Origin of the sequence: Sporosarcina ureae DSM 2281, assembly GCF_000425545.1 — a bacterium.
GTDB classification, from domain to species: Bacteria; Bacillota; Bacilli; order Bacillales_A; family Planococcaceae; genus Sporosarcina; species Sporosarcina ureae.
On the sequence record NZ_AUDQ01000006.1, the window covers coordinates 115,343 to 169,442 of the forward strand.

Below are 54,100 nucleotides of genomic sequence, written 5' to 3' on the forward strand. Positions count from 1 at the left end.
GGTGAAAGAAGGTATCCGCAGATTACGTCGCACGCAGCGTCCTGGCATCAAAGCGTTGATGCAAGTGAGTGGTCATGAGCAGAGCGCTTTATCGGAAGAAACGATTGGCTTTACGATCGGTCCTCGTCTGAATGCACCGGGCCGACTTGGCGATGCGGATCCAGCGGTCGATTTATTAAAGGCGGAAGATGAGCAGCTAGCACTAGGAATTGCGGAAGAATTGAATGATTTAAATAAAGAACGGCAACAATTAGTGAAAGAAATCGCGAAAGAAGCGCAAGAGCAAGTGGAAATCCGTTATGGCGATCATGTGCCTCACGTGTTAGTCATAGAAGGTGAAGGCTGGAATCCGGGTGTTGTCGGTATCGTATCGTCGAGACTGACGGAGAAATATTACCGTCCATCCATCATTTTGTCGCTCGATCGTGAAACAGGAATTGCGAAAGGTTCTGCGCGCAGTATTGAAGGCTTTGATTTGTATAAGGAACTGTCGAAGAATGCGTCGATTCTGCCACATTTCGGAGGACATGCGATGGCTGCCGGGATGTCATTGAAAATAGAGGACGTCGAATTATTGCGTTCAAATTTGAATGAACAGGCGAAGGAAGTATTGACGGAAGAAGATTTACAGCCCATTTTATCTATCGATGTACCACTGGGATTGGATGAAATTGATATCGCCTCCATCGAAGCGCTAGAGAAAATCCGGCCGTTTGGTATGGGATTCCCGAAGCCAGTTTTCTTATTAGAGCAGCTCGACACGATCTCTGTCCGTAAAATAGGGTCAGCGAAAGATCATTTGAAGCTTGAAATGGGCGATCGTAGTGAACGTCTAGATGCGATATTTTTCGGAGCGGGAGCATTGGCGGACGAAATGGCACCGCAAAGTAAGCTTAGTTTGACGGGTGATTTGCAGATCAATGAATGGAATGGTAACAAGAAAGCACAGTTACTTGTAGAAGATGTGAAATGTGACGAGTGGCAGTTGTTCGATTACCGTGGAATTCGGGAGCCTGCTAGATGGTTGCCACTGATTCCAGATCAAGCACAGTTTATTGCGTTTAGTGAAGAAGCCGTCCAACATTTCGCGCCATTTTTCAAAGAAATACCGATTTCTTTGATAGGACGCGATGAACTTCATCCGTCTTCTGCTATCGTATTACTCGATATGCCACAGGCCGAAGAACAGTTGAAGCAAGTGATGGAAAAGACGCTTGCCAACCGAGTGTATCTTCACCTGCATGTGCATGATTCGATGTACTTTGAAAAGATGCCAGATCGTCAACAATTTGGTTGGTATTACAGCTTTTTGAAAAAACGTGAGACATTTGATCTGTACAATCAAATTGATATGCTTTCCAAACATAAAGGTTGGAAAAAAGATATGATAAAGTTCATGACAAAAGTGTTTTATGAACTAGAATTTGTTACACTAGAGAATGGTAAGGTGACGATGCTCACTTCTGCAGACAAACGTGATTTGGCAGAAGCGCCATCGTATAAAAAACGCCAACAGCAAATCAAGCTGGAAGAGTTGTTGCTTTATGCTCCGTATCAGGACTTAAAGAAGGTATTCAACTCTTTACGCGAGACGGAAGCTGTTGAGGAGGAAAAACTGTGGACTTAAAAAAGTATGTAACGACTGTAGACGATTATCCGAAACCGGGTGTCAGCTTTAAAGACATCACGACGATTATGGATAACGGAGAAGCATATAAATATGCGACAGACCAAATTGTCGAATATGCGAAGGGATTGGACGTAGATATTATCGTAGGGCCAGAAGCGCGCGGTTTTATCATCGGATGTCCTGTTGCCTATGCGCTTGAAATCGGTTTTGCACCGGTTCGTAAGCCTGGCAAATTACCACGCGAAACGATCTCGGTCTTTTATGACTTAGAGTATGGACAAGATGAATTAACGATTCACAAAGATGCTATCAAGCCCGGCCAACGTGTACTCGTTGTCGATGATTTACTTGCAACTGGCGGTACAGTCGGCGCAACAGTCGAATTGATCGAGAAACTAGGCGGTGTAGTAGCTGGCTGTGCATTCTTAATCGAACTATCGTACTTGAACGGTCGCGAAAAGTTGACGAATGAAAACATTAAGGCATTAATTACGTACTGATTGGGGAATCCTTCGCTTAATGCGGAGGATTCTTGCTATATTAATATAGGCACTGGGTTTGATTCGCTTTACATATAGGTGATATTATACATATACTACTAAAAATTATTATCTAAATATTTACGAAATAGGTTGAAAGGGGTAAGTAAATGGCGAAAAATCAAGACCTGACAGAACAAGACATATACGACTTGGTCGCGAAATATATGAACGAAGAACACGTCGAATTCATTAAGCGGGCATATGTGATGGCTGAAAAGTCGCACGAAGGGCAGTTTAGGACTTCAGGTGAACCGTATATTAACCATCCAATTCAAGTCGCAGGCATTTTGGCGGGTCTTCAAATGGATCCAGAAACCGTCGCGGCCGGCTTCTTGCATGATGTGGTGGAGGATACGGATATTAGCCGCGAAGATATTATTCGTGAATTCGGTGATGAAGTTGCAATGCTCGTTGATGGTGTAACCAAGCTTGATAAATTGAAATTTAGATCCAATGAAGAAAAGCAAGCGGAAAACCACCGCAAAATGTTTATCGCGATGGCACAGGATATCCGTGTCATTTTAATCAAACTTGCAGACCGTCTGCATAATATGCGTACACTGAAACATGTTCCGGCAGCGAAGCAACGTCGTGTATCGGAAGAAACATTAGAAATCTTCTCTCCACTCGCTCACCGTCTCGGAATTTCCACGATCAAATGGGAACTCGAAGATATTGCATTGCGTTATTCTAATCCCCAACAATATTACCGTATCGTGAATCTCATGAAGCAAAAGCGGACAGAACGTGAACAATATTTGAAAGACGTCATGAACCAAATGCGCGTCGAACTGGATGAAATGGGAATCGCTGCAGAAATTCACGGCAGACCCAAGCATTTGTATTCTATTTATCAAAAGATGGTCATCCAGAAAAAAGAGTTTAATGAAATTTATGATCTACTGGCGGTTCGTATTGTCGTAAAAAGCATTAAAGATTGTTATGCGGCACTTGGAATCATCCATACATTATGGAAGCCGATGCCCGGACGATTTAAGGACTATATTGCGATGCCGAAACAAAATTTGTATCAATCCATTCATACGACAGTTGTTGGACCCGCAGGAGATCCGCTTGAAGTACAAATTCGAACGGAAGAAATGCACCGAATTTCGGAATTTGGCGTGGCAGCGCACTGGGCATATAAAGAAGGTAAACAAGTCGCAAAGCTTTCCAGTGATATTGATTCGAAACTGACTTGGTTCCGTGAAATATTGGAAATTCAAAATGAATCGTCCAATGCACAGGAATTTATGGAATCATTGAAGTTCGACTTATTTTCGGACATGGTCTATGTATTTACACCGGACGGGGATGTCGTCGAATTGCCGCAAGGTTCCGTACCGATCGACTTTGCCTATCGCGTCCACTCCGAAATTGGGAACCGGACGACCGGAGCTAAAGTGAATGGGAAAATCGTACCGCTTGATTCGTCGTTATCGACAGGCGATATCGTCGAGATTCTGACATCGAAACAGTCATTTGGTCCAAGCCGTGATTGGTTGAAATTGGCACATACATCCCAGGCGAAAAATAAGATTCGCCAATATTTTAAAAAGCAATTGCGTGACGAGAACATCGACAAAGGTAGCGAGATGATTCAGAAAGAATTAAAAGAAGAAGAGTATGATATCAAAGAAGCGTTAAGTAATGAAAATATGCAGCGTGCTATTGATAAATTCAGTTTCACTTCTGAAGAAGACCTCTACGCGGCGGTTGGTTCTGGCGGCATAACCGCACAACAAGTAGTCAATCGACTAGCTGAGAGAATGCGCAAAGAACGCGTGAAGAAAGAAACGATTGATAAAATCGTCTCAGAAATTCAAACACCAAAGCCAGAGAAATCGACGGAGTCCGGTGTAATCGTCAAAGACATCGACAATATGCTGATTCGTATTTCAAAGTGCTGTAACCCGGTACCAGGCGATGAAATCGTTGGATTCATTACACGTGGCCGAGGCGTTTCCGTTCACCGTACTGATTGTCCGAACGTTTTGTCTGAACAAGGACAGCAAGAGCGTATCATTGAAGTCCAATGGGCATTGCAAGACGATCAAGTTCGCAAAGAATTCCAGGTTGATATTGAAATTTCCGCATTCGATCGACAAGGGTTGCTCAATGAAGTCATGATGGTCGTGGCGGATATGAATACGCCGATAATCGCAGTAAGTGGCAAAGCGGATAAAGATGATATCGCGCATATCCATATGTCGATCAAGATCCAAAACATCACGCATCTGCAACGCACTGTCGATAAAATCAAACAGATCAAAGATGTGTATTCCGTAGAACGAGTTATGAACTAAATAGGGAGGTGTGAACATGCGAGTATTATTACAGCGTGCGAAAGATGCTTCCGTAACAGTTGGCGGAGAAATTACAGGCTCTATTTCAACTGGCTATGTGTTGCTTGTCGGCATCACGCATGAAGATACCGAACAAGATGCCAACTATATCGCCAATAAGGTCGCCGGCTTGCGTATTTATGAAGATGACGACGGGAAATTGAATCGTTCAATTAAAGAAGTTGATGGCGCGATTCTGTCAGTTTCCCAGTTTACTTTGTATGGCAACGTACAAAAAGGACGTCGTCCAAGCTTTATCGAGGCGGCGAAAACCGATGTAGCAGAACCTTTGTGGGAATACTTCAATGAACAGCTACGCGGTCATGGACTTCACGTGGAAACAGGACAGTTTGGTGCGATGATGGACGTGCAATTGACGAATGATGGTCCTGTGACGTTGATGGTTGAGTCTAGATAAGAGGTCGATTGGGGTTAATGAGCGGTTGCGGGGTGTGATAGAGCGCTCGCCGCGAGTCTATGAGCGGATAGCTGGTGCAATAGAGCGGTTGCGACGTGTCATAGAGCGCTTATGTATGGTAATAGAGTGGATGTACGTTTTCTATGAGCATCTGCTAGTTCTGATCTTCATACTTAATTCATCAAACAAGTTGACAGTATTAGCGGTTACGACTAACATAGATAGTAATCGAATTAATTCATACACCGATGATGTGGAAAATACCTTTACTTCAGGCTGGAAAGAGAACGGGGAACTTGGCTGAAATTCCCTGACAGTACCGTAAGGCGAAGAACACCACGGAGGATTCATGCTGAAATTAGTAGGCGTGGACGGAACCGGCCGTTATCCGGATTCGAGTGGGCACTTTTGTGTCAATTTGGGTGGAACCGCGGAAGCTACAAGCTCTCGTCCCTGTTTTATTAGGGATGGGAGCTTTTTTGTGTTCTCAGAAAGTTCACCCGTTATTAGATGATCGAAAGGAGTTTTACTAATGAATTTTAAAGTTCCCCGCGGTACGCAGGATATTCTTCCTGACGTTTCCTGGAAATGGCAGCGCGTTGAAAAGATCGCTCGTTCGATTTGTGATGTCTACAATTACAAGGAAATCCGCACACCGATTTTCGAGCAAACGGAATTATTCCAACGCACAGTCGGTGATACGACAGATATCGTGCAAAAAGAGATGTACACATTCACGGATCGAGGAGATCGCTCGATGACGTTGCGTCCGGAAGGTACAGCACCTGTCGTGCGTTCATTCGTCGAGCACAAGATGTTTGGCTATGCAGATCAGCCTGTGAAGCTATACTACACAGGTCCGATGTTCCGCTATGAGCGTCAACAAGCTGGCCGTTACCGTCAATTCGTCCAGTTCGGCGTAGAGGCAATCGGCAGTGATGATCCAGCCATCGATGCAGAGGTAATCGAGTTGGCGATGAATATTTATAAGAAAGCCGGCTTGTCGGATATCAAACTCGTACTGAATTCACTTGGAGACAAAGAATCACGCGAAGCACACCGCGAAGCGCTGATTGCACACTTCAGCCCGAACATTGGGGAATTTTGTTCAGACTGCCAAAACCGTCTGGAGAAAAATCCGTTGCGCATTTTGGACTGTAAAGTGGATAGAGAACACCCATTGATGAAAACAGCACCTTCATTAGCTAATTATCTCAATGAAGAATCAAGCGCGTACTTCGAGAAAGTGAAAAACTACTTAGACATTGCAGGCATTGAGTACGAATACGATCCGAATCTTGTACGTGGTCTTGATTACTACAATCACACCGCATTCGAGATTATGAGCACGTCTAAAGGCTTTGGTGCAATCACGACTCTATGTGGCGGCGGACGTTACAACGGACTCGCTGAAGAAATCGGCGGCCCAGCAGCACCAGGAATTGGCTTCGCCCTCAGCATCGAGCGCCTATTACTAGCACTTGAAGCGGAAGAAAAGTCCTTTACAGACGAACCTTCACTCGACGTCTATATCGTCACACTCGGCGATGCGGCACGAGGAAAAGGCTTTGAAATTCTTGGCAAGCTACGCGAGAATGGTTTACGCAGCGAGATGGACTATATGGACCGCAAGATGAAGGCTCAAATGAAGTCAGCAGACCGCTTGAAAGCGCATCACGTCATCGTTATCGGTGAAGATGAAGTGAACGAAAACGTCGTCCAACTGAAGAGCATGGCGGACGGCGAACAGAAAAAAGTAACGGTTGACGAATTGATTGGGGAATTGAAGAAGTAAGAGTATAGATAGCGCATGGGATTTGCGCTTCAGAGGGGACGCTTTCCCGAGGGCTCGCGGTTAGCCAACCAGGTCGCAAGCTCCCTTTGGTTGTCTCACCTGTCGAGCTGATCCTCCGGGAGTCGCCCCTCTTACGCTCCAATCCTACTAAGCGACTTTAGTTACTTCAAGACATTATGAAAGTCAGTAAAAGGATTCTTTTCTATACTTGTACTCTGTTTCAAGTGCAAATATGAGATCCAATTCAAGTACAGCCACAACTTATTTCAAAGTTCTAAGTAGGGATTGAAGTGCAGAGCGGCGACTCCCGCGGGAATAGCAATCACTTCTGCGATTAAAAGCGAAGCGTTATGAGCATGTGCCTTGAGACCCCGCAGGTAGCGAAGCGGACGAGGAGGCTCAAGCCATGCCCACAGGAAAGCGTCCGCTCGGAACGGAAATCCCCAACCACAACACTAATTTTACTTTCTACTTAGTCTTCATTTTTAAAAAACAAAATACAAACTCAAACATCAGAAGGGTAGTGTAGCTACTATGCAACGCACACATTATTGTGGGAACTTATCAGAACTACAAATCGGAGAAGAAGTCACGCTCAAAGGCTGGGTGCAGAAGCGCCGTGACCTTGGCGGACTAATCTTCATCGACGTCCGCGACCGCGCAGGCATCGTCCAGACGGTCTTCAATCCGGACATCTCAAAAGAAGCACTCGAAATTGCTGAAACATTGCGTAACGAATACGTCATCGAAGTTACCGGTCTCGTCATCGAACGTGAAGAACGCACAAAGAACAAAAACATCGCAACAGGTGCAATCGAAGTTCAAGTTGTTGAAGTAAAAGTTATCAACGAAGCGAAAAACCCGCCATTTACAATCGAGGACGAAACGGATGTAGGCGAAGAAACGCGTCTGAAGTATCGTTACTTAGACTTGCGTCGCCCTGAGCTTGCAAAAGTTTTCAAAATGCGTTCAGATATTACGAAAACAGTACGTAACTTCTTGGATGACGAAGGATTCTTGGAAGTAGAAACACCGATCCTAACGAAATCGACTCCTGAAGGCGCACGTGACTATTTAGTGCCAAGCCGTGTTCACGAAGGTGAATTCTACGCATTGCCACAGTCACCACAGCTGTTTAAGCAGTTATTGATGGTATCCGGTTTCGATCGTTACTACCAAATCGCTCGTTGTTTCCGCGATGAAGATTTACGTGCAGACCGTCAACCAGAATTCACGCAAATCGATATGGAAATGAGTTTCATGTCGATCGAAGAAATTTTGGAACTTAATGAACGTTTGATCAAGAAAGTAATGAAAGATGTCAAACAAATAGATGTTGAAACGCCGTTTAAACGCATTCCTTATGATGAAGCAATGGGGCGTTTTGGTTCAGACAAGCCGGACACTCGTTTCGGAATGGAATTGACGGACGTATCTCAGATTGTCAAAGACTCTTCATTCAAAGTATTCGCTGGCGCAGTGGAAGCGGGTGGACAGGTGAAGCTAATCAACGTTAAAGGTGCGGCAGATCAGTATTCTCGTAAAGATATCGATGCACTTGGCGAGTTTGCCAAAGTGTATGGCGCTAAAGGTATGGCGTGGTTGAAAGTGACGGAAGACGGCTTCAATGGCCCGATTGCGAAATTCTTTGACGGAGAAATTGGCGAGGCGTTGAAAGCAGCAGGCGGCGGAGAACCTGGGGATTTATTCTTATTCGGAGCAGATAAGAAGTCTGTAGTAGCCGATTCATTAGGCGCTTTACGTCTGAAGCTTGGAAAAGAACTGGACTTGATTGATCAGTCTCAGTATAACTTCCTGTGGGTAACGGACTGGCCGTTATTTGAGTACGATGAGGAAGATGGCCGTTATTACGCAGCGCATCACCCATTCACTATGCCGGCTGATGTAGAAGAATTGAAAACTAGCCCAGAAACTGTGAAAGCACAAGCGTATGACTTAGTGTTGAACGGTTATGAACTAGGTGGCGGATCATTACGTATTTATCAACGTGATGTACAAGAAGCAATGTTCAAAGCACTTGGCTTTACAGAGGAGCAAGCACGTGAGCAATTTGGATTCTTGTTGGATGCGTTTGAATACGGAACACCTCCGCACGGCGGAATCGCGTTCGGTCTAGACCGTATCGTGATGTTGCTTGCAGGTTCTACAAACTTGCGTGACACGATCGCGTTCCCTAAAACAGCTAGTGCAAGTGATCTATTAACAGAAGCACCAAGTTCTGTTGACGATGCACAGTTGAAAGAACTCGGGATTAAAGTAGTCGCTGAACCCGTAAAAAAGTGAGAAAACAACTATTTTTAAAGACTTCGTTAAAATAGATTGAATTATAAAAACACTTATGATAAGATGAAGTTAGTAGAAATCCTGAAGTGTTCGTCATTTGTAAATTAGTTTTGACCCAACATCTTATCGTCGGGAGTTCAACGTTATAGCTTGGATGACATGCCTTTAATCGGGACGCCAAAAGAGTTATACAGGACACCCACCTGCTATTAGCGGGTTCAAAGCGATATTCAAAGACGGCACAGTCGGGATTTCACTTTCTCACAACAATTCACCTTCTTGCTAAAGCGAGAAGGTTTTTTATTGTCTAAAATTCAGTTAGTTGCGCGAGTGCAGGTGACTGTTTTAGGATAGAGTGAATACAATTAATCATAAAGGATGCGGTATAGATGTTACATCAATTTTCGAGAAACGAATTATCGATTGGTAAAGAAGGCGTAGAGAGAATGAAAGGTAAGACAGTGGCGATTTTAGGTGTCGGTGGAGTCGGTTCATTCGCAGCTGAGGCGTGCGCGCGGACTGGGGTTGGACGCATTATTTTGGTAGATAAAGACACGATTGATGTCACCAACATCAACCGCCAACTAGTCGCCTATTTGTCGACGGTAGGACGTTCGAAATCCGCCGTCATGAAAGAACGGATTGCGGATATTAACGCAGAGTGTGAAGTGATCGATCTACATATGTTCTACACGGAGGAAACGTTTGAAGAATTCTTCTCATATAAGCCGGATTATGTGATCGATGCATCGGATACGATCAGCTATAAGATTCATCTGATCCAGCAATGTGTCGAGCGTGGTATTAAAGTGATCTCGAGTATGGGGGCTGCCAATAAAACAGATCCGACTCGTTTCCGGATTGCAGATATTTCGAAAACGCATACGGATCCACTAGCAAAAGTGATGCGTCTTCGTTTGCGCAAGCTGGGTATTCCTAAAGGTGTGCCTGTCGTGTTCTCTGATGAAAGCCCAATTGTCGTACGGGAAGACGTCCTGGAAACGGTTGGGAACGCCGATGCATCGATACGGAAAGCACAAATGCCTCCAGCTTCTAACGCATTTTGTCCATCGGTCGCAGGTTTAATTCTCGCCAGTTGGGTATTAAATGATATAGTGGCAGATATTCCCGTCGAACGTGTCAATGATGCTAAATAAAGGAGTGGTTGAATATGAAATCAACTGAAATGATCATTAACGGAAAACGATTTGGTGCGGATTTACCGCAAATCGAAGTAGTGAATCCTTCAACGGGTGAGACGATCGGTGCTGTACCTAAAGGCGGCAAAGCGGAAGCAAAACAAGCGGTCGACGCGGCTTCTGCGGCTTTTTCAGACTGGGCCGCATTGTCGGCGTATGAACGCAGTGCGTATTTAATGAAATGGCATGCGTTGATTGAGAAAAATGAAGAGAGCGTAGCCGAAACGATGACGACTGAGCAAGGGAAGCCGTTAGCGGAAGCGCTTGGTGAAATGCGTTATTCAAATGGCTACATCAGTTGGTTTGCAGAAGAAGGCAAGCGGATTTACGGTGAAACTATTCCAGCTACGCAATCCAATAAGCGAATGTTTGTACACAAGCAACCAGTCGGCGTCATCGCGTCGATTACGCCATGGAACTTCCCAGCGGCTATGATTGCGCGTAAAGTTGGTCCCGCGCTTGCTGCAGGCTGTACGGTCGTCATGAAGCCGGCTTCTCAGACTCCGTTAACTGCGATTCGTTTAATAGAGCTTGCACAAGAAGCGGGTATTCCGGACGGTGTGCTTAACATCGTAACGGGCAGTGCGAGTGAAATTGCAGAGGCGTGGCAAGAAGACGGTCGTGTGCGCAAGCTGACGTTTACAGGATCTACTGAAATTGGTAAGACGTTGATGAAAGGTGCAGCCGATACGATGAAGAAGATTTCATTGGAACTCGGCGGACAGGCACCCGCGATTATTATGGCGGACGCGGATCTTGATAAAGCAGTAGATGGCGTAATCGCAGCGAAATTCCGTAATGCCGGACAAACGTGTGTCTGTGCGAACCGTATTTATGTTCATTCATCGATCGCGGAGGAATTCACAACGCGCATTGCAGAGAAAACGAAGAAATTGAAAGTCGGCGACGGCAAAGAAAGAGGCGTCGAGATTGGTCCGTTAATTGACCAGGATGCAATCGATAAAGTGGATGAGCATGTGCAAGATGCGAAATCCAAAGGAGCGACAGTCGTCACTGGTGGCGAACATATCGAGGGGTTATTCTATCAACCAACCGTCTTAAAAGGTGTAACGGACGATATGCTTTGTATGGAGGAAGAGACATTCGGTCCGGTATTGCCAATTGCGACGTTTGAGACACAAGAAGAAGTTATCGAGCGTGCGAATGATACAGTGTTTGGACTAGCGGCATACGTCTTCACGGAGAACATCACACGAGGTATTCAGATTTGTGAAGCATTAGAGTGTGGTATCGTAGGTTTGAATGATGGCTTGCCGTCAGCACCACAAGCTCCGTTTGGCGGCTTTAAACAAAGTGGCCTTGGACGTGAAGGCGGTCATCAAGGTATGGATGAATATTTAGAAGTAAAATATATCTCACTAGGTTTATAATGCAAAAGGAAGCAAAAAGGGAGAGCCGTACTCTTCCTTTTTGCTTTTTTTAATTGGTTTGGAATTCGCGCAAAATACTATTGCCGTCAAGTACTTTAAAATGCGCTGTCATCGTTCGATCTTGCACACTGTCTGCTGCAACGCGGTGGCCAAACTCGGGAACATAGACTCGATCCAGTCCGAAATTCACGATGTAATGATCGTTTTGACGGTACTCTCGATCGGTCGTCTGCGCCAGCCAGCCCATTAAATAGACACCTTCAGCGGGTTTTTTGTCGCTCAACGAGACCAATTCAGCGACACCGTCTTTTTGTTCCAATACGCCAAATACGCGTGTCTGACCGAGGTCATCGGGTTTTTTTAATGCTGTCACTAAACTAGGAGTCATACGCTCTTTTGGTACTTTTTCAACGTCGTAGCGAAGCATGACATAATTTTCGGTTGCATCTTGCTCGGTAATCGTTTCCGATTGAAGATAGACATCCGCGCCGTTTTGAATCGTTGTGAAGTGAGGAATCGTGAGACTAGCTAAGATGAGCAGGGGAATTATGAAGAGTATGGATATACTGAATTTACTATGTTTGGGGCCCATATCAGAGTCACCGCCTTTTCTGCAGTTTTCATAAAAAGTGTTCTTCTTATGTACAGATAGCATGTGCCATTTATATGTGTTTTAGTAATTAATTACCCAGTTTTATTATGTCGGAAACCTTTCATAGTTGGTGTGAATAGATTCGTGTCGGGTGGAGATGAGTGCAGGGGAGGTTTTGAACGTTTAATCCGTAGGTGCGTAAGAAGCGACGTTGGGTTGTGTTTCTTGCACGTGCATTTTCTGTTTCTTGTTTGATCAGGAGGTTATTGTTTAGCTGGCAATGTAAGTGGCAAGTCCATTGTCCCCACTACAGCGCTGGTGGATGGCTTTCGCGAGGAGCCAGAGACAGGAAAGTGCGCCTGTCTTTGTCTCCTCGCTACGCCTACCACAGCAGGCGCCTTCGTTGCATCGAGTGTAAGGCAGTTCGTATACTTCTATTTCGAAAAGTGCAAAATCAGTATTCCCAAGTCGCGGATCTTCTTCCCCTTAGAACCACTACCTAAATAACTACCACTTAGCAGCGCAGGCACAACTGCGGGGTAGGCCGTGGCCATGAGACAACTGGCGGAACTTTGCCAGCTGGCTCCTGGCTGTAGGCAATCCCCCACGTGCCTGTGCGGGTCCAAAAAGCAGACACTTACTAACTTCAGTACCCACCAACCAATCGAGCAACGTCCCAACAAAGAGTCGCAAAGACCCGCAGCCGCCTAGTCTCTCCCGCCAAACGCGTTTGTTAGTCGGGTACTGTACGCTATCACTTGTTTTGCTTTACCACTTTAAACCACAACCAAAATAAAATACCACTCACAGCAGCGCAAATCAGCGGTGTCTAATTACTACACTATAATGTGTGTAACCACAAAAAAAACTGCCGCAATAAGTCGCGATGACTTTTACGGCAGTACTCATATTAAATCAACAACCCGAACAACGTACTGTCCTTGTTCACTTCTTTATAAGGGAAACCGTTCTTTTCCATACGTGCAATCAGGCCATTATAGTCTTCCTTGTGCTTAATCTCAATTCCGACAAGACCTGGACCACTCTCTTTATTATTCTTCTTCGTATACTCGAACATCGTAATATCATCATCCGGTCCAAGTACACCATCAAGGAACTGGCGTAGTGCACCTGCACGTTGTGGAAAGTCCACGAGGAAATAATACAGCAAGCCTTCATAAATCATCGACTTCTCTTTGATTTCCTGCATTCTACCGATATCGTTGTTTCCACCACTGATCACACAGACGACACATTTTCCTTTGATTTCATTTTTATAGAAATCGAGTGCGGCAATTGGAAGGGCACCTGCTGGCTCTGCGATGATCGCGTGTTCATTGTATAGATCGAGAATGGCCGTACATACTTTACCTTCAGGGACGCTGACGGTGTTTTCGAGATAGTTATTGCAAATGTCGTAATTCAGATTGCCTACGCATTTGACAGCCGCGCCATCGACGAATTTATCGATCGTTGCCAGAGGTACGACCTTTTGCGCGTCGATAGAAGCCTTCATGCTCGCTGCACCTGCTGGCTCTGCACCAATCATTTTCGTATGCGGAGACAAGTTTTTAATGTACGTGCTGATTCCCGACATCAATCCACCACCACCGATACTTGCAAATACGTAATCAATCGGCTCTTCGATATCGTTCATGATCTCAACAGCTACCGTCCCTTGTCCGGCGATAATATCCTTGTCATTGAATGGATGGATAAAAATACGCTTTTCTTTTTCCATCAATTCGACCGCGCTTTCGAAACAATCATCGAACGTATCTCCGACTAATATAATTTCAATACGATCGCGACCGAACATTTTCACCATATTTACTTTTTGTCTAGGAGTTGTTTGAGGCATGAAGATCTTGCCGTCAATGTCCAGTTTTGCACATGCGTACGCTACGCCTTGTGCATGGTTTCCTGCACTCGCACAGACAATTCCTTTTTTACGTGCTTCTGTTTCGATGCGTTTCATCTTATAATAAGCACCGCGCAATTTAAAGGAACGGACATGCTGCAAATCTTCCCGCTTAATATACACATGGCAGTCATACTTTTCCGATAGACGAACATTTTTCTGTAAAGGCGTATGAGCTACGATGTCTTTCAGTAGCTGATTAGCAATTAAGATATCTTCTACTTGAACGCTTGGAGTTTCCATTTTTTTCACCTTCATAACTTATCATCTAACCTCCGTTATTGAGTCAACGTTTACTCATAATAACATGAAAAAAACTGAATGAACATACGAAAGTTCTAAATTGTGTGTTTATTTTAATAGTAGTGACTTTATTGGGAACTTTCTGTTAATGTAAGCGTTTACTGGATTGGCAAAGGCTTTCAACAAATAGAGTGGATCAAACATTTAGGTAATAAGGAAGCTTTTTGCTATCTTGGAATAGCGTTGAAACATATATTAATTTAAATAAAACATGTAGATTTCTTTTTAGATTATACACAAATAAGTGGTGTTTAATTCGTAAACAGAAGGGAAAACTAATGAATGAGACACTAACACTAGAAAGGAAGCGTTTATTCATGCAGAAATGGGATAGTAGACCAGAAAAGCCGGATAATATGCAATGGACGGTGTTTGTCATAACTCTTGTCATCATCGCAGCTGTAATGGTTTACGGATTGCTGATGTAAAGGGGAAAGAAATGGTATGTCTCGATATTGACATGCCATTTTTATTTTCATCTTTTATAATACCTTCATTCGTCGTGCTCTTTTGGATTCCATCGCAAAATAACAGATTTCGTCCGAAAAGAGTGACAAATCTGACGACTCTGTTATATATTAGTCTTAAGAAAAGACGCTGTATCAGTACAGCGCATCACAATAAAACGAATGGGGGAATGGACGATGAAAAAGAACACAGAGCAGAAAAGACAAATGGTGGAAAAGGTTTGTACGGAATGTGGGAACCAGTTCAAGGAAAAGCAAGAGTCTGTAATGTACGAATGCGAGCGTTGTGTCGGACGACATGAAGAATAACAAAAAATCCTATGCTCCCTCATACGGAGCATAGGATTTTTTGCGTTGAAGATGAAAGATCATACACTACAGGTAATGAATTCTGTGAATGTGTATCCACTATCTACATATTAGGGGTTGAAATTGTTCTATATAAATTGAACATGAGAAGTAGTAATCTCGTGATCACCATTGGTTTCCGTTCGCTCTCACTACACACAAAAATTAAATTCATTCATTCATATCACAGAACTTCGGATGATTAATGTTTTAGAAAAACTGAGAGTGGTATAGAATGATAAGGTGTATGTAGTTTGTTAGAGAGGAGGATGTGTGTATGGCGTATATTGGTTTATTATTAATCGCAATCTCGGTATTGATTGTCGCCATCTACCTTTCATTGTTACTAACGAAGTCTTCGAACTTATTGCTGACAGTTATGGGAACAGTAAAAGGGGTAGAGGCAGAGCTCGACAAGAGCATTGAGCAATTATATGGAACTTTAAATGAGACTGAACAACTGGCGACAGATGTTCAAGTGAAACTCGCTGCAACGACACCTCTATTTTCTTCTATTGAAAATATCGGACGTTCAAGCCAGTACTTGAGTGAAGAAATAAACAAGCGGACAAGACAATTTGAAGAGGATGGTTCTCTTCCAGGAACGGAAAAATTCGTTCAAGCCATCCAATATGGAGAGTTTGGTGTCCAAGTTTACGATTCATGGCAACGCGGCAAGAAGAGTTTAAAAAATACGTAAATGGAAATGAGGGTTGAAAATGGATCTCGTTGGAATTGGCGTCATACTCATCGGTATCGCCTTCGTTATTTTGGCTATCTATTTCGCTAAGGTATTACAACAAGTCGGAAATATCCTGCACGACGTCGATGAGACAGTAGGAGCGCTTCCGAAACAACTTGACGGTATATTGGACGAAACTGGAAATCTGATTAAAAACAGTAATGATTCATTAGCAGATATCAATACTAAGATTGAAAACCTGACTCCATTGTTCAAAGTAATCGGTGACCTTGGAGAATCTACACACCAACTTACCTCTTCGTTAGTGGACGTGTCGTCTTCTGTTCAACAAAAAGGAGACCACACAGACACATCAGAGCAAAACAAGAAACTAGGTAACATCTACGGCTCAGCCATGTTAGGCTATTACATCTTTAAGAAGCGCAAGCAATCTGTGAGCGCTGCTAAGGATCGTGCAGAACAAGGTCGCCCACAAAAAAAGTTACCAGCACCAGAAAATGCGTCATTTTAAGTGATGAAAAAGACTGAAGATCAATCCCAATCGGGCTTGACCTTCAGTCTTTTTTTAAGTGTAGGGGAGTAAGATGCGGAGTGGCTAGTGTTTTTCTTGTGCCGCTTTAGTGCATAGTTTGCGCATGGAATGCATTACAACGCTGGTAATAGCTCTCATGTTCAGGTGTATAGTAGATTGATAAACAATGGAAGTCTTCAGATGAAGTGAGTAAAAGAATATGAGGGCAGTGAGGACACCATTTTTTAAGTATGATACTCCATGCCATCTTTAGCGTTGTTGTATATTTTAACAATTGTTTTTGTATTTGGGGGCAGAATAGGCTCGCATAGGGTAATTGGATCATAAATGGATGGATCACACGAAGCGAAGGTATAGTGATTGTTCTAGTTCTTGCTTTTACAATAGGATTCTAGAACATGTACATTTCACCAAACGAGCGAGGTATAGATATTCGGTCCACTCTGGATATGAAGTAGGGGACGTATTAAATCCAGGTTGGTTTAGGAGAAGGTAAAACATAGGACAGATGATATGGAAGGAGGGGAATAATTGAAAAATGTGATGATACAAATAGCATTATTATTTATTACTGCAACAACGGTAATGATTCCCATAGCGGATAATGGATTAGTAAAGGCACAAGAAATAAATGATTTAACCAAGACGGAAGAAAAGCAAATAAAAAAAGTCGTAACGAAAAATATGAGTAAGGGGAAGATCCCAGGATTATCTATAACGATCGTCAAAGATGATAAAACTGTTTATCAAAAAGGGTTTGGATATTCCGATTTAGATGAGGTAAAACCAGTCACTTCTCAGTCTTTATTTGAATTAGCTTCTAATAGTAAAGCTTTTACTGCGTTAGCTATTTTAAATTTAGTAGAAAGTGGACAAATAGAGCTTAACGATCATGTGACTACATATATACCTTGGCTAAAAGTAAAGTATCAAGGAAAAGAAATACCCATAACGATTGGACAAACGCTACATCAAACAACTGGAATCCCTGCCTCCACTATAAATTTGATTCCAGTTTCAAATGAAGATCATGCTTTGGAAGAAACAGTCAGAACCTTAATTGGAATAGAACTAGATAGTGAACCAGGTAAGGTGTTTCAGTATGCGACAATAAATTACGATGTTCTAGGATTGATCATTGAACAAGTAACAGGCGAGACATACGAAAGTTATATGAAAGAAACTATTTTAAAACCAATGGAATTAAATAATACGCACTTGTTCCGAGATGAAGAAATAAACAATCAAATGACTGATGGATATAAAATCGGATTTTTAAAACCACAACGATATGAAGCACCGATATATAGGGGAAACAAACCAGCTGGATATATTATATCGAATGGGGAGGATATGGCAAAATGGCTTAAAATTCAACTGGGTACGATGAATGAAGTTGATTTTGATGAGAAAATCATTAAAAAGACTCATAAAGCTGATCGTGCTGTTGATGTAGTGGGTAATGAAGTATTCTATGCTGGCGGCTGGTTCCTTGAACCAAATGAACAGATCACTCATGACGGAATGAATCCAAACTATTCAACTTATGTAACCTTCAATAACGAAGAAAAAACTGGAGTTGCGGTACTAGGTAATTTAAGTTCAAATCAAGTTCAAAATATAGGAATAGAAATTAATGAAATAGTAAAGGGTAATGTTGTGAGTAGTGATATAGAAGATTCAAACCAATATATAGATAAGGTGGCATTTGGTATTATACTTGTTTTAAGCACATTAACGCTAGGTGTTTTAATTCTGATCGTAAGGATTTTAATAAAAATCTATAGAAAGCAATTATACGTTAAACCTACTGGTATAAAAAGCACATTAAAACTGACTTTGTCTTTATTAATTATGTTGGGGTTAAGTTATTTTATCTATTTAATACCAAGCCTTTTTCTAGAAGGTTATTCATGGGAAATTATATTTGTATGGAGCCCTATTAGTGTTCAAGTGGCCTTTTATTCAATGTATATTATTGTTTGGCTTATCTATATGTTCTCTATACTGAAAGTTCATTTTAAAAAGGAAAAGGCATGGTGAAAAATGACTTTGCATAAGACTAGCAATTTCGGTTGGATCAACGAGAGTCTTAAAGAAGAACGTTTTCTACAGTCTTGCAAGAAGGAGCCTTCTTTGCAGTGGAGGGTATGTTTCACCGCCGTCTACGTCAGCTACCAGTAGATCGTTGAGTTCTAACTACTATCCCAATATCAACGGTCAGTTCACTTCAATAAAACACGTAGTTGATGTACAGACATATAAAAGACCACTAATTCCTATGCGAATTAGTGGTCTGTTTTAAGTTTTATATGAGTAGACTAAACCGCACTTCTACTTACGGCCGCATCTTCTTCAGCTCTTTACGCTGCTGCATCAAATAAAACGCCAACGTAGCGACTCCATATAACCCTTTATATTCTTTCTCGCGGACAAACTCGCCTGCATTCCCTACGCGATCTTTAAAACGAATTGTCGTATCGAGTGCCGCAGTCGTTACTTCACGTGAAGCCTCACCGACATCCCCGACAATCTGGAAGACTGGTGTTACTTCATAAATCTGTTTGTTTACATTACTGATCGTATCATTCGTCGTATGAAGAATTTGCTGAGTCTGACCCGTAACTTCCGCTACCGTCGACGGTAGGGTATCGGTCGTCTTCTTGACGCTTTCCAATACTTCGGTCAACTTTCCAAGTGGTTTAATTAACACGATTGCGACAATAATTAGCGCGATGCCGATGAGCAATACGCCTATTCCTAGTACCCAATCCATCAAGTTCACCTCTCTCCGTTATTCTGCTTCATCTTGTAGTACATTTTTGATGCTACTTCAGACAATGCAGTCGTTTGCTCCATCAACTTGGCATACTTGCCAGGAGGCGCTGATACTTGATCCGCCATTTTAGCGATAGAGTTCTGCACATACTGGGTGGATTCGCGAAGTTCTTTCGCTGAAGCTGCCAATCCGTCAACCGATTGCAGCTTTGCATTCGCATCATCCGCAATTTGGTTCGTCTGAGTCATGAGTTGATCGGCTTTATCCGTGATGCCGCCCACTTTCAGTTCCACACGCTTCATCGTTTCTTTTACATCTGTCATTGCTTCTTTGACCGCTTTGGCTGTTTTAATAATAGCAATTGCGATAACCACTAAAGCCGCAACGGCGACTATGGCACTAATATACAAGAGCACCTTCAATCTAGTCACCTCCACATAATAAGTGCGTTTCTAACTTGAACGTCTAACTTCCGTCAAAACGTGTAAACGTTCTATATCCTTGTCATTCCACAAATGAAAGTAATCTAAACACTGGCCTGCTATTTAACTAGAAAAACTATATTTCCACACCCCTATGTGAGAAAAGTACCTGAAATATGATATGATTTTCACATCAAATACTGAAGGGGTGAAATACATGCCTTGCAAAGGTTGCATTGTCCGTGAGATTGATTATGAAGTCTCATTTGAAAATTGTGAGCAAACAGCACTGTTCGAATCAATAGAAGATCATTTGAAACGAGCTCATATGCTGGTGAACCAGGAAGATCAAACATTTCATGTGAAAGAACAAGGGATAAAAGAATTATACGACTTTTGCGTCGATCATGCAGTAGAAATGGATACTATTCAATTTCGTCTCGACCAAACCGACTGGCGGCCTCTCTCGGAAGTCCTGCACGTAGTCGAAATGCAGTGGATTGATCAAGTCATTCAAGATGAACAATTGACGAGCCATTATCAGCCTATTGTTACACCCGAACTCGAGATTTATGCTTACGAATTGCTCGCGCGTTTCTATCATAAAGACGGTAGAGTGATTTATCCGAATGAAATTTTCTCCGCGGCAAAAGAGCGCGGTAGATTATATGCTCTTGACAGAGTGTGTCGTCTAACAGCAGTTCGCCATGCAAAACATATTACGCAAAAGGCATTCATTAATTTCATTCCAACCTCTATCTATTCGCCGGAGTTTTGCTTGCGATCAACGATTAATTTAGCGAACGAATTAGAAATTGACCCATACCGTTTAATCTTTGAAGTAGTGGAGTCGGAAAAAGTGGGAGACATGGACCATTTAAAAACCATTTTGGAATACTATCATTCAAAAGGATTCGAGTATGCCCTCGATGATGTTGGGGAAGGTTATAACACGGCTGAAGTACTTTCTTTCCTTCGACCGAACTATATGAAGCTCGATATTAAGTATGTGCAAGGTGTGGCGACTGATCCTGCTAAGCAGCTTATAGCAGGGGAGTTTCTTGATAAAGCACTGGCGGTGGATGCGATTCCTTTAGCAGAGGGAATAGAAGCAGTAGAAGATTTTGAATGGTTGAGAGCGAAAGGTTATCAACTATTCCAAGGCTATTTATTCGGCAAACCGTCGGCAGTTCCACAGACTGAAATTTTCATATAGGCTTGCGCGTTGTCGAGGTTAATTAGTGTACACTGAAATTGATTTAATGTTAAACTATAATCAATAAGGAGATGGTACATATGAAATTAGACAAAAAAGTTGCAATCATTACAGGTGGAGCTGGCGGCATCGGGTTAGGCATTGCTACAGCATTCGCTAAAGAAGGCGCGACTATCGCGATCGTTGACTTAAACAAAGAAGCAGGCGATGCAGCGATTGAAAAATTGCAGAAAATCTCTCCGCAATCGATTTTTCTTCAAGCGGACTTAACTGTTCGAACAGAATTACCTTCCATTGTCGAGCAAGTTGTAACGAAGCTCGGAAAATTGGACATCTTAGTCAACAACGCACATGCTTCACGTATGAAATCTATTGAAGAGATGACGCAAGAAGACATAGATCTGTCGTTCAATACAGGATTCTATCCAACGCTCTACTTGATGCAAGCGGCTCTTCCGCACTTGAAAGAGTCAAAAGGAACCGTGATCAACTTCTCATCCGGCGCAGGATTAAATGGCGATGTGAACCAAGGTTCATACGCTGCGGCAAAAGAAGCCATCCGCGGGATCACAAGAGTGGCGGCGAATGAATGGGGTCAATATGGCATCACGTGTAACCTGATTTCCCCAATTGCCAAAACACCAGGCATTGAGCATTGGGGACAAGAGAATCCGGAATCGTATCAAGCTATTCTTGCGAGAAACCCACTTGGACGCCTAGGCGATCCAGAAAAAGATATCGGTCGCACAGCAGTATTCCTAGCGAGCGAAGACGCTTCTTACATCACGGGCCAAACGATGATGGTAGACGGTGGGTCTATCAAATTACGTTAATACAACATTCGAGGCTGTCCTGATTTATGGGGCAGTCTTTTTTGTATGTAGGAGTATGGGCGGGTGGGGATGTTGATAGAGCGGATGGCGCGTGCGATAGAGCGTTTGCGGCGAAAGTATGAGCGGATGCGGTGTTTGATAGAGCGGCTGGCGCGTGGGATAGAGCGTTTGTGGTGGAAGTATGAGCGCAAGCGGTTGTTGATAGAGCGGCTGGCGCGTGCTATAGAGCTTTTGCGGTGGAAGTATGAGCGCACGCGGTGGTTGATAGAGCGGCTGGCGCGTGTTATAGAGCGTTTGCCGGTGGGAGTATGAGCGGATGGGGTGTTTGATAGAGCGGCTGGCGCGTGTTATAGAGCGTTTGCCGTGGAAGTATGAGCGCACACGGTGTTTGATAGAGCGGCTAGCGCGTGCTATAGAGCGTTCGTGGTAAAAGTATGAGCGCACGCGCGTATCTATCGAGCAACGAGCTCTACCAATAAAAAAAGCTGCTCCACAACGGAACAGCTTCTCTCAAACAAACGTGTTATTTAATTTAGTGTAAATTTGGACTAAACTATTTCGTTCAGCCTCCGATAAGTGACTAAAGAACTCCGAACGCACTTTTACTCCGCATTTCTGCGCTTCGCCCAAAATCTCTAGGCCTCTAGGAGTTATTTCCCAATACTTTGTTCGTCGGTCTTCTTCATCATTACGCAACGTAATAAATTCGCTCTTAATGAGCTTTGAAGACAAGTGCGTCAATGAAGCGGGCGTGAAGCCTAGTGTCTCAGCCAAATCAGAAGGACGTTGTTCACCTTTGTTATGTAACTCTAGCAATACAAGAATATGGGAGATTCCTAGGGACAGCTTGGATTCTTGCTGGAAACGGATCAGCATTTTATTCGTCACTTGATCCATTAAATGTACCAAATTGAAAATTGTCTGTTCTTCAGTCAAAAAAGAACACCTCCTTTTCCTCCAAAAAACTTTATGTTTATATACTATTCATCATACAATATTATATACGAAATAAAACAGTTGTGACACGATAATAATACCTACATCTTACTCATTATTTTAAAATTAAAGAGTTTTTCATTTTCTTCTTTTTAATTGTAGACTGATAGCGTATGATAAAGACAACGAATGAACTAGATAAACCAAATAGGAAGGGTGGGCATAAGGTTTGATGAAAGTTAAAGATTCGTTAACGTTTCAGCTAGGTTCTATTATAGCTGGAATCTTGGTGGTGATGTTAATCATTACATCACTTGCTACATATAAGACTGCTTATGACAAATTGTATGATGCTGCAGGAATTGAGGCGTATGGCTGCGCCAATATTACTACTGGATTGATTCGACCTGGTGATATGGAAAAGGCATTGGCTGGCGAGGTTGACACACAAAATGAACTTGGGAAGACATTGAACTGGACAACTGAACACAAAAATATATTTGAAACACAATATATTTTGGATTTGGATGGAAAAATCATTGCCCTCGACGATAATCTGAAAGCAAGTGGATTTAAGCCGGGAGACCAGTTCCATTTAGACAAAGAAGCGATTGCCGATCTACTCGAACATCGACATTCGACGTACTCTCAGCCTTACGAGTATGGCGGTATAGAGCGGCTTTCGGGTTATGCGCCAATACACGAAGACCAGGATGCGAGTAAAGAAATCATCGCAGTCAGCGTAATTGATTTCGATGCCAACATCGTCAAACATCGTACTTGGGACGTTGTACGCGACGGAATCTTGATCAGTATTATTCCTATGATACTTGCTTCAATTGGAACAGGATTCTTGATTCGCCGGAAAACTAAGCCGATCACGAGCTTAATTGAGCAGGCGAAGGAAATTGCGGATGGTAACTTGGCGGTCCAACCGACAGAAGTGAAATCACAAGACGAAGTGGGCGACTTGGCTCGTACACTGAATCGTATGACGGTGAACCTACAAGATATGATCGCGACGATGAATACGACCTCGCAGCATTTATCCGAAAACGCAGGGGAAACTTCTGCATCACTTTCTGAAATGCGTGAAGCGATTACGATGGTTGCACATAATATCGAAGAAGTCGTCACAGCTGTTACGGAAGGTACGTCAACTGCGGAGCACGCAACAGGTATTCTTACGGGATTAGCAAGTGGTTTAAACAATACGAAACAAAGCGCTGATTCGATGCTCGTTAACTCCAATGAAACGATGAAGATTGCACTAGAAGGCGCAAAACGCGCAGAGGAAATTAGCTATGATATGGAATTAATTCGAAATGGTTCACAACAAGTTGGAGATACGATTCAAAACTTGGTGGAATCTACGACGAAGATCCAAAACATTACGGGTTCCATCGCAGGAATCGCAGCTCAAACCAATTTACTTGCACTGAACGCATCCATTGAAGCGGCGCGTGCAGGTGAACACGGTAAAGGCTTTGCGGTAGTGGCGGAAGAAGTACGGAACTTGGCTGAGCAATCGAATCAGGAAGTACTCGAAGTAGAGAAGCTGGTGAAGGATATTTCGGATCGCATCCAGCAAGTCATTACTTCTACATCGGAAAATACGAAACACATCACGAAGGGTACTGAAACAGTGAAGCTTACGTCTCAGTCATTGAGTAATATTTCCGTGGCAGTTGGAGAAACTGTCAAGGAAATCAAGAATATTTCAAACTTGATGACGTCAGAAGCCGCGAAATCAACAGAAGCGGTACAGTTGATCGAGCACTTGACGCACGCTGTACAAAATATTGAAGACATGACCAATAATATTGCAGCAGCTGCCGAGCAAACGACAGCGAGCATAGAAGAAATTTCAGAACGTTCTACGCAGACCAATCAAATGGCGCGTGAACTGGAAGTGTTTGTCGGTTCATTCGAATTACCTAAATAAACACTTGGCCATCGCATGTAAAGCGATGGCCTTTTTTACCATTGAATTTCGAATGTACGTTCTGTATAATACGAACATACATACGCTTAGGAAATGGGGAATATGTGATGGAAAGGAACCGAGATAGAGGGAAATTGAAGTGGACGTCGCTCATGCTGCCTGAACACCTCGAGAGACTACGCGATTGGCAATGGGAAGATGAGTATATTGAACGGCCCGAGTTAACCGATTGGGAACTACAAACGATGCAAGAGACACTTGAAGTAGCTTGGCGCAGACGTGGTGAGACATGGATTAAAACTTGGCATGATGGAGAAGTTCGCTTTCATCAAGGGGAGATTGAAGCGCTCGACTTGCAGACGATGACCATTGTGCTGCGTGATCCATTCGGAACGGAAAGAATTCATGTAGCAGATGTGATAGATGTCCAGTTATCGAAAGGAGCAGATGGTTTTTAACCAAAAATAAAAGCCGTCTGCGAAGGCAGACAGCTCAGTCTCTGAAAAATGCTTTTTCTACGTTGTATTTAGCTTGCTGTGTGTTGATTACGTACGTTTCGTAGATTTCGCGTTCCATTGGGTCATCGATGATAATAGCGGAAATCTTTGCTACTTCTTCACGGTGATTACGTAATGGAGACACTTGGTCTTCAAAATGCTTTTTTAGACGTGGACGTAATTTTCGTGCTTTTCCTACGAATAATAACTCGTCGCTTTGGTTGAAGAACAACAAAAGGCCGCCTTTATCACGTGGAATATCATGAAAATCGATGAAACCATAGATTGGCTTAATTGGCGTTTCATCAGGTCCCATTTCTTGTTTTCTGCGAACGATCGTTACGTCCGGTTTAGGTAATGTAATATTGATCATTTTACTTCACATCCTTATATCAGTCAGTGTTTATCCTATCATACGACCCCGAAAAAAGCGAGAAACTTTCTGTCCGTCCCTTGCATATAGTAGACAAATGTCTTGGGAAGGATGAAATGATGAAAAATCCTGCTGTTATTCAAACGTATCACATATCAAATAGAAGGCCAAAAGTGGATGTGTCTTATCCCGTCATCACACAACTGGATGATCCAAAAGTTCAACAGAAACTAAATCAAGTACTGTTCAAGGAAATGAATAAAATGCTAGAGGATAATAATTATTATGACCCAAGTCTTGTGGAGATGGTCGCAACGTACGAAATCAAAAATAATCAGCGTGATCTTTTCAGTATTAACTTAATTGTCTACTCGTTCACTGGTGGAGCGCATGGAATGACCTACGTCAAATCTCTGACGTTTGATACGAAGACGGGAAGGCAATACAATCTACAAGATCTGTTCAAGCCAGGCAGTCCTTATGTGCAGCGGATATCGGAATATGTCAGACGCCATATTCAGCAATGGAAAACTCCGGTGCTTGAGCCATTCACTAAAATCAAACCTGATCAAGATTTCTACATCGCAGACACCAGTCTAGTGGTCTACTTCCAACTATACGAAATTTCACCTTACGTAGCCGGCTTCCCATATTTTCCGATTCCCTTGCTCGATTTACAGGAGATCATTAAACCGAATAGTCCAGCAGACCGGATGCTACCGTTCATAGGAACTTGAAAATAACTGAATAAACAAATGTATAGGCTTACATGACGAAATAGTGTTATAATTTCGATATACGAAATATACAAATGAGGTGGAAACTATGCTAAGAAATTTCTTTATTGGTTTATCTGAAAATCAACTACTGAATCAAGCTGCCCAAAAATACGGCTTTCAACTAGGGGCCCAACAAGTCGTGGCAGGAACTAACATCGAAGAAATGATTACTAGTGTCAAAGAACTTAATCTAGCAGGCATTTCATGCACAATCGACAATTTGGGTGAATTTGTGTACGAAAAGAGCGAGGCCATTGAAGCGAAAGAACAAATCTTAGCGGTAGTGGACGCAATCCAAGAACATCAAGTAGATGCGCACATCTCGATCAAACCATCACAGCTCGGCCTCGATATTGATTATGCGTTTTGCGAACAACAAGTAGAAGAAATCGTCAAACGAGCAAACAAGGTAGGAATGTTTGTTAATTTTGATATGGAAAATCACTCACGGCTTGAACCAACGTTCCGTTTACTAGACGAATTAAAAGCAAAGGGCTATGAAAACGTCGGAACCGTTATCCAAGCTTATTTTCACCGGGCGTTGGGTGATACGAAAAAATACAACGATACACGCATTCGTCTAGTAAAAGGTGCGTATAAAGAGTCACCGGACGTTGCGTATATAGATAAACAAGATATTGACGAAAATTATATTAAGATCATTGAAGAACACTTATTGCACGGAGCGTTTACATCGATTGCGACACATGACCATAACATCATCAATCATGTGAAGCAGTTTGTGAAAGAACATGATATTTCACGTGATCAATTCGAGTTCCAGATGCTGTACGGCTTCCGCCATGAGTTGCAGTTGCAGTTGGCGAAAGAGGGCTATAATTTCTGTACATACGTACCGTTTGGCGAGGATTGGTACGGGTACTTCATGCGCAGACTGGCGGAGCGTCCGCAAAATATGAACTTGATGGTGAAGCAAGTGTTCAATAAGAAAACGAATACTATGATTGGTCTAGTCGCCGGCGCGTTTGTGCTTGGGCGATTAAGCAAGCGTGGGAGTGACGAGAAACATGATGGTGGTTGGGTGAAGTATCGTTGAGCGGAAGGGTAGGGGCAACGTGGATTAACATTTCAGGTGGATGCGCTCATACATTCGTTCAAGCGCTCATTGCTTATGCTTGATCGCTCAATGTTACGTGATATCCGCTCTATCAAGGCCTGCAATCGCTCAATACACGGTCGCGTCTCTACTACTCTCTGAGCTAAATGCAAGATAGTAACGGTGATTGAGTTACCCTTTCTTCTTCTTTCAAAACACTGCTTTCCCCGCAGTGTTTTTTTGTACTCACTTTACAGAAAACATGGGAAATAGTAGTGTTAGAGGTAGTTAAAGTATTATTCACTCTTCAGAACACCAAAGACAGGAGGAGAGTTGATGAAACAACTTTTGGTCATGGTTCTCTGTGCAGCGTTACTGATCGGATGTAATACGAATCGAACATTATCTTACGAGGAAGTCACCATGAAGGACTTGGATAAGGGTGATCAGGTATTCTACCAACACGCGCAGGCTGAAAATGGCGTGTATTTATTTTACGACACGTCAGACGATAAATTGGTCATTTATTTTAACACCTCTCATGAAAATCAGGAAGATTACGCTGTGGACTTTACCAACTTTGACGTAGAAAGCGATGGAGACACGTTGCACATTCTGTATGATAAAAATCAAGACGAAGGCGAATCAAAAACTTTTCAAGAACAGCAATTCTATGAAGTACAATTAGACAAAGAGTATGAAACGATCGAGCTGTTTGAGAATGGAGATATGGCGGCATTCACTTCTATTTATTCATAATTAATATAAAATGAAATGAAATGAGGACGGTTATGAACATTATCAAAGCGAACATTTCCGACGTTCCTATCATCCTTGACGTGATGATTCGGGCGTTCCGAGAATACGAGCATGCTACACCGCCGACGAGTGCGTTGCAAGAGACCGTCGAAAGTGTCACGGTTGAAATGCAAAGTGGTGTACAGGCTTTGATTGGCTATATTGAAGAGGAACCGGTCGCGATGGTTCGTTTTCGATTGGAAGATGAAAGCCTCTATTTTTCTAGATTTTCTGTCGTGCCAGAAAGACAAGGTCAAGGAATCGCGAAAGAAATGCTGCGATATTTAGAGGAGTATGCGACGCAACAAGGGAAGAGAGTAATAGTATGCAAAGTGCGAGCAGATGTCCAGAAAAACATCTCACTCTATCAATCGATCGGCTATCACGTGTGTGAAGAATCTGTACTACATAGAACGGATGGTACGTCGATTGCCGTAGTGTCTATGGAAAAATCGCTAACCTGAGCAGTGGGAGGTCTCGTGCAAGGGGAATATTCGATTCCTGAAAAGACGTTAAATTTATGGGTATACATAGGATGGGGAGTCGCAATAACTATATTATTAGTATCTTATCTATTCCCGAAAAAGAAGCAGTCAGCATAAGTCATGAAAGGGAGGAAATACATATGCACAATAACAATTTGTTGTTTTCGTTTCTATCTATTTTCAGCATATTCATGTATATCATCCCGATTGCATTCCTTATTTTCACTGTATGGTTTGCGTTGAAATTCCTTAAACTACAAGAACGCAAAAATGAAATCCTTCAAACGATCGCAGACAGACTCAATAAGTAGAAGTAAGAAGATGAACCATTTTCAATTCAAACAGAAGGAGAAACACCGTGATAAAAAATAGAACCGCACTTATAAGCGCTGTGGTACTTCTTGCCATTTGCATGTTTTTATTTTTCCCCTACCCAAATAATCCGTTAATCGGAGCTACCGTGACATTCATGTCGTTTCCCATTCAAGCCGATGACAGACTCGTTTGGAAAGGACTAGTAGGCACTCTTTTATTCCTGATCGCGATGGCGCTGCTGATTTACGGATTGAAGAAATTTTATGTTGTGTTAGCTGTGCTTGTGCTCTTCCTGTATGCATTGATCCCGGTGTATCTCATTACGGCATATCAAGAGACAATAGCAAGCGGTATTGGAGCGATTTCCTATGACCAGAAAGGCAAGTGCGCATTTGATACGTTGGACGATAATGAACGGATGAGTGGGGACTGCCAGTTGACTTTGAAAAATCACAGCAAAAAACCCGTATCGTTCGAGCTGGAGTTCTTGGACACTGGGTTTGGCCAAGATGAAATGAAAATGGTGTCACTGATGAATATAGCAGGTCCCTTTAGAATGACAATTGAAGGAAATCGGACAGAATTCATTGAGCTCAATGAAATTTTGGACGTTTCGAACGTGCCGGATCGTATCTATAGCGGATCAACATCAGATGTACATTTCAAGATAATAGAAGGAAAGAAAGAACGCATTTTTTAATGAAGATAAGAAAATGAGGATTGAATATAGCCGACAATAGGGTATTCAATAAAATAGATAAGGAGAGGATCTCATGCTTCGAAAACTATTTTATATTATGTTTACGGCGGTGGTACTCACTGGTTGTCAGACCGCAAATAAGAACAGTACATCGAATACGCCACAAGAGGCAATTGAACAGCTTCATGCTGAAGAAGGTTTTGCGGAAGTCGTGAAAGTCTATCGAACGTTGGAAGTTGATAATAATAAGGTAATCAATGTCTATAAAGGGATATTGGATGGCACGGAAGAAATATTTGTCGCAAAGTTGAACAAAGAGAAAGATGATACATGGACGGTAACGGACGCGATTGGAATCGGTATGCCTTCCGAGGAGAACATAGGGGAGAGTATCAAAACTCCTTCGTTTGAAGCGGGTTTCACAAAGAAGAATAACGCACCGAGTCCTAATACTAAATTGGTTCAGACGGATGACAAAAAGTATAGAGTCTGGGTGAAACTAATCGAATAACACGAAAAGACCGCCAGCTGAGGTACCCCTAAAGTTAGAGTCGTAATCTAACTCTTGGGGTGCACTTCATAACGCGGTCTTTTTTCATGGTCTGCTAAGTAAAATAACAAAATAGACGACCATCGCGAGCAATCCAAGCGGTACACCGACCCGTGCCCATTCGCCACTGCGAATATTGAGCTTACCTGCCGCAATGATATTGGGGATATTACCCGGAATCAACATCCCGCCACTAATAAGTAAACCGAGTAGCAGCGCTTGGATCGTGGATTCGTCCATCGCGGGACTGATTTCCGCAGCAGCGAGCGTCGCGTTGTCGAGTACAGCTGAAATCATGTTGATCCAGTAAAGCGTCAATGGATGAAGATCAAGTAAGTATAGTGTGATCAATGGCTCAAATCCCGCACCAAGCAATGTCAAAGCCAAAACAAATATATACACTTTCACTCCGCGCCCGAAAATACTTATGTATGACTCTGCCGCTTGTCCGGAAGAACGGTGCCGCGAGCGGTTGCGTGGGCGGATCAGGAAGAATGCGAGCAGTCCGAAGACGAATACACCGGCTATAATATCTGTACCAAGCAAGTTCATTAAGTAATAAAAGTCTTCATCCAGTTTATTTGTTGCAATCGTTGAAAGAGGCTCCCCGATCGGTGTCAGCACCGCGCCCATGCCGATTGAGTAACACGCTAATATCACAAAGCGGATTTCTGATATTCGGTCCATTTGCAAGACGGACGCGATAGCTACGAGGACTAGCGCCGCAATGATCGCGGTGATAATACTGGAAATTAAGCCTAATCCCATAATAATTAGCGCTAAGTATAAGCGGAATGGAATGATTCTGCTCCCTGATAATACTGCTTTCTCAAACGGATGTCGTATCCAGCGAAACACGATTCCTGCTACAAGGACCGCAAACGTAATATGCAAAGGATCGTGTAACGCCTTATTCCACAACTCCCACTGAAACACTCCGCTAACAAATGCCGCAGCACAACCCATGACGAATAAAAACAATTCCAAATTACGTTCAATGCGAGGGATTGTAAACGGTAACACTAACACCAACCCTAAAATAATGAGCAATCCAGTGACCATGAGTATCTCCTTTCAGCAATCTTTCTTCTACACTGTATGCAAAACGCCGATTCATCTTGCATACAGTCTGAATAGAATAGAAAAAGAGGAGGACACGCATTGGAAGTTTCAGATATTGTACTGATCCCCGTTATTATCGGATTAACAGAAATTTTAAAAATGAATGGATTGCCAAAGAAACTGATTCCGATCTTTTCTTTACTATTAGGCATCGGTGGCGGGATCTTCTACTTGTTTCCGCATGATTGGAAGTCGGGAATTCTAGGCGGGTTGATTATGGGGTTGTCAGCGAGTGGGTTGTATTCGAGTGGGAAGACGATTGTTAGGAAGCCACCGTGTGATGAGGAAGATGAGAAGTGATTTTCACAAAAATAAGCCCCTTGTTTGTGTCATGAATGGACATGAATGAGGGGATTTGTTGTTTGGTGCGTATATGAATTGCCAAAGATGCTGAAGTTAATCACGGTCTTTACTGTTGTAGTTTGCTATTTGATCCTATAATTTTTACGGAGACGTCACTTTTGGGGCATTATAGCACTAGTAGTACTAACATTATTACTAATTTATGATTCCTTCCCAAAGTTGGTTTCTTATATATATACCCCAATCAATACTTATTGGACTTATACTATTGATTTCCTTCATCAGCCTCATTATGAATCACTTTCAAAAAGAGGATGTCTCAAGATTCAATCCTCTATGGCAAGTTATATTACTGACGTATTTCTTTGTATTAATTATTATCTTTCCTTTAGTAGGGGGTATTTCACGAGTCGATTTATCTTTAACAAATCCTTTTGTTTGGATAATGTTTTTCATAAGTGTTTTTGATATTGTAAAAAGATATAAGAAAATAAAAGTTGATCCAAAACAGAGCTGATGAGTATAAGAATCAAATAATAGAGAATGAGTTTTGTTAGTTGAGATGTGAGGGGGTTTTGGAATTAAACGGTAGTAGTTGTTTATCCCTGTCATCATTGGATTAATCAAAGTCCTGAAAGTGTACGGATTACCAAAGAAGCTGATGCTGAACTTTAGTGAGTAAAAAAAATTGCCTCGCGAGGAAGAAGAGTGAGAGCGGCTTTCCGCTGGTTTACGATTGTGGTATAATCGGCCTCATGATTAGGCCGTTACATAAGGGGGACTTGCATTGGAGATTGATAAAAAGCAACTTATCATAGAAGCAGCCAAACTTTACTATCAATTTGATTATACCCAGCTCGCCATTTCAAAAAAATTAGGCGTCTCAAGGCCGACGGTTTCTCGGCTCCTACAGCAAGCGAAAAAAAATGGCTACGTGAAAATCGACATCATCGATCCATTTCATGATAATAATCAATTAGCAAAATCCTTGCAGCACAAATATCAAATCGAAGAAGTGAAAATTGCGTACTCGGCAGTGGAAGATGAGCGGGATGTGATCCAGGCTATTAGCACAGAAGCGGCGGACTATTTGTATCGAACCGTAAAAGACGGTGATATTCTTGGTGTGACATGGGGCCGGACGATGTATCGGGTGGCCAACGAATTGAAGAAAAAAGATGTAAAAGGAGTCGAGGTCATCCAGCTCAAAGGGGGAATCGGCTTATCGGACGTCAATACATACGATTCTGAAACGGTTTACAAATTTGCGGAAGCCTTCCATACCGTTCCTGGTTACTTGCCGCTTCCCGTCCTAGTCGACACACCTGAAGTCAAAGTCGTGATTGAATCGGACCGGTATATGCACCGGCTCATTGAACTCGGGAGACAAGCGAATATCGCCGTGTTCACGGTGGGCGCTGTCGACAACGAATCGTTGCTGTTCCGTCTCGGCTATTTGACTGCAGAAGAAGAACAGCAACTCCATCAAGAAGCGATTGGCGATATTTGTTCACGCTTCTTCAAACGTACAGGCGAAGTATGTGATACTACCGTCAATGACCGGACGATTGGCATCCAGCTAGAAGAGTTAAAGCAAAAAGAAAAATCCATTCTCGTCGCTGGCGGGAACCGCAAAGTAGAGGCCATCCATGGAGCGCTTAATGGAGGCTATGCGAACGTCTTTATAACGGATCAGTATACGGCACAGGCTTTGTTGCTTCACCAATAGAAACATATGGGAATCCGCTTATTGATAAGCGTGATTCTTTTTTTTATTCGGAATGAACAATGTTTCATCTCCTCTGCACATATGCTCAAAGTCTATGATATACTATACATAAAGTCAGGTCGCAACGGCATCCTAAGGAAAATGGTGTGCAAGAAGCAAAGTGTAAGCGTAACCAACATGCAAGGGAGGAAATATGATGAACGTTGTATTTTATATAACAGGATTGTTGCTCGTGTTAATCGTGGGCTTGATTGTCAGTGTGGACCGCAGGAAAATCCGCTATAAACCGATTGTGATTATGCTGCTGACCCAGCTTGTCTTGACATTTATCTTGTTGAATACAAAAGTGGGCGTAGTCTCCATAGGTTTTGTTTCGGCTTTATTCTCGAAGCTGGTTGACCTTGGGGTAACGGGCGTCAATTTCGTGTTTGGCGGATTGGAAAATGAAGGGGAATACGTATTCTTTTTGAATGTGTTATTGCCAATCGTTTTCATTTCCGTGTTGATTGGTATATTAAATCAATTCAAGATTTTACCGTTCATCATTAAATATGTAGGAATCGTATTGAGTAAGTTGAATGGCATGGGGAAAATGGAGAACTACATAGCCGTATCCTCTGCAGTTCTCGGGCAGTCCGAGGTATTTTTAACTATCAAGGACCAAATGGATGATATTTCGAAAAGACGTTTGTATACGTTTTGTACTTCCGCGATGAGTGCAGTCAGTGTCGCCATCGTTGGTGCATACATGGAAATCATCGAACCGCAGTTTGTCGTAGTGGCGATTGCGCTCAATATTATGTCGGCACTGATTGTAGCAAGTATCATCAACCCTTATGAATTATCGGAAGAAGAAGATACGCTAACGATCGAGTCGAAGAAGAAGTTGTCATTCTTCCAGATGATCAGTGAAAGTATTATGGATGGTTTTAAAGTCGCGGTTATTGTCGCTGCCATGCTGATCGGTTTCATCGCGTTGATGAACGGAATCGATTATCTCTTTGAAATGCTGTTCAACGTTTCCTTCCAGACCATTTTGGGGTATATCTTTGCACCAATCGCCTTTGTAATGGGCGTGCCTTGGGCAGACAGTGTACAAGCCGGCAGCATCATGGCGACCAAACTTGTCACAAACGAATTTGTGGCGATGTTGAGTTTTAGGGAAATTTCGGCAGGCTTGACAACGAAAGCAGTAGGTATGATATCGGTGTTCCTTGTTAGTTTTGCGAATTTCAGTTCCATTGGGATTATTACAGGAGCTGTCAAGGCGTTGAGCTCAAAACAAGGGGACGAAGTGGCGAAAAACGGTTTGAAATTACTTTTGGGTTCAACATTGGCGTCAGTTCTTTCAGCGACTGTCATTGGGCTATTTTTATAATAGAAATCAAATGAAAATTTAAAAACAGGAGTGGTGGATGCTATGCGTATGGTAGATATGATTGAGAAAAAACGAGATGGACATGCGTTGACAAACGAAGAAATTTCATTCGTCATCAATGGATATACGGACGGCTCGATTCCAGATTACCAAATGTCAGCCTTTCAAATGGCGGTATATTTTCAAGGGATGACGTTGGAAGAAACCGCGCAGTTCACAATGGCGATGGTGGAGTCAGGCGACCAAGTCGATTTGTCTGCTATCGAGGGCGTTAAGGTGGATAAACACTCTACAGGCGGAGTTGGCGATACGACAACTCTTGTGCTCGCGCCACTTGTTGCTGCACTCGGTATCCCGGTAGCCAAAATGTCGGGCCGTGGATTGGGTCATACGGGCGGAACACTTGATAAGCTGGAGTCCGTTCCCGGTTTCCATATCGAAATTACAGACAAAGAATTCTTCGATCTCGTCAATACAAACAAAATTGCGGTGATCGGACAATCCGGCAATATCACCCCTGCAGACAAGAAGATTTACAGTCTGCGTGATGTCACGGCAACGGTCAGTTCCATTCCGTTGATCGCAAGCTCAATCATGAGCAAGAAGATTGCGGCGGGATCGGATGCAATTGTTCTCGATGTAAAAGTCGGAACTGGCGCGTTCATGAAAGACCTCGACATGGCTCGTGAACTCGCGGGTGAAATGGTGCAGATTGGAAACAAAATCGGCCGTCAGACGATGGCGGTAATTTCGGACATGAACCAGCCGCTCGGTTATGCCATAGGAAATGCACTCGAAGTTAAAGAAGCCGTCGAAACGTTGCAAGGCAATGGCCCGGAAGATTTGCACGAACTGTGCTTGACGCTCGGCAGCCATATGGTTCGTTTGGCAGGAAAAGCGGACTCGACGGAGGAAGCACGAAAAATGCTCGAAGAAGTTATCCAAAACGGTAAAGCACTTGAGGTATTTAAACTGTTCTTGCAGGCTCAGGGCGGAGACACATCCGTCATTGACGATCTATCGAAGCTTCCTACGGCCCAGTACAAAATAGACGTGCCGGCAAAAGAAGCGGGATATGTCTCTGCGATTACCGCGGATGAAATCGGTACGGCCGCGATGCTTCTAGGTGCGGGACGCGCAACAAAAGAGTCCGAAATCGATTTGGCAGTCGGGCTGGTGCTGCACAAGAAGATCGGTGATTCCGTGGAAGTGGGCGAATCGCTCGTGACGATTCACAGCAATACAGAAGATATCGAAAGCGTAAAAGAAAAGATCTATCATGCCTATGGCGTATCGGCGTCTAAAGTACAGCCCGTCAAATTGGTGCATGACGAAATTACAAGATAATCAAAGGAGTGGTTCGCAAATGAATAAAGCAAAAATGATCGACCATACATTATTGAAAGCCGACGCAACGAAAGACAAAGTCGCGGCGCTCATACAAGAAGCAAAAGACTATCAGTTTAAATCAGTATGCATTAACCCGGGCTGGGTTTCATATGCCGCTGAACAGCTAAAAGGCACCGATGTGTTAGTCTGCACGGTAATCGGTTTCCCTCTTGGAGCGACTACTTCTGCAGTCAAAGCATTCGAAACTAAAGATGCAGTGGCGAACGGAGCAGGAGAAATTGACATGGTCATCAATATCGGAGCACTGAAAGACCGGGATGACGAATGGGTCGAATCAGATATTCGTGCGGTAGTCGAAGCAGCTAACGGTACATTGGTCAAAGTTATCATCGAAACATGCTTGCTGACAGATGAAGAAATCGTCCGTGCATGCGAGCTATCAGTCAAAGCCGGCGCTGATTTCGTCAAGACGTCAACTGGGTTCTCAACAGGTGGCGCGACGATAGAAGACGTGGCTCTTATGCGGAAGACGGTTGGCCCAGACATTGGTGTCAAAGCGTCCGGCGGCGTGCGCAGCGGAGAAGATTTCGATGCGCTAGTCGAAGCAGGGGCTACGCGTATTGGTGCAAGCTCGGGGATAAGCATTGTAAAAGGCGAAGTATCAGACTCGAATTATTAATAGTTCCTTAACAGGACTGTTCTGCATATATGCAGGGCAGTCCTGTTTTTATGGGACAAACCGACCTGTACTGTCTCGGGCAATTGATAGTGTATTTCACGCTTCAACCTGATTGACCGGTCGTGTGTGTCCGGTCATTTTTTATTTTCTGAAAAGTTTCATATATATATGTGCTGTGATGGTAAAATGAAAGGAAAAGAAACAGTACAAAGTGAAATGATCCTTAGCGATTGGCATGTTTATTGAGAAACAAGTAACTGTTGCACTGGTAGCAGAGTTAGCAGAATTACCGCTTGCTGACTTTATTGGTTTACTAAAGACTACGAACATTACTTGGATGGAATACACAGATGAGCATTTAGAAGATGACCTCCAAGCAATTCGGGATATTATAATAACGGAAAATGGTTCAGTATGAAAAAATATAACGAATTCTACGCCAATCATTAGCTTGTCGATTATTGGAAAGCTCTTCTTATTTCATGAACTATTTAAGGAAGTGTATGTACCAGAGGCCGTCTATCAAAAAAAAATGAATAGTAGATCGAATTAGGACTATGGCAGGAAAGAATTAAAGAAGTTTGTAAAGGGGGTCAATTTCAGCGCCTACAGATAAAAAACAAGCAGCTTGTGAGGATATCTATACGGAAAACTACACGAGGGTGAATTAGAAGTCATTGTAGGTGCAAAAGAGCTTGGATTGCAAAATTTTTTACTGGACGAGCGTGCTGCGAGATCATTTTCGAAAAACTTTTCATTTCGCCTCATAGGAACGATAGGTATTCCGCTGTTTGCTTAAAAGAAGAGGTAAACCCACTGTTAGATCTATTAATAGCTAATGGGATTTATCAAAAAAACTTTATAATCAAGTGCTAATTGAAGCGGAAGAAAAGTGGACAAAATGAAAGCTTCCCGACATCTAGGGAAGCGAGCTTCACATGGAAGGCATGTGACATACAAAATAGACATAGTTCTGAATGGATTAGCTGATCAGGATTGCTCAAGTTACAGCAGACCTATAGCATTTTCAAATGACGAAGCTTTTGGTCAAAATTATAAATTTTCTTCATTTAAAAAAGCTTACTCTATTTAGGAATAGTCCTTGTTATCATTTTGCTTAAGTGTGAGACTGTACACGGAAAATTTATAATAGCTTACTCTCTTTAAAAAAGATAAGACATTCATTCATGTCGCCAATAACTAGATTCCTTTCTTGTAAAATCTCAATTTACTTTTCGTAAGTTCGGGGCTCTTTACTATGTATTTCTGGAGAGGTTAATTTAACTCCCTCCAAGATATAAAAAATGACCCGCCTTGTTTCGCCTTGCAAAGCGATAAAAATTTGAAGGATTTATATAATCTGCAGTGTTTGTGGATAAATTATTGGGCGTGAAACAGGCCAGACAATTTACCATTTAATTAAAGATGGAAATAAAGACTTTAAGGATATTACTCTTCACACGAAGATGTTTGTAAGTGAAATGTAAATATATTTATCGACCTTTTTTGTTATGGGAGATGGTGCAAAGTTTACGGCTGGCTATGTTTGGCAGCGTCTCAATTGGCTCCGCTCGTTACAGTTCAAGGGTTCTTATTAGGTTAATAGGCAGGGACTAGGATGGAGGTTTGAAAAAGGTTTTATTAGTTATATTGTCTATTATTCAGGTGCTACTTTGATTTTTGTAGCAATTAAATATAGTGAGAAGAAACGGTGGAAAGGCACTTTGATCACTACATAAACGAACACAGCGATCATGGTGATAAATTATCTAGAGAAACCAATTACAATTTGAAACTTGGTAAGTTTTATAGTGCCAATTACTTTTTATGCTGAGCAGCATTTGATCTTTTTCTCTGTTCAATTTCTTTGCTAAGAACTTCATTAATTTCATTATAGGATAGACCAGATTCTGCATTAAGTTTTTTTACTTCGTCTATATTCGTTCCTGCTACCGTATATTTCTTCTTATCCATATGATAATCTCCCTTTACGTTCTATTTTTCGAATAGGCGCCTATTTATGTTCCCTATACTCTTTATGACTGGCATAGAGCATCCTGTATTAACCTTGACTTTGTTTATGTTTGGGATTTTCGCAAATTGGCTTGACAGATGGTCTGACTTTCATGGTTTTTATCCCCTTTATATAGGTGTGTGATAATAGTGGAAACATCTAGGCACTGCAATCTTTTAACTGAATATATAAGTATGATTTCCTATATTTCATTTATTATGTACATTGATTTGAAAAAGCTTTCGCATTAATGGCAACCTCTTTGGAAATAAGAGGTTTTAGTTATAAAAACGCTAAAAACAGAACCCTACTCCAGTTACACCGTCTATTGATTTTACCTTACAAAAACTATATGCTTAGTAACAGTTACATAGAGTATTTTGGTTCTTTGTCTAGTATGCAAAGAGTAAATAGGAATCAGGTGAAAATCCTGAGCGGTCCGGCCACTGTAATAGGGAGAAAATGTGCCCTAAAGTCAGGAGACTTGCCAAAGTATGTAAACATGACACCTTCCGGTAAAGGGTGATTTGTGTATCATTCAATTTGTGCAGTTTAATTATTGAACATACATGGTCCCCATCTCATTCAGGAGGTGGGGACTTTTTGAATTCAATATTATTGCGCACCGTACACCTTTTATAATGAAGAAAGGAAGAGTTGGATGAAAAATACGAAGAATGCATTCATGAAATACAAAAACTATATCTACTACAGTCTTATCGTCTTACTGCTATTTAGCACGATTACATATGCGACGACTTCTAATGAACAAGCCGCTGCATTTGATTTCAATGAAAAAGTAGAGGCTTCTACGCTGAAATTAGCTGGCGGCGGGGATGAATCTTCCGATACTGATACCAATAAGATGATAGAAAGTGATGCCAATCCAGAAGATCTATCGAAATCACAAGAACCGACAAATACGGACAAGTCACAAGAGAAACCGGAAGAAAAGCCGCAAAATCAACCACTCAACAAACTAGGAACTACCCATGCACCACTTAACTCATCGAAAACGAATGACAAGACCAATACATCTGCTGAGGGCAACAACAAACCCGCACCAGAAAAAACAAAACCGAATACGAATACAGATATAGAAATCGTCGATGTGGCGGATCAACAAAATCGCTACTTCACGACGAACATCAAAAATAACGAAACGGTCACTGATCCGGTATATGTCGTCACCGTAAACCACTTGGACGATTCTCTCATTCCCCAGGAAATGAACGTGATGTTAAACGGCAAACAACTGAATGACTTTACAGGCGAAATCATATTTATTGAAGGTACGAATGACATTCAATTTCAAGTTATCTATAAACAATCAGACAATACACTACTTCGTGTCAGTCAATCGTACCGTGTGACGTTAAATAGTGACGATATCATCATCAAGACGGACTTAAAAGATCAAAAAGTGATGGAAGAGACGCTGACGTTCACCGCAACAGCTGCGCAAGGGGAAAAAGATGCGAAGCTGAAAGTGGTAAGTAATCATCAAGAACTAAAACCACTAGCTGGGAGTTCGTATACAGCTACATTAGTTGAAGGGGAAAACACGCTCAAGCTCACCGCGCAACTCCATGGGAAAAAAGCGGAACAGACCTACACCGTGATCTATGAGAAAGAAAAAATCGCTATTTCATTGGAAACAGACTTAAAAGACCAGCAAGCAAATAGCGAAGATTTTTCATTCTACGCGAAAGCTACTGCAAATGAAGTGGATGTAACTCTTAAGATTACCGTAAATGATCAACTAGTAAAATCGTCAGACGGCATGAATTATCGTGTGCAGCTGATCAATGGAACGAATACTGTCAAAGTCGCTGGACACTATCAAGACGAACAATTGGAACGACAGTACACAATCACTTATAAAGATCCGAATGTGAACGAAAAACCACAAGTCGATCCGGATGCACCGAAACTGGTGACCGATTTGAAGTCAGGTAGCACAGTTAAAGGGGATATTAAGACGATCAACGTCTGGCCGGTAACCGCTTCGGGTGAACGTATTCGAGGGAAAAACGTCCAAGTGCAAGTCAATGGGGCGAATATTCCGTTCACATGGGATGACAGTGCGAAAACGAGTTATAAACTGACATTGCAGACGGGACAAAACAACGTCACGATCAAAGTATGGGACGATGAAGGACGCACGGTGAGTGAAACATTTACGGTTACGTCAGTAGCACCGGCAGAAGACGGTGTCATCGGACAAGTAACGATCAGTCTAGAAGCTTCTGTACTAGGTATCCCTTATCTCATCAAGCCGACGAAGATGGATATACACCAAGGCGAAAAAGGTTCCTATATTCTGGATCAGCTACTTCGCAATAATGGATATGAATATGGCAAAACTGGAAACCTCGACAGTAGTTTCTACCTGCGTGACGTCAGTAAGCCAGGCATGCTAAACGGACTCCATATTCCTGATGATCTATGGGAAGTAGTCGAGAAGGTGTCCACCACATCAAATCGCGACATCTACTCACCGGATAGCCTAAGTGAATTCGATTTCGCAAACGGCTCCGGCTGGATGTATAGCGTCAATGGCGATTACCCGAACTATGGATTCTCGGATGCGTATTTCCTCGATGGAGATGTGGTGCGAGTTCGCTACACACTTCATTATGGGAAAGATATTGGCGGGCATGACAGTTCAGGTGAAAGCGGAGCGAATTGGAATAAAGAATGGTAAGGAAAGAGAAGTGACGGAATGAGAAATATTTATGCATGGCTAGTGACAGTCGTGATAATGACGGCGGTACTCCTGCCGTCTGTTGCGTTCGCGACACCTGAAAGTGAAGAATCATTGCTGCACACAATTGAACAAATTATTGCGTGGAAAAAACAAGATGAGAATATTGCAGAGTCTGACCCATTGCTGAGCAAGCCGTTTCTTGCGCATGCGGGGAACACGAACGGTGACTGGTATCCGATAGGCCTCGGGCGCATTGGCTATCCTGACGATTACCAGGCGTATCTCGCGGTCATCAAGAACAATGTGATAGAACGCTATAAAACGAAAGATCAGCTCAGCGATATGAAAGCGACGGAATGGCACCGGATTTCATTGGCGATATTGGCAGCTGGCGGTGATCCGACGGCGGTTGGGGATAGTAACTTGATCGCGGACGGCACGTATAACCGTGGATTGAAAACGTCTTTAGGTGCACAAGGTATCAACGGCTGGATCTGGGGGCTGATTACGCTCGACAGTATGCGTTATAAAGTGCCGGATGACGCGGACATGACAAGAATCGAGGTCATTAAAGAAATTATCTCACTGCAACTTGAAGATGGCGGATTTTCGTTCTATCAAGACGAAGCAGAAACGGATATGACCGCCATGACAATCCAAGCGCTCGCGCCATATTACCAAAGCATGGAAGAGTTCACTTATACACAAAAAGATACAGGTGAAAATGTTACAAAAACGATTCACACGATTGTCGACGAAGCACTAGAAAAGTTATCGGATATGCAAACATCAACTGGTGGCTTCAGCACGCAAGATGACGACAACGTCGAAAGTGCGGCACAAGTACTCGTTGCGCTGACGTTACTCGGTATCCATCCGGATGAAGACGAACGCTTTAAAAAAGGCGACAACTCCTTGCTTGATTTCATTATGGATTACCAAATGGAAGATGGCGGTTTTGTTCACGCCAAAACATATAACGCGGACAATCCTTCTTCATTACCGGATGAATCGAACTCGATGGCTACGGAGCAAGTTCTCTATGCACTTGTATCGCTCTACCGACTGGAAAACGGTTACCGTACGATGTATGATTTCCGTCCTGAAAACCCGCAAGAGATGAAGCAGCAAATGCTGAAGTTGATGGAAGACATTGACGACATCCATGAACATACCGATGCCAAACAGCTTCAGCAATTGCTTGATACATATGAAAACTTTCCTATAGAGGAGCGTTCCTATGTCTACAACTTCCATAAGCTCGCGGAAGCTGCAACAAAGCAATCGATCCAACTCGATCTTCCTGCATTCAGCGAAGCGTATGAAATTAATACGAAAGGCAATGGCGCGATTGCACCGATCTATCAGGAGCAAACCGCGCCACGAAATATTACCGAACAAGATGTAGAAAAAATCGACGCAATTTCTACCCCCTTGACGACAGAGCATTATATTGACGTCATTTCGATGATCGATCAGTTCGAACAAGCCGACAATAAAAGCGACTTTGAAAAAGAATTGGCTCAGCTATACGAATACAAAGAAGAAATGGAGAAAATGGAAGCCGAGATTCAAAGCATTAATGATATGGTGCTCGATCAACTGTATCCATTCAATGAATTAACAAGTAAAGATCGAGACAACGTCGATGCGATTCTCGAGCGATTCAACGCGCTATCTCCGTACGATCAAGGGAAAGTCTTGAACTATGAAGACCTCAAGAAATCGAAAACTCAAATTGACAATGCCGTGAGAGCGAAGCGCATTTCATGGGCACTCGGAATCGTTGCAGTAGGTTTAATCATCGTAGTGATGAGTAGAATCCAAAAAAGAAGGCGTCAAAGAGATTAGAGGGATATAATGAAGAAAGATCTATTAGTTGTAGCATTCATCCTCTTTATCGTCGGGTGGCTCGTCACGGGGACGAAGATTCAATCCGTGGAAGAGTATTACTTGACCCATATCGACGAAATTACGGAAGACTCGGAGACGGTGACGCTTGAAATACGCAGTGACACCGTTCTCGACGCGATGGACAAGCTGAAACCGGGTCTCGAAAAGTATGTAGAACCAGACGGTGAGATCCTTAAAAAAACGGAGTACGTGCTGCGCAGTGGCGATACCGCGTTTGATTTACTCGACCGCGCGACACGTCATCACCGCATCCCGGTGGAGTACCAAGGAGCTGACTACAATATTTACAACAGTATTTACGTCCAAGGCATTAACTACTTATATGAGTTTAATTGCGGTCCGTTAAGTGGCTGGATGTACAAAGTGAACGGCGAATTCCCGAGCCGTGGCGTTAGTCAATACGAGCTGCAAGACGGCGATGAAGTGGAGTTCCATTACACATGTGATGTAGGTAGAGATCTAGTTGGCTATATACGACAATCAAAGAAAGTAGGAAACTAGATGAGCGCATTCTCAAACTTTCACCCTATATTGCTACTTGTCTACGTTACAGTCGTTGTTGTCACGATGTTCAGCTCTTTTCATCCGATCATCGTGGCGCTTGCTTTGATCGGCGGTATTCTGTACTTCTTCATTCTGCACGGAATTCGGACCGCAAGTAAAGACGTGGTCTATTACTTTTTCGTCTTCCTGCTAATTGCCGTAGCCTATCCATCGTATGTACATAACGGTTTCACCCCATTGTTTTTCCTCAATGATCACGCGGTGACACTTGAAGCGGTGACGAAAGGACTTGTCCTGGCAGGTGCCGTTGTCGCCACGTGTTTTTGGACAAAGAGCTATTTCGAGATATTTACGACGAATAAAGTGCTTGCCGTACTGACACGAGTGTCCGCTAACCTCGGCATCCTCGTTTCCATGCTGTGGCGTTTTATTCCGTTATTTAAAACGAAATGGCATGAAAAGCAAATGGCACAACGCGGAATCGGCTATTACAAAGTAAACAGCAGAGTGGAAAAATTTCGCCGCGCATTCGCACTGTGGCGCCAGACGCTCGTACAGACAGCGGAATTAGTCTTCGTGAAGCCAGATGTCATGAAGGCACGGGGCTATGGCATGACAAAAGCGAGAACGCAGTATAGAGTGATGCGGTTCACGAAACGAGACGGAATATTGACGATTGGACTGGTGTTATTTCTTCTTTACTATATTGGGTACTTCTCGCAGCACCAGACGCAGTATTATCCCGAAATCAGTGAACAGACACTAGGCGCAGGACATTACGTCATCATCGGCTTGCTTATGTTCTACCCGTTTATCTATGAAGCGAAGGAGAGTGTCAAATGGCGATACTTACAGTCGAAAATCTGAACTTCCGTTACGAAGAACATCATGTTTTGCAAGACGTGTCTTTTTGGATTAAGCGTGGAGAATTCGTGACACTTTTTGGTCCTACTGGTTCAGGAAAGTCTACGTTATTGAAAATGTTGAAGCGGGAAATGCGACCGAACGGTAAACTAAGCGGCACGGTGTACTTCAACGGTGAAAAATTCGATGAACTGCCCGCATCGACTACGGCGACTGCGATTGGCTACATGATGCAAAATCCAGATGAACAAATGGTCATGGAGAAAGTGTGGCAGGAGTTGGCATTCGGTCTCGAGAATATGGGCGTGTCGACGGAAGACATGCAGCGGAAAATCGCTGAAGTGGCCAGTTTCTTCGGCATCCAAAACTGGTTGCATGACAGTATGAGTGATTTATCAGGCGGACAGAAACAACTTGTCAATCTTGCGGCGGTGCTTGCGATGGAGCCGGATATTTTATTGCTCGACGAACCGACTTCTCAACTCGACCCCATTGCGGCGTCTGAGTTTCTGTCACTTCTGGAGAAAATCAATCGCGAACTTGGCATGACGATGTTAATTGTTGAGCATCGACTGGAAGAGTTATTACCGGTGTGCGACAGAGTATTGTACATGGAAAACGGCTCGCTTCTATATGATACGACACCGAAATCGATTGGAAACTCCTTGCTTGAACATCCGATGCTCGACGCGCTGACTACAGCGATGCGTGTCTATTATAAGCTCGGATTCCGTGATGAGACACCGATTACGGTGCGTGATGGGATTGATTTCATTCGGCACTATCAACCGGCCGTTCTACCGACGGAACCGATGAAAAAAAAGCATCCACCGCTCATCACGGTGAAAAATCTGTATTTCCGATACAATAGGAAGAGTGATGATCTACTCGCCGATATGACGTTTACCGTACATCGAGGTGAAATCTTCACGATTGTCGGTGGCAATGGAGTCGGTAAATCTTCGTTACTAAAGGTACTCGCCGGACTGCATAAGCCGTATGCAGGTAAAGTATGGTTCGATGACGTCGCACCCGGCAAGTGGAAAGGGAATATCGTCTTATTGCCGCAAAACCCGCAAGCTTTATTCATGTACTCGACTGTGAAAGAAGAGCTAATCCACGCGGTTCCTGTGCAAAAATTGCCGAAAGAACAGAGGGAATCGATAGTATCAAGTATGATGAAACAGTTACATATCGAACATTTATCAGAAAGAAATCCGTTTGACTTAAGTGGAGGAGAACAGCAGAAGACCGCGCTTGCAAAATTATTACTGCATAAACCGGATATTTTATTGCTGGATGAGCCGACTAAAGGAATGGATGTTATGTCGAAACAAGAAGTGACGCAGTTGATCCGAACACTCCAAAAGCAGCATATCACGACGATTATCGTGACGCATGATATTGAATTTGCAGCAGAAGTTTCTACACGTGTCGGCATGCTGTTCGATCAATCACTCATCGGGATCAATCATCCGAAAACGTTTTTCACATCAAACCGCTTTTACACAACCGCGGCCAGCAAGATCGCACGCGGATTATTCCCATATGCCATCACAGCGGAAGACATCGTTACTGCTGTGAACTTGAACAACAGGAGGAACTAAAAAATGAGCAATCCATCAACACAAGTACTTCATGAAATGAAAAAAGTAATTAACGGGAAAGACGATGTCATACAAAAAGTATGGATGACGTTCTTAGCCGGTGGGCATGTACTAGTAGAAGATTTACCAGGAGTCGGGAAAACGACACTTGCGAAAGCATTTAGCCGAGTCGTCGGTCTTGATTCGAACCGCATCCAGTTCACGCCAGACGTCGTCGCGTCTGATGTCATCGGCTTCACGATGTTTGACAAAGAGAAAAATGAATTCGTCTTTAAAGAAGGCGCGGTCATGTGCAACTTATTACTCGGAGATGAAATTAACCGGACGTCTTCTAGAACGCAAGCGGCATTACTTGAAGCGATGCAAGAGAAACAAGTGACAGTGGACGGCGTGACATATCCACTCCCAGCACCGTTTCACGTAATTGCGACGCAAAACCCGTATGGCACAATCGGTACGCAGCCGCTACCAACCGCGCAAATTGACCGTTTCATGACGAAGTTGAGCGTAGGATATCCGGATTTTGAAGACCAAGTTGAGATGTTGAAAAACCGTCAGCAGACAGATCCGTTATCTTCACTTACACAAGTCATTACGAAAAACGAATTGCTCGCGCTACAGCAGCAAGTACAGAACTTGTTCATTCATGAGGAGATCTTACGCTATGTCACAGCACTAACCGAGAAAACGAGAAATCACCCATCGATCCATCAAGGAATCAGCCCGCGTGGCGCTCTCGCTCTTTGCCAGATGGCGAAAGCACATGCCTTCTTACAAGAGCGTGATTACGTTATTCCAGAAGATATCCACGCCGTGTGGTTGCCAACGAGCCGACACCGCATCGTCATGTCGAGTGTACCTGGTGCGGAACATGAGCAGGATACGCTACTCGAAAAATTACTGCTAAGTGTTGCCACGCCCGACCAAGCAATGCTTGCGACATTTTGAGGGCTGGTCGTATGATAGGGACACTACTCATTAGCGTCGTGTGGCTGCTGTTTACGCTCGCATTTTTCATCTTCACGACGACGCATTTCGCTCTATTATTTGCAGTCGGTTCGCTTATTGTCTGGCTGTGGCTCGTGTTGAGCGTTTATCTCGTCAAAGGAAAAATCCAGTGCGAGATCATCACGGCGAATGAAATTTTTAAAAATGAACAGATGGGCTATCAACTACGTATACACAATACGAGCCGTTTATCTGTTACACAACTACAACTACATCTCGTCATTGAGCATATATTTACAGGTAGACAAGAGAGTCACCACCACGTCTTGTCTATCCCAGCGAAATGTACGGAAGAATTTGCGTTCGTTCTGCCGCAGAAATATATGGGACAAGTGAATATACGAATCAAACAACTGACGATCAAAGACAGTTTCACGTTCTTCCGTTCCGTGCAGAAACTAGATACGCAGTCTGCGATGTTGATCGTGCCGAATCCGTATTTCTTAAAACTTCAACGCATTGAGCAAAATCAACACGTCTTGCAAACACCGGGTATGATCCCGATGAAGAAAATAGATGGCGAAGAGCTGGCGGAGTTGTCGGTATATAAACTGGGTGACTCGGTTAAACGCATTCATTGGAAATTATCGAGTAAGGGCGATGAGCTATTCGTCAAACAGCATGAAACGCTGACAGGAGATGCGGTCATGATGACGCTCGACTTCACGTCGTTTACGAATCGCGTAGCACTCTATGACGAATTCATCGAGACATTTTCCGCACTGCTCTATTCCTACGTCGCAAGCGATCACGTAGTGCAATTCATTTTGAATCATTCGACGGGTGAGCAATTGACGATCGACAATGAACGGGATGCAGCGAACGCCATAAAAAAAGTATTGACGAGAAACGCTACAGAGTTATCGATGTCAGATGAACAGTGGAAAAAGCTTAGACGAACGTATCCAAACTGTATCGTATTGACGACGAATATCGCGCGTAGTACCGAATATCAGACGGTCGTCATCTCGGATCAGAAGGAGGAATCATCTGTATGAAATGGCTAGATGGAGTAGTTGCGTATAGTGTCCTCGTAGCGGCCTTCCTCGTGATCCGTGCGATGCTGTTTCCTGAAATGAGTATCGTACCTGCGCTCGTTCTCGTCTTACTGTGGATGGTCGCGCGTATACAGTGGAAACAGCGTGGCGGCGATATCGTCTTGATTGCGAGTGTTATTTTCAGTTTGATTTTCTTATCAACGTACATAGATGACGTGAAACGAACGATCAACGAGTTGTTCATCACACTTGCGGAACATAAGCATATATATATGGATCTATTGTCCGTCAATGAAACGACTTCTTGGCTAAACGGCATGATCCTTGGTCAAATCGCTTTGTTAATCGGCAGTGCAATGTATTACGCCGTAGCGAATCAAAAACGTTGGATCCCTGTTGCGCTTGCACTCGTGACGTGGTCAATACAATTAATTCTTGGCACGTCACCATCATTGCTCCTCGATATTCTGTTTTTCGCAGTGCTGATTGTGACATTGCTGTATATGAATCAACTTTCATTACGCTGGTGGAAACGGATTGCGATCGTGCCCGTTTCGTTAGTCGTGCTCATGTTCGTCTACATGGTGATCAGTCCAAACGGCAACGAAGAGTTTACAGGCAGTTCGAAAATCGAAGACAGAGTACGGTATCAAGGGGAAAAGTGGCGTTATTATAAAGGTGAAGAGCCCGTGCTGACAGCTGGAAACTTCCAGCGACTTTCTACGTTTACACCGGACGACCATACTGCGTTAAAAATTGCGATGGAAAATCCGAGTCCTCTATATTTAAAAGGATTCGTCGGTTCGACATACACGCCGAGCGGCTGGAAGGAAATCGACGGGGAAGCGTATATGGAAGTGAAGTCTCTACTTGAAGCGTTACAGAAAGAAGATTTCACCGGAGCGAAACAACTGAGCTTGGCTGCAGAAAGTAGTTTGCCAGATCAGTATGAGGAAGCAAAACTCGTCATTCAAAACGTCGGTGCATCCAGTCGATATATTTATACACCGTATGAATTGGCGGAGATAGATGGAAACCTTGTCCGTTCCAAACAAGCCGACGCGCTCCATGCGACAGGTATTTTCGGCAGACGTACAGTGGAAATGAACTATATGCTGACACCGTATACCGATTATCCGCAAATCGCGAATGCAGTGTACACGACAAAAGGCACCGACTATTTACGTCGTGAAAGTCATTACAATCAATATGTCTACAATGAATACCTCGCTGTACCGCAAGACAGTTTAAACGTATTGCGCAATCATATGGACGAGAGCGTACTTGATACAGAAACCCGTTTACCGTATGAGAAAACGATTCAGGAAGTCGAAAACTTCCTGGCACAAACGATAAGTTACAACGAAAATCCCAAACCAATAAAGGACCAGGATTTCCTAACGGGGATTTTGGAAGAGTCAAAAGAAGGGTTCTCCGTTCACTATGCGACGGTTGCTACATTGGCATTTAGAATGCTCGGCACGCCTGCGCGTTATGCGGAAGGCTATATCGTCGGACTGGATGACGTAAAAGATTTACAGTCATTTAGTGAAATCAATGTCAGTGAGAAAAATGCCCATGCGTGGACCGAAATCTACGTCGACATGGTTGGCTGGGTGCCGATTGAAGTGACACCGGGTTACGCAGAGAAAATGCCGGAGATCAATAAAAAAGATTATCCAGCATTAGACGGATCTGATTCACCAGACGCAACTGGCGGAAGCACGGTTGAACCTGAACCGAATGATACAACAGAGGTGCAGGAAGATCAGGACAAGCCGGAAGATTCGAAGCAAGTGAATCCAAACACTACTATCTGGTTCTGGTTGAATATCATCATTGCGTTCGTCATGTTGACCCTGTTCGTGCTGTACTACGTAAGAAAAAGAAAACGTCAGCAAAAACTTCGGGTGAGAGATCACCGATTGGCTGTCATCCATCATGTTCAGTACATGGTGCAAATGCTAGAGAAAGAACAAGTCGTTACGAAGCTGCCTTCATTTGAAACGATACCTGAAGCAGTTAGTAAAATTGATCCGCAACTTCAACTAGAAGCAGAGGACGGATTGAAAATTTATCAAAAAGCCAAATATAGTCCGCACGGCGTGACCGATGAAGAGCGTGTGAAGGTAGAAACATTGTTTGCGCATGTTCATAGTGCTGTGAAGAAATCGAAAAAAGGGGTAAAGAGATTACGATTTATTGTGCGTTATCAATGAACTAAGCACCGCTTTTGGCGGTGCTTTTTTTGGTGCCAGGTCCCCGAACTATTCAGAATTGTTTGGGGACCTGGCACCAAAAAATGAATCCTTTCACACACTCTAAACGTATGAATAGTAGAGCGATGCTTGTTCCATAAATGATGTAAATTGCTATCAAATAGTACGATAAATGAAACAGGAGAGTGAAGTATGGAAACGGAAAAACGAATGGAATTAGTTCATGTTATTGTGGAAGAAGTAAGACCACTGTTACAAGGTAGTGAATCAAAAAAGTTAGTGGATTACGGCAGTGGTTCTGGTTTAGTTAGTTTAGAACTTACGGATTTAGTAGATTCGATACTGCTCGTAGACTCTTCAAAACAAGCGTTACAGGATGCCAAAGATAAAATTGAGGCAAGAGGCATTACAAATTGCGAAGTACTGTATTCAGATTTCACTGAAGACATGCCTGAACTTAAGGCGGACATCGTGCTAGTATCATTAGTTCTTCTTCATATTCCTGACACTACATTAATTTTGCAAAAGTTATTTAGCATTTTGCCAAATGACGGCCAATTAATTATTGTGGATTTTGACAAAAATGAAAAAGTCAGTCATCCGAAAATTCATAGTGGATTTACGCATGAGGAACTAAAAAATATATTAACCGAAGTAGGATTTACATCTAGTACATGTAAGACCTTCTATCATGGAAAACAACTTTTTGCGAACCAAGATGCCTCCATGTTCATAGCCACTAGTAGAAAATAATTTTCTATATAAACTAGCTCGATTGCTTATTTCACGCAATCGAGCCATTTGGAAAATAGGAGGTAATAGAATGCCTACGTGTGAAAAATGTACTAATCAATGGAGTTGGAAACAAACAATAAAAAAGACGTCGACATTGAATCCTGCCATGACTTGCCCATACTGCGGTGAAAAACAGTATCAAACGCAAAAATCTAGAGGGAAAGTGAGTATGTTAACTCCGATCGTTTTATTGCCACTGCTCATTCAATTGTTTTTTGATGTGCCAGGAGCTATATTACTCAGCGTATTTCCTATTTTATTCATTTTCGTCATCATACTATATCCATTTTTAGTGAAGTTAAGTAGCCAAGAGACATACATAGGGGAATAGTGAGGCTGTTCATACACTAGGTTTCAGCATCATACGCTTGATTACACAGAAAAAACCATCTAATGCAAACGGAGACATTCCGAAAGCATTAAATGGTTTTTCTTTAGGCTATAAATAACGAAATGAAATTAGGGAATGTGAATTTATTCTTTCCAATAGGCGTTTGTGTCTTCAATCATCTTTTTCGATGATTGCAATCCACCGCCATAGAACCATGCTTCTGTGTCTAGATAAATTATATGGTCATTCTTATAAGCGTTCGTTCTTTTCACAAGTTCATTTTCAAACATTTCCTTTGTGCTATCATGAGCGGTATTTAGTACTGCACTACGATCCACAACAAAGATGATGTCTGGATTTTTCTCTGTTATGTATTCAAAATTAATGGATTGACCAAATTTGGCTTTTTCAATATTCTCATCCACCGCTTTATATCCAGCGACATCATGGATGAATCCACCGTAACGCGAACCAGGTCCATAGGCACTAATTTTCCCTTCGTTTACCATAACAATCAAAGTTTTCGCATCAAGATCTTTCGTTTTCTCTTGAATAGCATCGACTTTTTCATTTATTTCCGTTAGTTCTTTATCAATTTGCTCTTCTTTATTAAATAGGTTGGCGATGGTTTCCATATTGTCTGTAAATGAATCCATATAGTTCGTGAAGTCGACACTCATATAAACAGTTGGAGCAATACTTTTAAATTCATCATACATTTCGGCTTGACGATCCCCGATAATAATTAGATCCGGTTTCATTCCATCAATTGCTTCAAAGTCTGGTTCCACTAAACTTCCTACATTTGTATATTCAGATCCAGCATATTTTTTAAGATACTCAGGTACCGCATTTTGTGGAACACCTGCAACCTCAATGCCCAATGAATCTAACGTATCTAAAACACCAAAGTCCAATACAACAATTTTTTCTGGTACTTTATTCAACACTACTTCTTGATCATCAAGCTCATGCTGAACTTTTATTTCAGTTGATTCCGCACCTTCTTGAGTAGTACTAGACGATTCGTCCGCTTGGTTATCCGTTTCTTTAGATGTACATGCGGAGATCACTAGCATACAAGTAAATAGTAATACAAACAATGACCATTTTTTCACGACAATTAACCCCTCTTTGTATCAAATTGCATTTCCTAAAGCAAAATCTTGAAATGACTCGCGCTCTCAATCCAATGATCGGTATGCTTGGAATCCATTTCGTTCGTTACCAGAAATGAATAAGGAAAAGACTACATTCATTATACAATAAACAAATGATAATGACTATCATTTTCAAATGAAAGTTGAAGGATTTAGTAGTATTCAGAAAGTGTTCGAGAAGTAAATAATCGATAGTATTTCTCGCTCTAAAGATCTAAAAAGTATCGCATGAACTGAACACTACGTCCAATAAAAAAATGCTATGCTAGTAAGAATAAGTAGTAGGATAATATTGTAATTTATAACGAATTTGAGGAGCCACGCCATGAAAGATTTTTATAGTGCAGTAACTTATGTTAATGAAAAGATGTATGAGCCAAATCATTTGATTTTACAATTAATTAAAGAAGAAAAGCAAAATGCTAAGTACGGAGCTGGTACATTTCAAATAGCTTCTAGAACCGTTCGATTTAGAGTAGCGAATACAACACCTAGAAAAGTAGGGCAGTTTGTTGCGTTTTGGGAAAAGGACGACAATAATAAAAATCAACCTTATTCATACGAGGAAGCACCTGATTTGTTCGTGATTACTACTTTTAAAAATACACATGAGTTTGGACAATTTATTTTCCCAAAGGACGTGATGTTGCAACAGAATATGGTTAGCTCCAGTTCAACAAAAGGGAAAATGGCAGTAAGAGTGTATCCGAGCTGGGATCATCCTGCTAGTAAACAAGCGTTGAAAACACAGCAGTGGCAGTTACCTTATTTTGCAGATATGAGGACATTAAATGAAATAACCAAAGACAAAATAATGGAACTGTATTTGTGATAATTCACTGCGATCAGGTGACTGTAATATTCAGAATTAGTTCAAGACCTAGAAAACATCAGAGTTTTAGAGGACTGTAGATCTAATGAACGCGATTGTATTATGGTAAGCGTCAAAACGTGAACACATATTAATAGAAGAAGATTCGTGAGATACTCCTCCCATAGAACATGTTTTGGGAGGGATTTCTTTGAAAAGAAAAGAGAAAGAAGCATACTGGTCTGCGAAGATCGATGAATATCAAAGCAGTGGACTAGCACTTTCTGAATGGTGTGATACGGCAGAGGTCGCTGTCCATAATATGAAGTATTGGCTACGCAAGCAGTCGCCAGTTAATCCTGCCACACATCAGGAGACCAGTTGGGTCTCCTGTGTGGTGGAAGAGTCGATAGAAGATTCGATTTCGTT

General features: G+C 42.6%; 52 protein-coding genes, 1 other RNA gene, 1 pseudogene, 1 riboswitch and 1 other annotated feature (1 of these 56 only partly in view). Of the genes and pseudogenes, 44 read left to right on the forward strand and 10 right to left on the reverse strand.

All coding sequences use genetic code 11. From position 1 onward, the window contains the following. From recJ to H605_RS0107925, 9 genes are all read left to right on the forward strand, one after another. Positions 1 to 1,627, forward strand: partial view of a single-stranded-DNA-specific exonuclease RecJ gene (gene recJ / locus H605_RS17575; protein WP_232321235.1) — the 3' portion only. Its footprint begins 491 nt before the window's first position; 1,627 of the gene's 2,118 nt are visible here — the last part of the coding sequence; the start codon falls outside the window, past its left edge; it ends in the stop codon at positions 1,625 to 1,627. Then, positions 1,618 to 2,130, forward strand: coding sequence for an adenine phosphoribosyltransferase (locus tag H605_RS0107890; protein WP_029053723.1), 513 nt, complete (start codon positions 1,618 to 1,620; stop codon positions 2,128 to 2,130). Before recJ ends, H605_RS0107890 begins: the two co-directional genes overlap by 10 nt. Positions 2,131 to 2,279: 149 nt before the next feature. Continuing rightward, positions 2,280 to 4,478, forward strand: coding sequence for a RelA/SpoT family protein (locus H605_RS0107895; RefSeq protein WP_029053724.1), 2,199 nt, complete (start codon positions 2,280 to 2,282; stop codon positions 4,476 to 4,478). 16 nt (positions 4,479 to 4,494) lie between these two features. Then, on the forward strand, positions 4,495 to 4,935 hold the full coding sequence (dtd, locus tag H605_RS0107900) for a D-aminoacyl-tRNA deacylase (RefSeq protein ID WP_029053725.1): 441 nt from the start codon (positions 4,495 to 4,497) through the stop codon (positions 4,933 to 4,935). A 239-nt stretch (positions 4,936 to 5,174) separates the two neighbouring features. After that, positions 5,175 to 5,393, forward strand: a binding site (T-box leader). Positions 5,394 to 5,467: 74 nt separating this feature from the next. After that, positions 5,468 to 6,730: a histidine--tRNA ligase gene (hisS, locus tag H605_RS0107905; RefSeq protein WP_029053726.1), complete on the forward strand. Its 1,263-nt coding sequence runs from the start codon at positions 5,468 to 5,470 to the stop codon at positions 6,728 to 6,730. 534 nt (positions 6,731 to 7,264) lie between these two features. Further along, positions 7,265 to 9,034, forward strand: a complete 1,770-nt coding sequence (gene aspS / locus H605_RS0107915; RefSeq protein WP_029053727.1) for an aspartate--tRNA ligase — start codon at positions 7,265 to 7,267, stop codon at positions 9,032 to 9,034. 75 nt (positions 9,035 to 9,109) lie between these two features. Beyond that, positions 9,110 to 9,290, forward strand: a non-coding RNA gene (gene ssrS / locus H605_RS18610) — 6S RNA. A 133-nt stretch (positions 9,291 to 9,423) separates the two neighbouring features. Beyond that, positions 9,424 to 10,191, forward strand: a complete 768-nt coding sequence (locus H605_RS0107920) for a tRNA threonylcarbamoyladenosine dehydratase (protein WP_029053728.1) — start codon at positions 9,424 to 9,426, stop codon at positions 10,189 to 10,191. 14 nt (positions 10,192 to 10,205) lie between these two features. Next, on the forward strand, positions 10,206 to 11,624 hold the full coding sequence (locus H605_RS0107925; protein ID WP_029053729.1) for an NAD-dependent succinate-semialdehyde dehydrogenase: 1,419 nt from the start codon (positions 10,206 to 10,208) through the stop codon (positions 11,622 to 11,624). 49 nt (positions 11,625 to 11,673) lie between these two features. Here the strand turns inward: H605_RS0107925 and H605_RS0107930 are convergent, their stop codons facing one another. Beyond that, on the reverse strand, positions 11,674 to 12,216 hold the full coding sequence (locus H605_RS0107930; RefSeq protein WP_029053730.1) for a GDYXXLXY domain-containing protein: 543 nt from the start codon (positions 12,214 to 12,216) through the stop codon (positions 11,674 to 11,676). A gap of 910 nt (positions 12,217 to 13,126) precedes the next feature. After that, a complete protein-coding gene (gene ilvA, locus H605_RS0107935) occupies positions 13,127 to 14,395 on the reverse strand; it encodes a threonine ammonia-lyase IlvA (protein WP_029053731.1) in 1,269 nt (422 codons plus the stop codon). 323 nt (positions 14,396 to 14,718) lie between these two features. Here ilvA and H605_RS18895 point away from each other — a divergent pair, with 323 nt between their 5' ends. From H605_RS18895 to H605_RS0107960, 5 genes are all read left to right on the forward strand, one after another. Continuing rightward, the gene (locus tag H605_RS18895) at positions 14,719 to 14,868 is read left to right on the forward strand and encodes a hypothetical protein (protein WP_155979493.1); all 150 of its coding nucleotides are present in this window, start codon (positions 14,719 to 14,721) and stop codon (positions 14,866 to 14,868) included. A 216-nt stretch (positions 14,869 to 15,084) separates the two neighbouring features. After that, positions 15,085 to 15,216, forward strand: coding sequence for a protein YhfH (yhfH, locus tag H605_RS18900; RefSeq protein WP_099627541.1), 132 nt, complete (start codon positions 15,085 to 15,087; stop codon positions 15,214 to 15,216). 316 nt (positions 15,217 to 15,532) lie between these two features. Beyond that, on the forward strand, positions 15,533 to 15,955 hold the full coding sequence (locus H605_RS0107950; RefSeq protein ID WP_029053733.1) for a DUF948 domain-containing protein: 423 nt from the start codon (positions 15,533 to 15,535) through the stop codon (positions 15,953 to 15,955). 19 nt (positions 15,956 to 15,974) lie between these two features. Continuing rightward, positions 15,975 to 16,469: a DUF948 domain-containing protein gene (locus H605_RS0107955; RefSeq protein WP_037561727.1), complete on the forward strand. Its 495-nt coding sequence runs from the start codon at positions 15,975 to 15,977 to the stop codon at positions 16,467 to 16,469. Between the two features lie 561 nt (positions 16,470 to 17,030). Then, positions 17,031 to 18,533 (forward strand): serine hydrolase domain-containing protein, encoded by a 1,503-nt coding sequence (locus tag H605_RS0107960; protein WP_232321274.1) that lies wholly within the window; start codon positions 17,031 to 17,033, stop codon positions 18,531 to 18,533. A gap of 295 nt (positions 18,534 to 18,828) precedes the next feature. On the opposite strand, the gene H605_RS0107965 is transcribed toward H605_RS0107960, so the two are convergent. Together H605_RS0107965 and H605_RS0107970 are read right to left on the reverse strand one after the other, a co-directional pair. Then, on the reverse strand, positions 18,829 to 19,266 hold the full coding sequence (locus H605_RS0107965; RefSeq protein ID WP_029053736.1) for a DUF948 domain-containing protein: 438 nt from the start codon (positions 19,264 to 19,266) through the stop codon (positions 18,829 to 18,831). Between the two features lie 5 nt (positions 19,267 to 19,271). Then, positions 19,272 to 19,685 (reverse strand): DUF948 domain-containing protein, encoded by a 414-nt coding sequence (locus H605_RS0107970; protein ID WP_232321273.1) that lies wholly within the window; start codon positions 19,683 to 19,685, stop codon positions 19,272 to 19,274. Between the two features lie 223 nt (positions 19,686 to 19,908). Here H605_RS0107970 and H605_RS0107975 point away from each other — a divergent pair, with 223 nt between their 5' ends. Then, positions 19,909 to 20,907 carry an EAL domain-containing protein gene (locus tag H605_RS0107975; protein ID WP_029053738.1) on the forward strand — a complete coding sequence of 333 codons (999 nt, stop codon included), beginning with the start codon at positions 19,909 to 19,911 and terminating at the stop codon, positions 20,905 to 20,907. Positions 20,908 to 20,987: 80 nt separating this feature from the next. Continuing rightward, on the forward strand, positions 20,988 to 21,740 hold the full coding sequence (locus H605_RS0107980; protein ID WP_029053739.1) for an SDR family NAD(P)-dependent oxidoreductase: 753 nt from the start codon (positions 20,988 to 20,990) through the stop codon (positions 21,738 to 21,740). 510 nt (positions 21,741 to 22,250) lie between these two features. Here H605_RS0107980 and H605_RS0107990 read toward each other — a convergent pair. Next, positions 22,251 to 22,676, reverse strand: coding sequence for a MarR family winged helix-turn-helix transcriptional regulator (locus H605_RS0107990; protein WP_029053741.1), 426 nt, complete (start codon positions 22,674 to 22,676; stop codon positions 22,251 to 22,253). 232 nt (positions 22,677 to 22,908) lie between these two features. Between H605_RS0107990 and H605_RS0107995 the strand changes: the two genes are divergently transcribed. Together H605_RS0107995 and H605_RS17580 are read left to right on the forward strand one after the other, a co-directional pair. After that, a complete protein-coding gene (locus H605_RS0107995; protein ID WP_029053742.1) occupies positions 22,909 to 24,621 on the forward strand; it encodes a methyl-accepting chemotaxis protein in 1,713 nt (570 codons plus the stop codon). Positions 24,622 to 24,728: 107 nt separating this feature from the next. Continuing rightward, a complete protein-coding gene (locus tag H605_RS17580) occupies positions 24,729 to 25,079 on the forward strand; it encodes a YolD-like family protein (protein WP_037561730.1) in 351 nt (116 codons plus the stop codon). 34 nt (positions 25,080 to 25,113) lie between these two features. Here H605_RS17580 and H605_RS0108005 read toward each other — a convergent pair whose 3' ends face one another. Beyond that, the gene (locus H605_RS0108005) at positions 25,114 to 25,491 is read right to left on the reverse strand and encodes a nucleotide excision repair endonuclease (protein ID WP_029053743.1); all 378 of its coding nucleotides are present in this window, start codon (positions 25,489 to 25,491) and stop codon (positions 25,114 to 25,116) included. Between the two features lie 116 nt (positions 25,492 to 25,607). Here H605_RS0108005 and H605_RS0108010 point away from each other — a divergent pair, with 116 nt between their 5' ends. The 7 genes from H605_RS0108010 to H605_RS0108040 all read left to right on the forward strand — a co-directional run bounded on the left by H605_RS0108010 (position 25,608) and on the right by H605_RS0108040 (position 30,136). Then, complete coding sequence (locus H605_RS0108010) at positions 25,608 to 26,228, forward strand: DUF3298 and DUF4163 domain-containing protein (protein ID WP_232321234.1); 621 nt, start codon at positions 25,608 to 25,610, stop codon at positions 26,226 to 26,228. A gap of 88 nt (positions 26,229 to 26,316) precedes the next feature. After that, the gene (locus tag H605_RS17585; RefSeq protein WP_051210513.1) at positions 26,317 to 27,327 is read left to right on the forward strand and encodes a proline dehydrogenase family protein; all 1,011 of its coding nucleotides are present in this window, start codon (positions 26,317 to 26,319) and stop codon (positions 27,325 to 27,327) included. Between the two features lie 336 nt (positions 27,328 to 27,663). Then, a complete protein-coding gene (locus H605_RS0108020) occupies positions 27,664 to 28,086 on the forward strand; it encodes a hypothetical protein (protein ID WP_029053745.1) in 423 nt (140 codons plus the stop codon). A 32-nt stretch (positions 28,087 to 28,118) separates the two neighbouring features. Next, on the forward strand, positions 28,119 to 28,589 hold the full coding sequence (locus tag H605_RS0108025; RefSeq protein WP_029053746.1) for a GNAT family N-acetyltransferase: 471 nt from the start codon (positions 28,119 to 28,121) through the stop codon (positions 28,587 to 28,589). 161 nt (positions 28,590 to 28,750) lie between these two features. After that, the gene (locus H605_RS18905) at positions 28,751 to 28,921 is read left to right on the forward strand and encodes a hypothetical protein (protein ID WP_155979494.1); all 171 of its coding nucleotides are present in this window, start codon (positions 28,751 to 28,753) and stop codon (positions 28,919 to 28,921) included. Positions 28,922 to 28,968: 47 nt separating this feature from the next. Then, positions 28,969 to 29,625 (forward strand): bL19 family ribosomal protein, encoded by a 657-nt coding sequence (locus H605_RS0108035; protein WP_029053747.1) that lies wholly within the window; start codon positions 28,969 to 28,971, stop codon positions 29,623 to 29,625. 73 nt (positions 29,626 to 29,698) lie between these two features. Next, positions 29,699 to 30,136, forward strand: a complete 438-nt coding sequence (locus H605_RS0108040; protein WP_029053748.1) for a hypothetical protein — start codon at positions 29,699 to 29,701, stop codon at positions 30,134 to 30,136. A gap of 84 nt (positions 30,137 to 30,220) precedes the next feature. On the opposite strand, the gene H605_RS0108045 is transcribed toward H605_RS0108040, so the two are convergent. After that, entirely contained in the window at positions 30,221 to 31,237 is a 1,017-nt protein-coding gene (locus H605_RS0108045) for a DUF1646 family protein (RefSeq protein WP_029053749.1), read from the reverse strand. A 99-nt stretch (positions 31,238 to 31,336) separates the two neighbouring features. On the opposite strand from H605_RS0108045, the gene H605_RS0108050 reads away from it, so the two are divergent. The 7 genes and pseudogenes from H605_RS0108050 (at position 31,337) to H605_RS19755 (ending at position 37,535) form a co-directional block, all read left to right on the forward strand. Next, positions 31,337 to 31,597 carry a hypothetical protein gene (locus H605_RS0108050; protein ID WP_029053750.1) on the forward strand — a complete coding sequence of 87 codons (261 nt, stop codon included), beginning with the start codon at positions 31,337 to 31,339 and terminating at the stop codon, positions 31,595 to 31,597. A gap of 790 nt (positions 31,598 to 32,387) precedes the next feature. Continuing rightward, positions 32,388 to 33,329, forward strand: a complete 942-nt coding sequence (locus H605_RS0108055; RefSeq protein WP_029053751.1) for a sugar-binding transcriptional regulator — start codon at positions 32,388 to 32,390, stop codon at positions 33,327 to 33,329. 196 nt (positions 33,330 to 33,525) lie between these two features. Then, on the forward strand, positions 33,526 to 34,707 hold the full coding sequence (locus H605_RS0108060) for a NupC/NupG family nucleoside CNT transporter (RefSeq protein ID WP_029053752.1): 1,182 nt from the start codon (positions 33,526 to 33,528) through the stop codon (positions 34,705 to 34,707). A gap of 42 nt (positions 34,708 to 34,749) precedes the next feature. After that, complete coding sequence (locus H605_RS0108065) at positions 34,750 to 36,054, forward strand: pyrimidine-nucleoside phosphorylase (protein ID WP_029053753.1); 1,305 nt, start codon at positions 34,750 to 34,752, stop codon at positions 36,052 to 36,054. Positions 36,055 to 36,073: 19 nt separating this feature from the next. Continuing rightward, complete coding sequence (gene deoC / locus H605_RS0108070; RefSeq protein WP_029053754.1) at positions 36,074 to 36,736, forward strand: deoxyribose-phosphate aldolase; 663 nt, start codon at positions 36,074 to 36,076, stop codon at positions 36,734 to 36,736. Between the two features lie 235 nt (positions 36,737 to 36,971). Further along, positions 36,972 to 37,154 carry a UPF0175 family protein gene (locus H605_RS17590; protein ID WP_051210514.1) on the forward strand — a complete coding sequence of 61 codons (183 nt, stop codon included), beginning with the start codon at positions 36,972 to 36,974 and terminating at the stop codon, positions 37,152 to 37,154. A 33-nt stretch (positions 37,155 to 37,187) separates the two neighbouring features. Continuing rightward, positions 37,188 to 37,535 (forward strand): annotated as a pseudogene (locus H605_RS19755) (PIN domain-containing protein). Between the two features lie 1,019 nt (positions 37,536 to 38,554). Here the strand turns inward: H605_RS19755 and H605_RS19130 are convergent. Both H605_RS19130 and rpmJ read right to left on the reverse strand, forming a co-directional pair. Next, on the reverse strand, positions 38,555 to 38,710 hold the full coding sequence (locus H605_RS19130) for a hypothetical protein (protein ID WP_169535192.1): 156 nt from the start codon (positions 38,708 to 38,710) through the stop codon (positions 38,555 to 38,557). 88 nt (positions 38,711 to 38,798) lie between these two features. Beyond that, complete coding sequence (gene rpmJ, locus H605_RS19715; RefSeq protein WP_369802809.1) at positions 38,799 to 38,864, reverse strand: 50S ribosomal protein L36; 66 nt, start codon at positions 38,862 to 38,864, stop codon at positions 38,799 to 38,801. A gap of 250 nt (positions 38,865 to 39,114) precedes the next feature. Continuing rightward, a riboswitch (cobalamin riboswitch) is annotated at positions 39,115 to 39,256 on the forward strand. Positions 39,257 to 39,411: 155 nt separating this feature from the next. Here rpmJ and H605_RS0108085 point away from each other — a divergent pair. From H605_RS0108085 to H605_RS0108130, 10 genes are all read left to right on the forward strand, one after another. Continuing rightward, positions 39,412 to 41,457: a DUF4430 domain-containing protein gene (locus H605_RS0108085; RefSeq protein ID WP_029053755.1), complete on the forward strand. Its 2,046-nt coding sequence runs from the start codon at positions 39,412 to 39,414 to the stop codon at positions 41,455 to 41,457. Positions 41,458 to 41,475: 18 nt separating this feature from the next. Next, positions 41,476 to 43,311: a prenyltransferase/squalene oxidase repeat-containing protein gene (locus H605_RS0108090; protein WP_029053756.1), complete on the forward strand. Its 1,836-nt coding sequence runs from the start codon at positions 41,476 to 41,478 to the stop codon at positions 43,309 to 43,311. Between the two features lie 9 nt (positions 43,312 to 43,320). Then, a complete protein-coding gene (locus H605_RS0108095; RefSeq protein WP_029053757.1) occupies positions 43,321 to 43,875 on the forward strand; it encodes a DUF4430 domain-containing protein in 555 nt (184 codons plus the stop codon). Next, entirely contained in the window at positions 43,876 to 44,745 is an 870-nt protein-coding gene (locus H605_RS0108100) for an energy-coupling factor transporter transmembrane component T (protein WP_029053758.1), read from the forward strand. Then, positions 44,718 to 46,349: an ABC transporter ATP-binding protein gene (locus H605_RS0108105; protein WP_029053759.1), complete on the forward strand. Its 1,632-nt coding sequence runs from the start codon at positions 44,718 to 44,720 to the stop codon at positions 46,347 to 46,349. Before H605_RS0108100 ends, H605_RS0108105 begins: the two co-directional genes overlap by 28 nt. Before the next feature lie 3 nt (positions 46,350 to 46,352). Next, complete coding sequence (locus tag H605_RS0108110; RefSeq protein ID WP_029053760.1) at positions 46,353 to 47,297, forward strand: AAA family ATPase; 945 nt, start codon at positions 46,353 to 46,355, stop codon at positions 47,295 to 47,297. Between the two features lie 11 nt (positions 47,298 to 47,308). Then, positions 47,309 to 48,355, forward strand: a complete 1,047-nt coding sequence (locus tag H605_RS0108115) for a DUF58 domain-containing protein (protein ID WP_029053761.1) — start codon at positions 47,309 to 47,311, stop codon at positions 48,353 to 48,355. Further along, positions 48,352 to 50,574 carry a transglutaminase domain-containing protein gene (locus tag H605_RS0108120; protein ID WP_029053762.1) on the forward strand — a complete coding sequence of 741 codons (2,223 nt, stop codon included), beginning with the start codon at positions 48,352 to 48,354 and terminating at the stop codon, positions 50,572 to 50,574. The genes H605_RS0108115 and H605_RS0108120 overlap by 4 nt, the downstream gene beginning before the upstream one ends. Before the next feature lie 192 nt (positions 50,575 to 50,766). Further along, complete coding sequence (locus H605_RS17595; RefSeq protein WP_051210515.1) at positions 50,767 to 51,327, forward strand: class I SAM-dependent methyltransferase; 561 nt, start codon at positions 50,767 to 50,769, stop codon at positions 51,325 to 51,327. 70 nt (positions 51,328 to 51,397) lie between these two features. Then, positions 51,398 to 51,700 carry a TIGR04104 family putative zinc finger protein gene (locus H605_RS0108130; RefSeq protein ID WP_029053763.1) on the forward strand — a complete coding sequence of 101 codons (303 nt, stop codon included), beginning with the start codon at positions 51,398 to 51,400 and terminating at the stop codon, positions 51,698 to 51,700. Positions 51,701 to 51,843: 143 nt separating this feature from the next. Here H605_RS0108130 and H605_RS0108135 read toward each other — a convergent pair whose 3' ends face one another. Then, positions 51,844 to 52,818 carry a siderophore ABC transporter substrate-binding protein gene (locus tag H605_RS0108135; RefSeq protein WP_029053764.1) on the reverse strand — a complete coding sequence of 325 codons (975 nt, stop codon included), beginning with the start codon at positions 52,816 to 52,818 and terminating at the stop codon, positions 51,844 to 51,846. A gap of 367 nt (positions 52,819 to 53,185) precedes the next feature. Here H605_RS0108135 and H605_RS0108140 point away from each other — a divergent pair, with 367 nt between their 5' ends. Both H605_RS0108140 and tnpA read left to right on the forward strand, forming a co-directional pair. Beyond that, the gene (locus H605_RS0108140; RefSeq protein ID WP_029053765.1) at positions 53,186 to 53,692 is read left to right on the forward strand and encodes a MepB family protein; all 507 of its coding nucleotides are present in this window, start codon (positions 53,186 to 53,188) and stop codon (positions 53,690 to 53,692) included. A gap of 190 nt (positions 53,693 to 53,882) precedes the next feature. Next, the coding region (gene tnpA, locus H605_RS0108145; protein ID WP_029053766.1) for an IS66 family insertion sequence element accessory protein TnpA at positions 53,883 to 54,100 on the forward strand (218 nt) is incomplete at its 3' end.

Excerpts from the sequence above, each read along its gene's own strand:
- H605_RS0107895 (WP_029053724.1), top strand. The coding sequence starts at position 2,280 with ATGGCGAAAAATCAAGACCTGACAGAACAAGACATATACGACTTGGTC.
- dtd (WP_029053725.1), top strand. The coding sequence starts at position 4,495 with ATGCGAGTATTATTACAGCGTGCGAAAGATGCTTCCGTAACAGTTGGC.
- hisS (WP_029053726.1), top strand. The coding sequence starts at position 5,468 with ATGAATTTTAAAGTTCCCCGCGGTACGCAGGATATTCTTCCTGACGTT.
- aspS (WP_029053727.1), top strand. The coding sequence starts at position 7,265 with ATGCAACGCACACATTATTGTGGGAACTTATCAGAACTACAAATCGGA.
- H605_RS0107920 (WP_029053728.1), top strand. The coding sequence starts at position 9,424 with ATGTTACATCAATTTTCGAGAAACGAATTATCGATTGGTAAAGAAGGC.
- H605_RS0107925 (WP_029053729.1), top strand. The coding sequence starts at position 10,206 with ATGAAATCAACTGAAATGATCATTAACGGAAAACGATTTGGTGCGGAT.
- H605_RS0107930 (WP_029053730.1), bottom strand. The coding sequence starts at position 12,216 with ATGGGCCCCAAACATAGTAAATTCAGTATATCCATACTCTTCATAATT.
- ilvA (WP_029053731.1), bottom strand. The coding sequence starts at position 14,395 with ATGAAGGTGAAAAAAATGGAAACTCCAAGCGTTCAAGTAGAAGATATC.
- H605_RS18895 (WP_155979493.1), top strand. The coding sequence starts at position 14,719 with ATGAATGAGACACTAACACTAGAAAGGAAGCGTTTATTCATGCAGAAA.
- yhfH (WP_099627541.1), top strand. The coding sequence starts at position 15,085 with ATGAAAAAGAACACAGAGCAGAAAAGACAAATGGTGGAAAAGGTTTGT.
- H605_RS0107950 (WP_029053733.1), top strand. The coding sequence starts at position 15,533 with ATGGCGTATATTGGTTTATTATTAATCGCAATCTCGGTATTGATTGTC.
- H605_RS0107955 (WP_037561727.1), top strand. The coding sequence starts at position 15,975 with ATGGATCTCGTTGGAATTGGCGTCATACTCATCGGTATCGCCTTCGTT.
- H605_RS0107965 (WP_029053736.1), bottom strand. The coding sequence starts at position 19,266 with ATGGATTGGGTACTAGGAATAGGCGTATTGCTCATCGGCATCGCGCTA.
- H605_RS0107975 (WP_029053738.1), top strand. The coding sequence starts at position 19,909 with ATGCCTTGCAAAGGTTGCATTGTCCGTGAGATTGATTATGAAGTCTCA.
- H605_RS0107980 (WP_029053739.1), top strand. The coding sequence starts at position 20,988 with ATGAAATTAGACAAAAAAGTTGCAATCATTACAGGTGGAGCTGGCGGC.
- H605_RS0107995 (WP_029053742.1), top strand. The coding sequence starts at position 22,909 with ATGAAAGTTAAAGATTCGTTAACGTTTCAGCTAGGTTCTATTATAGCT.
- H605_RS17580 (WP_037561730.1), top strand. The coding sequence starts at position 24,729 with ATGGAAAGGAACCGAGATAGAGGGAAATTGAAGTGGACGTCGCTCATG.
- H605_RS0108005 (WP_029053743.1), bottom strand. The coding sequence starts at position 25,491 with ATGATCAATATTACATTACCTAAACCGGACGTAACGATCGTTCGCAGA.
- H605_RS0108010 (WP_232321234.1), top strand. The coding sequence starts at position 25,608 with ATGATGAAAAATCCTGCTGTTATTCAAACGTATCACATATCAAATAGA.
- H605_RS17585 (WP_051210513.1), top strand. The coding sequence starts at position 26,317 with ATGCTAAGAAATTTCTTTATTGGTTTATCTGAAAATCAACTACTGAAT.
- H605_RS0108020 (WP_029053745.1), top strand. The coding sequence starts at position 27,664 with ATGAAACAACTTTTGGTCATGGTTCTCTGTGCAGCGTTACTGATCGGA.
- H605_RS0108025 (WP_029053746.1), top strand. The coding sequence starts at position 28,119 with ATGAACATTATCAAAGCGAACATTTCCGACGTTCCTATCATCCTTGAC.
- H605_RS18905 (WP_155979494.1), top strand. The coding sequence starts at position 28,751 with ATGCACAATAACAATTTGTTGTTTTCGTTTCTATCTATTTTCAGCATA.
- H605_RS0108040 (WP_029053748.1), top strand. The coding sequence starts at position 29,699 with ATGCTTCGAAAACTATTTTATATTATGTTTACGGCGGTGGTACTCACT.
- H605_RS0108045 (WP_029053749.1), bottom strand. The coding sequence starts at position 31,237 with ATGGTCACTGGATTGCTCATTATTTTAGGGTTGGTGTTAGTGTTACCG.
- H605_RS0108060 (WP_029053752.1), top strand. The coding sequence starts at position 33,526 with ATGAACGTTGTATTTTATATAACAGGATTGTTGCTCGTGTTAATCGTG.
- H605_RS0108065 (WP_029053753.1), top strand. The coding sequence starts at position 34,750 with ATGCGTATGGTAGATATGATTGAGAAAAAACGAGATGGACATGCGTTG.
- deoC (WP_029053754.1), top strand. The coding sequence starts at position 36,074 with ATGAATAAAGCAAAAATGATCGACCATACATTATTGAAAGCCGACGCA.
- H605_RS17590 (WP_051210514.1), top strand. The coding sequence starts at position 36,972 with ATGTTTATTGAGAAACAAGTAACTGTTGCACTGGTAGCAGAGTTAGCA.
- H605_RS19130 (WP_169535192.1), bottom strand. The coding sequence starts at position 38,710 with ATGGATAAGAAGAAATATACGGTAGCAGGAACGAATATAGACGAAGTA.
- H605_RS0108085 (WP_029053755.1), top strand. The coding sequence starts at position 39,412 with ATGAAAAATACGAAGAATGCATTCATGAAATACAAAAACTATATCTAC.
- H605_RS0108090 (WP_029053756.1), top strand. The coding sequence starts at position 41,476 with ATGAGAAATATTTATGCATGGCTAGTGACAGTCGTGATAATGACGGCG.
- H605_RS0108095 (WP_029053757.1), top strand. The coding sequence starts at position 43,321 with ATGAAGAAAGATCTATTAGTTGTAGCATTCATCCTCTTTATCGTCGGG.
- H605_RS0108100 (WP_029053758.1), top strand. The coding sequence starts at position 43,876 with ATGAGCGCATTCTCAAACTTTCACCCTATATTGCTACTTGTCTACGTT.
- H605_RS0108105 (WP_029053759.1), top strand. The coding sequence starts at position 44,718 with ATGGCGATACTTACAGTCGAAAATCTGAACTTCCGTTACGAAGAACAT.
- H605_RS0108110 (WP_029053760.1), top strand. The coding sequence starts at position 46,353 with ATGAGCAATCCATCAACACAAGTACTTCATGAAATGAAAAAAGTAATT.
- H605_RS0108115 (WP_029053761.1), top strand. The coding sequence starts at position 47,309 with ATGATAGGGACACTACTCATTAGCGTCGTGTGGCTGCTGTTTACGCTC.
- H605_RS0108120 (WP_029053762.1), top strand. The coding sequence starts at position 48,352 with ATGAAATGGCTAGATGGAGTAGTTGCGTATAGTGTCCTCGTAGCGGCC.
- H605_RS17595 (WP_051210515.1), top strand. The coding sequence starts at position 50,767 with ATGGAAACGGAAAAACGAATGGAATTAGTTCATGTTATTGTGGAAGAA.
- H605_RS0108130 (WP_029053763.1), top strand. The coding sequence starts at position 51,398 with ATGCCTACGTGTGAAAAATGTACTAATCAATGGAGTTGGAAACAAACA.
- H605_RS0108140 (WP_029053765.1), top strand. The coding sequence starts at position 53,186 with ATGAAAGATTTTTATAGTGCAGTAACTTATGTTAATGAAAAGATGTAT.